This is a genomic window from Kineococcus sp. GCM10028916, assembly GCF_042674865.1.
Lineage (GTDB): Bacteria > Actinomycetota > Actinomycetes > Actinomycetales > Kineococcaceae > Kineococcus.
Genome location: NZ_JBHTFM010000014.1, coordinates 1 through 56,599 on the forward strand (window position 1 = coordinate 1; position 56,599 = coordinate 56,599).

Below are 56,599 nucleotides of genomic sequence, written 5' to 3' on the forward strand. Positions count from 1 at the left end.
CGGCGGAGGCGGCTTCGGCGATCGCGGAGATCACCGAGGTCATCGCCCGCATCGACGGGTTGCAGTCCACGATCGCGGCGGCGGTGGAGGAGCAGTCGGCGACGACGTCGGAGATGGTGCGCAACGTCACCGAGGTCTCCTCGGGGAGTCAGGAGATCGCGTTGAACATCTCCGGCATCGCCGCTGCGGCGGATCAGACCACGGCGGGGGCGACCCACACGGCCACCACCGCCGGGGAGGTCTCGCGCGCCGCGGTCGAGCTGAGCGGACTCGTGGCGGCGTTCACCCTTCCCCGCTGACCCCCGTGGACGGCTCCCTACTGGGCCTTCACCCGGCCCGGGGGCTTCGGCGCCGGGGGGACGGAGCGGTCTCGCCCGACGCTGACCAGCGCGGCGCGCACGACGTCGAGCGCCTGCTCCGGGCTCAACCCCGACCCCAGGGCCCGTTCGACGAACCCCTCCGCCGCCCAGCGGACGTCCTCCTCGACGGTGACCTGCGCCGCGACGACCGTCCCCGTCCGTCGTCGTGATGTGACGGTCCCGGCCGCCTCGAGCTCGCGGTAGGCGCGTTGGACGGTACCGACCGCGAGGCCCAGGTCCGCGGCGAACGTCCGCGCTGCGGGGAGTCGATCGCCCTCGCGCAGGGCGCCGGTGGTGGCGAGGGTGGTGATCTGCTCGCGGATCTGCTCGTAGGCCGGGATCGCGGACTGGGTGTCGACGAACAGTTCCAAGGAGCTCACGCCGTGGTGACCCCCACCGCGACGGGGTTGCGGAGGCCACGGGCCGGGACGGCCAGCACGACGAGACCGACGAGGACGATGGACAGGCCGCCCAGACCGAAGGGCTCGACGAGCCACTCCAGCGGTCCGACGGGCATCGGCTGATCCGCCGGATCGGGGTTGACCGTGAACTCCAGGCCGTAGACCGCGGCGAAGTGGGACCACAGCAGCACGAGGACCCCGGCCGTCCCGAGCAGAGCCGCGGTCGTGACCCGCACCACGCGGTGGGCGCTGGTGCGGCGGAGACCGTCGTCGACCCAGGCGGGAGCCGTCGGCACGGCTGGCCGGGCCGGTACCCGGTGCAGGACGGCGCCGGTGACGACGATCGCGGTGAACGCCGCCGCGAGCACCGGCAGGGCCAGGGCGCCGCCGGGGAAGAGCCCGCCGGACGCCACCCCGTTCCACCGCTCCCACACGTACTGGTCCGACGCTCCGTTGACCACGATCCCGCCCACGCAGGCCGCGACGATGATGAATCCCGCGAGAGCACCGAGAACGGTCAGGACCGGCGGAGCGCTGTCCCCGATCGACCGCGTGACGACCTTGGCGCTGCGCACCCGCCCGGTCGGCCGGGGGTGAGCGGTCTCGTGCAGGTAGGCCACCACCGCGTGGAGAGCGGCTCCGACGAGCGGTCCGGTCACCACCAGGGCCGGGGAGTGCGAGAGGAGGCCGACGGCCACGACCACCACGGCGGCGCCCAGCCCGGCGGTGACGCCCACGACCGACGACCGCGCGTCACGACGGCGGGCCTCGGCCGCCGGGAGCGGCAGCTCCCAGGGCTGCGCGGCGCGGCGCACGGACACCAGGGCCGCGGCGGCACCCCCCAGGAGGACGATCAACGGCACGAACACGACGAGCCCACCGAACACGGACGCCTCCTGAACTCAATGGATCAACCCATTGAGTCAATCACACCGCAAGGGATTCCGGGGCCCCTTCGCTCGGCGACCTCGCCAACCACTCGTCCACCTCCGCGTGCAGGGCCCGCTTCACCTCCGCCGGGGCCCGCGAGGCGCTGATCGACGCCTTCGCGAGCCCGGCCAGCCCCTCGTCGTCGAACCCGTGGTCCTCCCGCGCGCTGCGGTACTGGGCGGCCAGGCGGGGCCCGAAGAGCAGCGGGTCGTCGGCCCCGAGCGCCACCGTGGCTCCCGCGGACACCAGCTGCCGCAGCGGAACCCGCTCGAGGTCGGGGTAGACCCCGAGGGAGACGTTGCTCGTCGGGCAGACCTCCAGGGCCACCCCGGCCGCGATGACCCGGTCCAGCACCGCCGGGTCCTCGCCGCTGCGGACGCCGTGGCCGAGCCGGTCCGGCTGCAGCTCCCGCAGGGTCTGCGCGACGTGGTCGGGTCCCAACAGCTCCCCGGAGTGCGGGACGCAGGCGAGCCCGGCGTCGCGGGCGATGTCGAAGGCCCCGGCGAACTCCGAGGTGTCCCCCCGGCGTTCGTCGTTGGACAGCCCGAACCCGACGACCGTGCCCGGCCCGTCGCCGGCGTGGCGGGCGGCCAGCCGGGCCAACGTCCGCGCGTCCAGCGGGTGGCGGATCCGGCTCGCGGCGACGACGACGGCCACCGCGGTCCCGGTCAGCGCGGTCGCGTCGCGGGCGGCCTCGAGGACGATCTCCAGCGCCGGGGTGATCCCGCCGACGTGCACGGCGTAGGAGGTCGGGTCCACCTGCAGCTCCAGCCACCGCGACCCCTCGGCCGCGTCGTCGGCGGCGGCCTCCAGCACGATCCGGCGCATGTCGTCCGCGGTCCGGACGCAGGCGCGGGCGGCGTCGTAGAGCCGTTGGAAGCGGAACCAGCCGCGTTCGTCGGGGGAGAGGGTGATCATCGAGGACGAGCTCAGCTGGGTGGGCAGCCGGATCCGGTGGCGCTCGGCCAGGTCGAGCAGGGTCTGGGGGCGCATCGACCCCGTGAAGTGCAGGTGCAGGTGCGCCTTGGGCAGGGACTCGACCGTGCGTGTCACGCTCCGTGAGTCTGCCAGGACCAACCGCCATCCGTCCTGGTCAGGGGGCCCTCACGGTGGTGGCAGCAGTCCGCGTTGGATCGCGACCGTCACGGCGTGGGTGCGGTCGGCCACGCCGAGCTTCGCGAACGTCCGCAGCAGGTGCGTCTTGACCGTCGCCTCCCCGATGAAGAGCTCCCGGCCGATCTCGGCGTTCGTCGACCCGCGCGACACCGAGCCCAGGACCTGCAGCTCCCGCGGGGTCAGCGACTCCTGGACGGGTCCCCGCAGGCGCGCCTTCAACTTCGCCGCGACCGGCGGGGCCAGCACGGTCTCACCCCGCGACGCAGCGCGGACGGCGTCGACGAGCTGGGCCAGCGGGGTGTCCTTGAGCAGGTAGCCGGTCGCCCCGGCCTCGACGGCCCGGACGATGTCGGCGTCGGTCTCGTACGTCGTCAGCACGAGCACGTGGACCTCCGGGTGGGCGCGCCGGATCTCCTCCGTGGCCGTGGCACCGTCCACGACGGGCATCCGCAGGTCCATCAGCACGACGTCCGGCCGAAGCCTCGCCACGGCCTCCAGGGCTTCCCGACCGTTCGCGGCGCCGCCGACGACCTCGAGGTCGTCGGCCGTCGCGAGCAGCCCCTCGATGCCCCCGCGCACGACGGGGTGGTCGTCGACCACGAGCACCCGCACCGGCCTCACGCCGGGACCTCCGCCGGCACGGCGACCAGCAACCGGGTACCGCCACCGGGTTCGCCGACGACCTCGAACACCCCGCCGGCCTCCTCGACCCGGCGTCGCATGCCGGCGAGGCCGAAACCGGTCGCGGCGACCACGTCCTGCTCGGTGATCCCCACTCCGTCGTCGTGCACCTCCAGCGTGGCCGTCCCGTCCGCGCTGACGAGGCGCACCTGGACCCTGCGCGCCCCGGCGTGCTTGCGCACGTTGCCCAACGCCTCCTGCGCGGCCCGCAGCAGCACGACCTGGCGGCCCGCGGACAACCCCCGGAGGTCCTCCGCCACGACCACGTCCACGGCCACACCGCTCTCCCGCGACACCCGCTCGGCGAGACGGCGCAGCGCCTCGGCCAGCGTCGTACCCTCCAGGTCGACCGGGCTCATCGCCGCCACCAGGGTCCGGGCCTCCGCCAGCCCCGCCCGTGCGGAACCCTCGATCAGTTCCAGCTGCGCACGGGTCGGGCCCGGCGGGGCGGTCGCGGCGGCGGACTGGGCCAGCAGCACGATGCCGGTGAACCCCTGGGCGAGGGTGTCGTGGATGTCGGCGGCCAGCCGGGCACGCTCGGCGGCGACCCCTGCCGCGTGGTGCGCCGCAGCCAGTTCCACCCGGGTGTTCTCGAGCTCGGTGATGAGCGCTGCCCGTTCCTCGCTCTGCGAGACGACCTGCCAGATCCAGATCCCGAGGACGCACGTGAAGGCGGTGCTGACGAGCATCGACACCGCGATGTCGACCGTGCGCGCCGAGTCGCCGTAGCCCACCGTCATCCCGGTCAGGCCGGCCAGTGCGACAGCCACCGTCCACAGCGTGCCCTCGCGGCGGGAGCCGGTGAGGAACCAGGTCTGCGGGAAGGCGACGAAGAGCAGGAAGCTCAGCGTCGGGGCGCCGGTCAGGGCGACGGTGAGACCCACGACCAGCACGGCGAGGTAGATCCGCGAGCGCCGGTCCCGCACGCGGGCCGCCCGGGGCCCGAGCAGCGCGTACGTCAGCGCGACGACCCCCACCGCGACGGCGGCGCGGAGCCGGTGCGCGTCGTCGCCGATCAGCAGCACCAGGGCGGCGATGACCACGAACAGGCCGAAGGCGGCGTGCCAGCCGGGCACGCTGCGCACCCACCACGAGGTGGTCGCGGGGTTCCTGCTCACCGACCAGCGCTCCTGAGGTGTCCCCACCCGGTCATCGTGCCCGCTCACCGGTCCTTGCGGGTCCAGCGGAAGGACCGCAGGCAGAGGAGCAGGCCCAGCACGACCCAGGCGGCCATGATCAGCGCTCCCGTGCCCAGTCCCCAGCTCCCGCCCGGTTCCGCCGCTGCGGCGCTCTCCGGCAGCAGTGCCGCCCGCAGGCCCTGGGCCATCCACTTCAGCGGGAAGACCTCCGCGACGGCGAGCATCCAGCCCGGCAGGGACGCGAGCGTGAAGAACACCCCCGAGAAGAACTGCAGGACGATGACCACGGGGGCCGTCACCGCGGTCGCGGAGCGCGCCGAGGCCGGGACGGCGGAGAACGCGACCCCCAGCACCGTCCCGGCCACCGTTCCCAGCGCGAACACCCACCCGAAGCGGGCCCAGTGCGTCAGGTCGCCCGGCCACGGCACGTCGTAGGCGATCCGGGCGACCAGGAGCAGCAGGACCAGCTGGACGACCGAGGTGGTCAGGACCATGCCGACCTTGCCCAGGACGTAGGCCAGCGCGGGGACGGCCATGCCGCGCAACCGCTTCAGGGTCCCGTCGTCGCGTTCGCCGGCGATGCCGACGGCGAGGCTCTGGAAGCTCGTGAGCATGATCCCGGTCGCGACGATGCCGGCCAGGAAGTAGTGCGAGAACGGCGTCCCGTCGGGCAGCCGCTGGCCGCCGAAGATCGACCCGAAGATGACGAGCATGACGATGGGGTAGGCGAAGACGAACGCCATCGCGTCACGTTCCCGGACGAACTGCCGGACCTCCAGACCCGTGCGCGCCAGCGCGATGCGGGCCGTCGAGGGGCGACCCCGCACGCCGGTGCGCGAGCGCTCGCCGGTGGGGGGCTCGGGGCGGCGGACCTCGGGGGCGCTCACCGCCGGACCCCGTCCACGAGGGCCAGGTAGGCGTCCTCCAGCGTGGGCCGGTGGACCTCCAGCCCGGGCAGCTCGCCGTCGACGAGGAGCTCCGGGCGCGCCAGCAGGTGCCGCACCAGGTCGCCGGGCCGGTCGGTGCGCTCGACCCGCGCGGATCCCGACTCGTTCCAGCGCACCGTCGCCCCCAGCCGCAACCGTCCGCCGAGGGTGGACGGGGTGGAGGTCTCCACGACCCGGCCGCCCACGACGACGGCGACGCGGTCGGCCAGCGCGGCGGCCTCGTCGAGGTAGTGGGTGGTCAGCAGGATCGTCGTGCCCTCGGCCTGCACACCACGGACGAGGTCCCAGAAGTGCCGCCGCGCCTCGGGGTCGAAACCCGTCGTGGGCTCGTCCAGGAAGAGCAGCTCGGGGCGGCCGAGGATGCCCAGCGCGACGTCGAGCCGTCGGCGCTGCCCGCCGGAGAGGGCTCGGATCCGTTGCCGCGCAGAGCCTTCGAGCCCGACGAGGGCGATGACCTCGTCGGGGTCGCGGGCGTCGAGGTGGTAAAGGGCGAAGTGCCGCACGGCCTCGCGCACCGAGAGGTCGGCGGCGTCGGTCGCCTCCTGCAGGACGATGCCGAGCCGTGCCCGCCAGGCGAGGCCGGCCGTGGCCGGGTCCTCGCCGAGGACGCTGACCTCACCGCCGTCGCGCGAGCGGTGTCCCTCGAGGACCTCGATGGTGCTCGTCTTGCCGGCTCCGTTCGGGCCGAGCAGAGCCACGCACTCGCCGGGATCGACGTCGAGGTCGATCCCGGCGAGGGCGAGCGTGCCGTTGGGGTAGCGCTTGGTGAGTCCGCGGACTCGGACGGCGGGCAGGGGGTTCACCCCCCGAGGGTGACGGCTCGAGCGCCCCCCGCGGGTCCACCGGACGGTGTACCCGCGCTCAGCGCACCTCGGCGAGGAGGGCCTGGATGCGCTCGACCCCGGTCACCAGGTCGGCGTCGGCGAGGGCGTAGGACAGGCGCAGGAACCCGCTCGGACCGAACGCCTCACCTGGGACGACGGCCACCTCGGCCTCGCTGAGGATGAGTTCGGCCAGCACGGCGGACGAGGTGATCTCGGTGCCCCGCAACGTCTTCCCGATCAGGTCCTCGACGCTGGGGTAGGCGTAGAACGCGCCCTGCGGCAGGGGGCAGCGCACGCCCTCGATCGCGTCGAGCATCCGCACCATCGTCGTGCGACGGCGGTCGAAGGCCTCCCGCATCGCGGCGACGGCGGTCAGGTCACCGGTGAGCGCCTGGACGGCCGCGCGCTGCGACACGTTCGCGACGTTGGAGGACAGGTGCGACTGCAGGTTCGCCGCACCCTTGACCACGTCGGGCGGCCCGATCAGCCAGCCCACGCGCCAGCCCGTCATGGCGTAGGTCTTCGCGACCCCGTTGACGACGATGCAGGTGTCGGCGAGCTCGGGGACCTCCACGGGCATCGAGGCGGCGCGCACGCCGTCGTAGACGAGGTGCTCGTAGATCTCGTCGCTGATGACCCAGACGCCGTGCTCCAGGGCCCAGTGACCGATCGCGCGGACCTCCTCGGGGGAGTAGACCGCACCGGTCGGGTTCGAGGGGGAGCAGAACAGCAGCGCCTTGGTGCGGGGCGTGCGGGCCGCCTCGAGCTGGTCGACGGTCACCTTGTAGCCCTGCTCCAGGCCGGCGAAGACCTCCACGGCGACCCCGCCGGCGAGGCGCGCGGCCTCGGGGTAGGTCGTCCAGTACGGCGCCGGCAGCAGCAGCTCGTCACCCGGGTCGAGGATCGCGGCGAAGGCCTCGTAGACGGCCTGCTTGCCACCGTTGGTGACCAGGACCTGGGCGGGGGAGACCTGGTAGCCGGAGTCGCGCGCCGTCTTGGCCGCGATCGCCTCCCGCAGGACGGGCAGCCCGCCGGCGGGGGTGTAGCGGTGGTTGGCCGGGTCGGTGCAGGCCGCGACGGCCGCCTCGACGATGGCCTGCGGGGTCGGGAAGTCCGGCTCGCCCGCACCGAAGCCGATGACCGGGCGACCGGCGGCCTTCAGCGCCTTCGCCTTGGCGTCCACGGCCAGGGTCGCGGACTCGGCGATGCCCGCGATGCGGGCCGAGACGCGGTGGCGCGCACCGCTGGGGGCAGTGCCGGGCGGAGGACTCGTCTGGGCGGTCACGCAGGTCATCCTTCCACCCCTCGGCGTGCGGCCGTGGAGCCTCGGAGCCCGGACGGGTTCGACGGTGAGCCCCGGCGTCACCTATGGTGGTCGTGGCGGTTCTCGAACCGTCGAGGTTTCGCACGCCCTCCGGGGCGGCGCATCCGTTCAGGGCAGTGGCGCAATTGGTAGCGCACCGGTCTCCAAAACCGGCGGTTGTGGGTTCGAGTCCCTCCTGCCCTGCGAGCACCACCCGTGCTCCCGGTCCCCGGGAGGCACGTCCGTACGTGAGCGACACACGACAGAAGCGGGGCAGCGCGAGGTGAGCCAGACGACGAAGGCCACGGCGGAACCCGCCGAGGCCAAGAAGCGCAACGGTCTCCTGCTGTTCCTGCGTCAGGTCATCGAAGAGCTGCGCAAGGTCGTCTGGCCCACCCGCCGGGACCTGCTGAGCTACACCGGAGTCGTGCTCGTCTTCGTCGTGGTGATGATGCTCTTCGTGTCCGCCCTGGACTACGGCATCGGCAAGCTCGTCCTGCTGGTGTTCGGGTCCTGACGAACGTCAGCGCGCACCAGCCTGGGGCGTTGCGAGTCCCGATCCCGAAGGAAGCAGGTCAGCACGTGTCGGAGCAGTGGGGTCCCTCGGACGACGACAAGTCGGACGAGCAGTACGTCGCGACCCAGACCTACGACGCCGACGACGTCCGCGCGGACGCCGAGGCCGACGTGGAAGCCGACGCCGAGCAGGCCGCGGACACCCCCGACGAACCGGTCGCTGACGCGATCGGCGCCGTCGAGGGTGACGAGGCCGGCGACCTGAACGCCGAGGTCGAGGACGTCGCGGAACCGGTCGAGGGCGAGTCGCCCGACGGTGCGTCCGTGGACGCCGAGGGCGCAGAGGTCGAGGGCGAGGTCGCCGAAGGTCTCGACACCGGTGAGGACGAGGTCGACGAGGTCGAGGAGTTCCGCAAGAAGCTCCGTCGTGCACCCGGTGAGTGGTTCGTCATCCATTCCTACGCCGGCTACGAGAACCGCGTGAAGACCAACCTCGAGACCCGCATGACCTCCCTCAACATGGAGGACTACATCTTCCAGGTCGAGGTGCCCATGGAAGAGGTCGTCGAGGTCAAGAACGGCACCCGCAAGAACGTGCGCCGCGTCCGGATCCCCGGCTACGTCCTCGTCCGCATGGACCTGACCGACGAGTCGTGGGGCGCCGTCCGGCACACCCCGGGGGTCACCGGTTTCGTGGGCAACACCCACCAGCCGGTCCCGCTGTCCAACGACGAGATCTTCTCCATGCTCGCGCCGACGTTGCCGTCCAGCGAGAAGGCCGGCGAGAAGAGCGCCGGTGGTGGCGCCGCCGCCGCCCCGACGAAGACCGTCGACTTCGAGGTCGGCGAATCGGTCACCGTCATGGAGGGCCCCTTCGAGACCCTCCCCGCGACGATCTCCGAGATCTCCACCGACCGCGCGAAGCTCACGGTGCTGGTCTCGATCTTCGGCCGCGAGACGCCGGTCGAGCTGAACTTCAACCAGGTCGCCAAGATCTGACGCACCGCTCCTCGCGAGACGCCCCCACCCCGAGCCGGGGTGGGGGCGTCCCGTTTTGGGGGCCGGGGGAGTCCTCCCGTAGACTGATCGACGGCCACAACACGTCGTCGCCCGAACCGCGGGCACCGAACGGCCGTCACGCATCCGAGGAAGGGATCGCTCATGCCCCCCAAGAAGAAGGTCTCCGGGCTCATCAAGCTCCAGATCAAGGCCGGCCAGGCGACCCCGGCCCCGCCGATCGGGCCCGCGCTCGGTCAGCACGGCGTGAACATCATGGAGTTCTGCAAGGCGTACAACGCGCAGACCGAGTCCCAGCGCGGCAACGTCATCCCGGTCGAGATCACGGTCTACGAGGACCGCTCGTTCACCTTCATCACCAAGACCCCGCCGGCCGCCGAGCTCATCAAGAAGGCTGCGGGCGTGGAGAAGGGCTCCGGCGAGCCCCACGTGAAGAAGGTCGCGAACCTCACCAACGCGCAGGTGCGCTCGATCGCGGAGCAGAAGCTGCAGGACCTCAACGCCAAGGACATCGACATGGCCGCCCGCATCATCGCGGGCACCGCTCGGTCCATGGGCATCACCGTCTCCGACTGAGCTGTCGCACCCGACACTCAGCGGTAGTTCCAGTGGCAGGGCCGCGCGCGGTCCGTTCGACCACGACCCTCAACGATCCAGAGGAGCAGAAGTGAAGCGCAGCAAGGGTTACAAGGCCGCAGCCGAGAAGATCGACTTCGACGAGCTGTACGCACCGCTCGACGCCGTCAAGCTCGCGCGCGAGACGTCGCTGGTGAAGTACGACGCCACCGTCGAGGTCGCGTTCCGCCTCGGTGTGGACCCCCGCAAGGCCGACCAGATGGTCCGCGGCACCGTCAACCTGCCGCACGGCACCGGCAAGACCGCCCGCGTGCTGGTCTTCGCCGTCGGTGACCGCGCCGCGCAGGCCGAGGCCGCCGGCGCCGACATCGTCGGCGGCGACGAGCTCATCGACGAGGTCGCCAAGGGCCGCCTCGACTTCGACGCCGCCGTCGCGACCCCGGACCTCATGGGCAAGGTCGGTCGTCTGGGCAAGGTGCTGGGCCCCCGTGGTCTGATGCCGAACCCGAAGACCGGCACCGTGACCATGGACGTCGCGAAGGCCGTCACGGAGATCAAGGGCGGGAAGATCGAGTTCCGCACCGACAAGCACGCCAACCTGCACTTCGTCATCGGCAAGGCGAGCTTCGACGACACCCAGCTCGTCGAGAACTACTCCGCCGCGCTCGACGAGGTGCTGCGCCTCAAGCCGTCCTCCTCCAAGGGCCGCTACCTGCGCAAGGCCACCATCACCACCACGATGGGCCCGGGCGTGCCGGTCGACCCCGCGCTGACCCGCAACCTCACCGGAGAGGCGACCGTCAACTGACGCGTCGCTGAACCAGCCCGCAGGGGCGGGATCCCGTTCCGGGGTCCCGCCCCTGCGTCGTGCGGTCAGGAGCACCCGCCCACGGCGTGTAGTCTTGTCCAGTACCGAAGACCGCCGGTCGCTAACCACACCTCTGGTGCAGAACCTCTGGTGCTGGTAGCTGAAGGCCCCGCAGTGCGGGCGACCTGCGCAGGTGAGCAAGAGCTTCGATCGCGGCCCTGGTGGCCGCCCTCCGACGCCCCGCGCACCTGCGCCGGGGCGTTTCGTGCTTTCGGGGTCGACCGGTTTCCCCCGAGACGAGGAAGGAGGGCACACATGCCGAAGCCCAGGAACATCGCCGCCGTGAAGCAACTCACGGCTCTGTTCCAGGAGTCCAACGCCGCGGTGCTCACCGAGTACCGGGGGTTGTCCGTCGCGCAGCTCACGAACCTGCGGACGGCGCTGGGTCCTGACACGACCTACGCGGTCCTGAAGAACACGCTGACCAGCATCGCCGCGAAGGAGGCCGGAGTCACGGCCTTCGAGGGGCAGCTGTCCGGCCCCTCCGCGATCGCCTTCATCACCGGTGACCCGGTGGAGGCGGCCAAGGGTCTGCGTGACTTCGCCAAGGCCAACCCCCAGCTGATCGTCAAGAGCGGCGTGCTCGACGGCCGCGCGATCAGCGCCGACGACGTCAAGGCCCTGGCCGACCTGGAGTCCCGCGAGGTTCTCCTCTCCAAGGTCGCCGGTGTCCTCAAGGCCACCCAGTCGAAGGCCGCGTCGCTGTTCCAGGCGCCGCTGTCCAAGACCGTCCGCACCGTGGAAGCGTTGCGGGAGAAGCAGGCTGCGGGCGCCCCCGCAGAGGCTGCCGCGGACGAGGCCCCCGTGGCCGAGACCGTGGACGCCTGAGCTCCCAGCTCCCACCCCCTGCCCGCGCAGCGAACCGCGGGACCCACACACTCAGGAAGGACCGCCCTCATGGCGAAGCTCAGCACCGACGAGCTGCTCGACGCGTTCAAGGAACTCACCCTCATCGAGCTCTCCGAGTTCGTGAAGAAGTTCGAGGAGACCTTCGACGTCACCGCCGCCGCCCCCGTGGCGATGGCCGGTGGCCCGGTCGCCGGCGCGCCGGCCGAGGCTGCTGAAGAGCAGTCCGAGTTCGACGTCATCCTCGAGGCCGCTGGTGACAAGAAGATCGGTGTCATCAAGGAGGTCCGCGCGCTGACCTCCCTCGGCCTCAAGGAGGCCAAGGACCTCGTCGACGGCGCCCCCAAGCCCGTCCTCGAGAAGGTCGCCAAGGACGCTGCCGAGAAGGCCAAGGCCCAGCTCGAAGCCGCTGGCGCCACCGTCACCCTCAAGTGACCCCTGCCCGGGGCTGACCCGGGTCGCTACGCCCCAGGGGCGGTCGGACCTCGGTCCGGCCGCCCCTGCGGCGTTCCCGGACGATTTCCGGGGCCGGTTCTGGGAGTTGCCCACACGCCCGGGGGGTCGCCTTGACGCGGACGCGTCGGGGGGACATCCTCATCTCGGTCGTCAACACGACCGCCTGCTCGTCCCGACACCGTCGTCGGGGCCGACGTCGCCGTCGGGGGGCACGCGGTCACCGGCGCGCGGCGCCCGGATCGCCAGATCCGGGGGTTGGACAGTCGTGCCCATCGGGGGTACTCTGCTGTTTTGCGCTGCCCAGAGTCATATAGCCGGTCGTCGCCGTGGGAACGACCGAGCGGGGCGGGTAGTGCACAGAGTTCGCAGGCCCGTGGAAGGACCACTCTTGGCTGCCTCGCTTCCAGCGTCCGCACCGAACCGCACGTACATCGGCAACAAGGCACCGCGCACGATCTCCGGTCGATACTCCTTCGGCAAGATCCACGAACCACTGGAGGTCCCCGACCTCCTCGCGCTCCAGACGGACAGCTTCGACTGGCTGCTCGGCAACAAGCGCTGGCAGGACCGGGTCGAGGCCTCCACCAACGGTGGGCTCGCCGTCCCGACGACCTCCGGTCTGGAGGAGATCTTCGAAGAGATCTCCCCGATCGAGGACTTCTCGGGCTCCATGTCGCTGTCGTTCCGCGACCACCGCTTCGAGCCGCCGAAGTACTCCCTCGACGACTGCAAGGAGCGCGACCTCACCTACTCCGCGCCCCTGTTCGTCACGGCGGAGTTCATCAACGGCAACACCGGTGAGATCAAGTCGCAGACCGTCTTCATGGGTGACTTCCCGCTCATGACCGAGCGCGGCACCTTCGTCATCAACGGCACCGAGCGCGTCGTCGTGTCGCAGCTGGTCCGCTCGCCGGGCATCTACTTCGAGCGCGTGCCGGACAAGACGTCCGACCGCGACACCTGGACCGCGAAGATCATCCCTTCGCGCGGTGCCTGGCTCGAGTTCGAGATCGACAAGCGCGACACCGTCGGCGTCCGCGTCGACCGCAAGCGCAAGCAGTCGGTCACGGTCCTGATGAAGGCCCTGGGCTGGAGCGAGTCCCAGATCCGCGAGGAGTTCGCCGACTACGAGTCGATGATCTCCACGCTGGAGAAGGACCACACCTCGGGCGTCGAGGACGCGCTGCTGGACATCTACCGCAAGCTGCGTCCGGGTGAACCGCCGACGCAGGAGGCCGCGCGCAACCTGCTCGACAACCTGTACTTCAACCCCAAGCGCTACGACCTGGCCAAGGTCGGCCGCTACAAGGTCAACAAGAAGCTGGGCACCGAGGAGCCGCTGTCCGACAGCGTCCTCTCCGTCGACGACATCGTGCGCACCATCAAGTACCTGGTGAAGCTGCACGCCGGCGAGGTCACCATGCCGGGCGTCAAGAACGGGCAGCCCATCGAGGCGCGCGTCGAGGTCGACGACATCGACCACTTCGGCAACCGCCGTCTGCGCAGCGTCGGCGAGCTCATCCAGAACCAGGTCCGCACCGGCCTGTCCCGGATGGAGCGCGTCGTGCGCGAGCGCATGACGACCCAGGACGTCGAGGCGATCACGCCGCAGACGCTGATCAACATCCGTCCCGTCGTGGCCTCCATCAAGGAGTTCTTCGGGACGTCGCAGCTGTCGCAGTTCATGGACCAGACCAACCCGCTCGCGGGTCTGACCCACAAGCGCCGTCTCTCGGCGCTGGGCCCGGGCGGTCTCTCCCGTGAGCGCGCCGGCATGGAGGTCCGCGACGTCCACCCGTCGCACTACGGCCGCATGTGCCCGATCGAGACCCCGGAAGGCCCGAACATCGGCCTGATCGGTTCGCTGTCGTCCTACGGGCGCATCAACCCGTTCGGCTTCATCGAGACCCCGTACCGCAAGATCAAGGACGGGATCGTCTCCGACGAGGTCGAGTACCTCACCGCCGACGAGGAGGACGCCTTCGTCATCGCGCAGGCCAACGCCCCGCTCGACGAGGACTCCCGCTTCGCCGAGGCCCGCGTCCTGGTGCGCGCCAAGGGTGGTGAGACCGAGTTCGTCCCGCGCGACGAGGTCGACTACATGGACGTCGCCGCCCGGCAGATGGTCTCCGTCGCGACCGCGATGATCCCGTTCCTCGAGCACGACGACGCGAACCGCGCGCTCATGGGCGCGAACATGCAGCGTCAGGCCGTCCCGCTGGTCAAGTCCGAGGCGCCGCTGATCGGTACCGGCATGGAGTTCCGTGCCGCGGTCGACGCCGGTGACGTCGTGGTGGCCTCCAAGGCCGGTGTCGCGACGGACGTGTCCGCCGACATGATCACGACGACGAACGACGACGGCACCTCGACGACCTACAAGGTCGCGAAGTTCCGCCGTTCCAACCACGGCACCGCCTACAACCAGCAGGTCGTCATCAACGAGGGCGACCGCGTCGAGGTCGGGACGGTCCTCGCGGACGGTCCCTCGACCGAGGGCGGCGAGATGGCGCTCGGACGCAACCTGATGGTCGCGTTCATGCCGTGGGAGGGCCACAACTACGAGGACGCGATCATCCTGTCGCAGCGCCTCGTGCAGGACGACGTCCTCTCCTCGATCCACATCGAGGAGCACGAGGTCGACGCCCGCGACACCAAGCTCGGGCCCGAGGAGATCACGCGGGACATCCCGAACGTGGCCGAGGAGGTGCTGGCCGACCTCGACGAGCGCGGGATCATCCGCATCGGCGCCGAGGTCCGTGACGGCGACCTGCTCGTCGGCAAGGTCACGCCCAAGGGCGAGACCGAGCTCACCCCGGAGGAGCGCCTGCTGCGCGCCATCTTCGGCGAGAAGGCCCGTGAGGTCCGCGACACCTCGCTGAAGGTGCCCCACGGCGAGACCGGCACCGTCATCGGCGTCAAGGTCTTCGACCGCGACGAGGGCGACGAACTGCCCCCGGGCGTGAACCAGCTGGTCCGCGTCTACGTGGCGAACAAGCGCAAGATCACCGACGGTGACAAGCTCGCCGGTCGTCACGGCAACAAGGGCGTCATCTCGAAGATCCTGCCCGTCGAGGACATGCCGTTCCTCGAGGACGGCACGCCCGTCGACGTCATCCTCAACCCGCTCGGTGTCCCGTCCCGCATGAACGTGGGTCAGGTCCTCGAGCTCCACCTCGGCTGGATCGCCAGCCGCGGCTGGAAGATCGAGGGTGAACCGGACTGGGCGAAGCTCATCCCCGAGGAGATCCGCTCGGCCCCGGCCGGCTCCCGCATCGCGACCCCCGTCTTCGACGGTGCGCGCGAGGAGGAGATCACCGGTCTGCTCAGCTCGACCATCCCGACCCGGGACGGGGACCGTCTGGTCCAGGGCGACGGCAAGGCGCAGCTGTTCGACGGTCGCTCCGGGGAGCCCTTCCCGGAGCCGGTCGCGGTCGGCTACATGTACATCCTGAAGCTCCACCACCTGGTCGACGACAAGATCCACGCCCGTTCGACCGGTCCGTACTCGATGATCACCCAGCAGCCGCTGGGTGGTAAGGCGCAGTTCGGTGGACAGCGCTTCGGCGAGATGGAGGTCTGGGCCCTCGAGGCCTACGGCGCCGCCTACGCCCTGCAGGAGCTGCTGACGATCAAGTCCGACGACGTGCTCGGCCGCGTGAAGGTCTACGAGGCCATCGTCAAGGGCGAGAACATCCCCGAACCGGGCATCCCCGAGTCCTTCAAGGTGCTCATCAAGGAGATGCAGTCGCTCTGCCTGAACGTGGAGGTCCTCTCCTCCGACGGCATGGCCATCGAGATGCGCGACAGCGACGAGGACGTCTTCCGGGCGGCCGAGGAACTGGGCATCGACCTGGCCCGGCGCGAGCCCAGCAGCGTCGAAGAGGTCTGACGGGGTGCGGGCCGGGGGAGTACCCCCGGCCCGCCACCGCCGGACGAACGGAGCCCCTGCGGGGTTCCACGGACAGAGTCAGACCTCGGAACACACGACAGAAAGAAGATTCCGTTGCTCGACGTCAACTTCTTCGACGAGCTGCGCATCGGGCTTGCCACCGCGGACGACATCCGCACGTGGTCGCACGGTGAGGTCAAGAAGCCCGAAACCATCAACTACCGCACCCTGAAGCCCGAGAAGGACGGACTCTTCTGCGAGAAGATCTTCGGCCCCACCCGGGACTGGGAGTGCTACTGCGGCAAGTACAAGCGCGTCCGCTTCAAGGGCATCATCTGCGAACGCTGCGGTGTCGAGGTCACGCGCGCCAAGGTGCGTCGTGAGCGCATGGGCCACATCGAGCTCGCCGCTCCCGTCACCCACATCTGGTACTTCAAGGGTGTCCCGAGCCGTCTGGGCTACCTGCTCGACCTCGCGCCGAAGGACCTCGAGAAGGTCATCTACTTCGCTGCGTACATGATCACGTCGGTCGACGACGAGGGACGTCAGCGTGACTTCTCCTCGCTCGAGGCCCAGATCGAGGTCGAGAAGCGTGAGGTCGAGAACCGTCGGGACTCCGACGTCGAGACCCGCGCCAAGACGCTCGAGACCGACCTGGCCGAGCTCGAGGCCGAGGGCGCGAAGTCGGACGTGCGCCGCAAGGTGCGCGAGTCCGCCGAGCGCGAGATGGCGCAGATCCGTCGTCGCGCCGACGCCGAGATCGACCGTCTGACCACGATCTGGGACCGCTTCCGCACGCTCAAGGTCCAGGACCTCGAGGGTGACGAGGTGCTCTACCGCGCCATGCGCGAGCGCTTCGGCCTGTACTTCGAGGGCGGCATGGGTGCGGCGGCGCTGCAGAAGCGTCTGCAGGACTTCGACCTCGAGGCCGAAGCCGAGTCCCTGCGCGAGACCATCGCCACCGGCAAGGGTCAGCGCAAGACGCGTGCGCTCAAGCGCCTCAAGGTCGTCTCGGCGTTCCTCACCACCCGGAACTCGCCCGAGGGCATGGTCCTCGACTGCGTCCCGGTCATCCCGCCGGACCTGCGTCCGATGGTGCAGCTCGACGGTGGCCGCTTCGCGACGTCGGACCTGAACGACCTCTACCGCCGCGTCATCAACCGCAACAACCGGTTGAAGCGCCTGCTCGACCTCGGGGCTCCCGAGATCATCGTGAACAACGAGAAGCGCATGCTGCAGGAGGCCGTCGACGCGCTGTTCGACAACGGCCGCCGCGGCCGGCCGGTGACCGGGCCGGGCAACCGCCCGTTGAAGTCGCTGTCCGACATGCTCAAGGGCAAGCAGGGCCGGTTCCGCCAGAACCTGCTCGGCAAGCGCGTCGACTACTCGGGCCGTTCGGTCATCGTCGTCGGCCCGCAGCTGAAGCTGCACCAGTGCGGTCTGCCCAAGCAGATGGCCCTGGAGCTCTTCAAGCCCTTCGTCATGAAGCGCCTCGTCGACCTCAGCCACGCGCAGAACATCAAGTCGGCCAAGCGCATGGTCGAGCGCGCCCGCCCGGTGGTCTGGGACGTCCTGTCCGAGGTCATCACCGAGCACCCCGTGCTGCTCAACCGCGCGCCCACGCTGCACCGCCTCGGCATCCAGGCCTTCGAGCCCCAGCTGGTCGAGGGCAAGGCCATCCAGATCCACCCGCTCGTCTGCACCGCGTTCAACGCGGACTTCGACGGTGACCAGATGGCCGTGCACGTGCCGCTGAGCGCGGAGGCGCAGGCCGAGGCCCGCATCCTCATGCTGTCGTCGAACAACATCCTCAAGCCGGCGGACGGTCGCCCGGTGACCATGCCCACCCAGGACATGATCATCGGTCTGTACCACCTGACCGCCGACCGGGACGACGTCGCCGGTGAAGGCCGTCAGTTCTCCTCGCTGGCCGAGGCGATCATGGCCTTCGACGGCAAGCAGATGAACCTCAACGCCAAGGTCCGCATCCGTCTCTCGGGTGTCGTCCCGACGGCGAACATGGCGCTGCCCGAGGGCTGGGAGCAGGGCCAGGACCTCGACGTGGAGACCACGCTGGGTCGGGCGCTGTTCAACGAGACGCTGCCCGTCGACTACGAGTACGTGAACGTCGTCGTCGACAAGAAGCAGCTCTCGACGATCGTCAACGACCTCGCCGAGCGCTACCCGAAGGTCCAGGTGGCGGCGACGCTGGACGCCCTCAAGGAGGCCGGTTTCCACTGGGCCACCCGGTCGGGCACCACCGTCTCCATCGCCGACGTCGTGACGCCGCCCAACAAGCAGGCGATCCTCGAGCGCTACGAGGCCAAGGCCGAGAAGGTCCAGCAGCAGTACGAGCGCGGTCTGATCACCGACGACGAGCGTCGCCAGGAGCTCATCGAGATCTGGACCCAGGCCACCAACGAGGTCGCGAAGGACCTCGAGGCGGCGATGCCGACGCACAACACGATCCACCGCATGGTGAGCTCGGGTGCGCGAGGCAACTGGATGCAGATGCGTCAGCTCGCCGGCATGCGTGGCCTGATGGCGAACCCGAAGGGCGAGATCATCCCCCGCCCGGTCAAGGCCTCGTTCCGCGAGGGCCTGACCGTGGGTGAGTTCTTCATCACCACGCACGGCGCCCGCAAGGGGCTGGCGGACACCGCGCTGCGGACCGCCGACTCCGGGTACCTGACCCGTCGTCTCGTCGACGTCTCCCAGGACGTCATCGTCCGCGAGGACGACTGCGGCACCTTCCGCGGTCTGGCCATGCCCATCGCGGAGAAGAACTCCGACGGCACCCTGCGTCGCCACGACGACGTCGAGACCAGCGTCTACGCACGCACGCTGGCCACCGATGTCACCGTCGACGGCGAGGTCGTGCTGCCGGCCGGTTCCGACCTCGGTGACGTGGTCATCGACGCCCTGGTCGCCCAGGGTGTCGAGAGCCTCAAGGTCCGCTCGGTGCTCACGTGCGAGTCGCGCGTCGGGACCTGTGCCCGCTGCTACGGCCGTTCGCTGGCCAGCGGCAAGCTCGTCGACATCGGCGAGGCCGTCGGCATCGTCGCGGCCCAGTCGATCGGCGAGCCCGGTACCCAGCTGACGATGCGTACCTTCCACACCGGTGGTGCCGCGTCCGAGGCCGGTGACATCACGCACGGTCTGCCGCGCGTGGTCGAGCTCTTCGAGGCCCGCACCCCCAAGGGGAACGCGCCGATCTCCGAGGTGTCGGGACGCACCCGCATCGAGGACACCGACAAGGGTCGCAAGATCGTCGTGACCCCCGACGACGGTGCCGAAGAGGTCGAGTACCCGGTGACGCGTCGTCAGCGGCTCCTGGTCGAGGACGGCACGCACGTCGAGGTCGGGCAGAAGCTCGTCCAGGGTGCGGTCGACCCCAAGCAGGTGCTGCGCATCCTCGGCCCGCGCCGGGTGCAGATGCACCTGGTCGACGAGGTGCAGGAGGTCTACCGCTCCCAGGGCGTGTCGATCCACGACAAGCACATCGAGGTCATCGTCCGCCAGATGCTCAAGCGGGTGACGATCATCGAGCAGAACGGCTCCGAGCTGCTGCCCGGTGAGCTCGTCGAACGTGCGCGCTTCGAGGAGGAGAACCGTCGGGTCATGGCCGAGGGCGGTCAGCCGTCCTCCGGTCGTCCGGAGCTGATGGGGATCACGAAGGCGTCGCTCGCGACGGACTCGTGGCTCTCCGCCGCCTCCTTCCAGGAGACGACGCGCGTCCTCACCAACGCCGCCATGGAGGGCAAGAGCGACCCGCTCCTGGGCCTCAAGGAGAACGTCATCATCGGCAAGCTCATCCCGGCCGGCACGGGGCTTCCCCGCTACCGCAACGTCCGGGTGGAGCCCACCGAGGAGGCCAAGGCGCAGATGTACTCGGTGCCCGGCTACGACGACGTGGACTACGCGCAGTTCGGTGTGGGCTCCGGCCAGGCCGTCCCGCTCGAGGAGTTCGACTACGGCTCCAGCGACTACCGCTGAGCAGTCCCACCGGGCCGTTCCCCTCCCCCCGCAGCGGGGGAGGGGGACGGCCCCTCGGTGGGGGCTGCCCGAGCGTCCCCCACCTCGTTTTGACCATCGCCAGACGCGGCGGGTAGTCTCGTGTCCGCTTGACACGAGCGCGCCCGCAGCCCGGTGACAGGACGTCACCACCGCGGGACCTCGACCGAACGACACGCCCGACCTCGTGGGTCGGCGGGGGTCGAGCGCCGCCCACGACGGGTAGCGCGTCCCGATGACATCAGCCGACACACAAGATCGAAAAAGACGGAGACAGGGTGCCCACCATCCAGCAGCTGGTCCGCAAGGGCCGGGAGGACAAGGTCGTCAAGACCAAGACGCCCGCCCTGAAGGGCAGCCCGCAGCGACGCGGCGTGTGCACGCGCGTGTACACAACGACCCCGAAGAAGCCGAACTCGGCTCTGCGCAAGGTCGCCCGCGTCAAGCTGACGAGCGGCATCGAGGTCACCGCCTACATCCCGGGCGTCGGCCACAACCTCCAGGAGCACTCGATGGTCCTGGTGCGTGGCGGTCGAGTGAAGGACCTCCCCGGTGTCCGCTACAAGATCGTCCGCGGGTCGCTCGACACGCAGGGCGTGAAGAACCGCAAGCAGGCCCGCAGCCGCTACGGCGCGAAGAAGGAGAAGAGCTGACATGCCGCGCAAGGGCCCCGCACCCAAGCGTCCCCTCGTGGTGGACCCCGTCTACCAGTCTCCCCTGGTGACGCAGCTCGTGAACAAGATCCTCCTCGACGGGAAGAAGTCCGTCGCCGAGTCCATCGTCTACGGCGCCCTCGAGGGCGCCCGTGAGAAGACCGGTGGCGACCCCGTCGTCGTGCTGAAGCGCGCGCTGGACAACGTCAAGCCTGCGATCGAGGTCAAGTCCCGCCGCGTCGGTGGTTCGACCTACCAGGTGCCCATCGAGGTGCGCCCCACGCGTTCCACGACGCTGGCGCTGCGCTGGCTCGTGGGCTACTCGCGTCAGCGTCGCGAGAAGACGATGACCGAGCGTCTGCTCAACGAGATCCTGGACGCCTCGAACGGCCTCGGTGCCGCGGTGAAGCGTCGCGAGGACACCCACAAGATGGCCGAGTCGAACCGGGCCTTCGCGCACTACCGCTGGTGACCCCAGCGCCTGGCACGGTCGGCTCGTCCGACCGTGCCGGCCGACTCACCCCCTCGATCCCAGGGAAGAGGCAGTAAACCGTGGCACAGGACGTGCTGACGGACCTGACCAAGGTCCGCAACATCGGCATCATGGCTCACATCGACGCCGGCAAGACCACGACGACGGAGCGGATCCTCTTCTACACGGGGATCAACTACAAGATCGGCGAAGTGCACGACGGCGCGGCCACGATGGACTGGATGGCGCAGGAGCAGGAGCGGGGCATCACCATCACCTCCGCAGCCACCACCTGCTTCTGGGAGGGCACCCAGATCAACATCATCGACACCCCGGGCCACGTGGACTTCACGGTCGAGGTCGAGCGCTCGCTGCGCGTCCTCGACGGCGCGGTCGCCGTCTTCGACGGCAAGGAAGGTGTCGAACCGCAGTCCGAGACGGTGTGGCGGCAGGCGGACAAGTACGACGTCCCCCGCATCTGCTTCGTCAACAAGATGGACAAGCTGGGCGCCGACTTCTTCTTCACCGTCGACACCATCAAGGACCGCCTCGGTGCGGAACCCCTCGTGATGCAGCTCCCGATCGGTGCCGAGAACACGTTCTCCGGCATGATCGACCTCGTCCACATGCGTGCCCTCACGTGGCACGGTGAGGTCCAGATCGGTGCGGACTACACCATCGAGGAGATCCCGGCCGACCTGCAGGAGCAGGCCGAGGAGTACCGCGCGAAGCTCGTCGAGCGCGTCGCGGAGACCGACGAGGCCCTCCTGGAGAAGTACCTCGGCGGCGAGGAGATCACGCCCGAGGAGATCAAGGCTGCGGTTCGCAAGCTGACGATCAACTCCGAGCTGTACCCGATCTTCTGCGGCTCCGCGTTCAAGAACAAGGGCGTGCAGCCCATGCTCGACGCGGTCATCGACTACCTGCCCTCGCCGCTCGACGTGAAGCCGATGGTGGGTCACAAGGTCGGTGACGAGTCCGTCGAGATCATCCGCAAGCCGGACGCGACGGAGCCGTTCTCGGCCCTGGCGTTCAAGGTCGCGGCACACCCCTTCTTCGGCAAGCTGACCTACGTCCGGGTGTACTCCGGCGTGGTCGCGGCCGGCTCCGCGGTCGTGAACTCGACCAAGGGGAAGAAGGAGCGCATCGGGAAGCTCTTCCAGATGCACTCCAACAAGGAGAACCCCGTGGACGAGGCCCGTGCGGGTCACATCTACGCGATGATCGGCCTGAAGGAGACGACGACGGGGGACACCCTCTCCGACGCCGCCCAGCAGGTCGTCCTCGAGTCGATGACCTTCCCGGAGCCCGTGATCTCGGTCGCCATCGAGCCGAAGACCAAGGGCGACCAGGAGAAGCTCGGTACCGCGATCCAGCGCCTGGCCGAAGAGGACCCGACCTTCCAGGTCGAGCTCGACCAGGAGACCGGTCAGACGATCATCAAGGGGATGGGCGAGCTCCACCTCGACATCCTCGTCGACCGGATGAAGCGCGAGTACAAGGTCGAGGCCAACGTCGGCAAGCCCCAGGTGGCTTACCGCGAGACCATCCGTCGGGCGGTCCTCAAGGAGGACTACGTCCACAAGAAGCAGACGGGTGGTTCGGGCCAGTACGCGAAGGTCCAGGTCTCCATCGAGCCGTTGGACACCGCCGACGGCACGTTCTACGAGTTCGTGAACGCCGTCACCGGTGGCCGCGTCCCGCGCGAGTACATCCCCTCCGTGGACCAGGGCATCCAGGAAGCCATGCAGGAGGGTGTCGTCGCGGGCTACCCGCTCGTCGGCATCAAGGCCTCCCTCAACGACGGTGCGGCGCACGACGTCGACTCGTCGGAGATGGCCTTCAAGATCGCCGGCAAGATGGTTCTGCGCGAAGCTGTCCGCAAGGCGCAGCCCGTGCTCCTCGAGCCGGTCATGGCCGTCGAGGTGCGCACGCCCGCCGACTACATGGGCGAAGTCATCGGCGACCTGAACTCCCGCCGTGGGCAGATCGAGTCCATGGAGGACGTCAGCGGGGCCAAGCTCGTCAAGGCCACCGTCCCGTTGTCGGAGATGTTCGGCTACGTCGGCGACCTCCGGTCCAAGACCCAGGGCCGCGCGGTCTACTCGATGCAGTTCTCCAACTACGCTGAAGTTCCGCGGAACGTGGCGGAAGAGATCGTCAAGAAGGTCCGCGGGGAATGACCCGCTCCTGACAGACCCGGGGGAGCGGTCCACCAGGACCGCTTCCCCACCCTGCACGACCCCTGGACCACCACCGCGTGGGCCAGTGACCAGCCAGGTCACCCACCCACCCGTTGACCGGGTCGGGAAGAAAACGATAGTCCGAGGAGGACCCCCAGTGGCGAAGGCGAAGTTCGAGCGGACCAAGCCGCACGTCAACATCGGCACGATTGGTCACATCGACCACGGGAAGACGACGTTGACCGCGGCGATCACCCGCGTGCTGCACGACAAGTTCCCGGAGCTGAACAAGGCCTCGGCGTTCGACCAGATCGACAAGGCCCCTGAGGAACGTCAGCGCGGCATCACGATCTCGATCGCACACGTCGAGTACCAGACCGAGGCGCGTCACTACGCCCACGTCGACTGCCCGGGTCACGCGGACTACATCAAGAACATGATCACGGGTGCGGCCCAGATGGACGGTGCGATCCTCGTGGTCGCGGCGACCGACGGCCCGATGCCGCAGACCAAGGAGCACGTCATCCTGGCCCGCCAGGTCGGCGTCCCCTACATCGTGGTCGCGCTGAACAAGGCCGACATGGTCGAGGACGAGGAACTCCTCGAGCTCGTCGAGATGGAGGTGCGTGAGCTCCTCACGTCCTACGAGTTCCCCGGTGACGACCTCCCCGTCGTCCGCGTCTCGGCGCTGAAGGCGCTCGAGGGCGACGCCGAGTGGGGCGAGAAGCTCATGGAGCTCATGGACGCGGTCGACACCGCGATCCCCGAGCCCGAGCGCGCCATCGACCAGCCGTTCCTGATGCCGATCGAGGACGTCTTCACGATCACCGGCCGCGGCACCGTCGTGACCGGGCGCATCGAGCGTGGCGTCCTGAACGTCAACCAGGAGGTCGAGGTCGTCGGCATCCGTCCGACGTCCGCCAAGACCACCGTGACCAGCATCGAGATGTTCAACAAGATGCTGGACAGCGGCCAGGCCGGCGACAACGCCGCCCTGCTCCTGCGTGGCCTCAAGCGTGACGACGTCGAGCGCGGCCAGGTCGTGGTCAAGCCCGGCAGCATCACGCCGCACACCGAGTTCGAGGGCCAGGCGTACATCCTGTCCAAGGACGAGGGTGGCCGTCACACGCCGTTCTACAACAACTACCGTCCGCAGTTCTACTTCCGGACGACCGACGTCACCGGCGTCGTCTCGCTGCCCGAGGGCACCGAGATGGTCATGCCCGGCGACAACACTGAGATGAAGGTCGACCTCATCCAGCCGATCGCCATGGAAGAGGGCCTGAAGTTCGCCATCCGTGAAGGTGGCCGCACCGTCGGCGCCGGCCGGGTCGTGAAGATCCTCAAGTGAGTTGATCCGTCGGGGGGGACCACCCCCTCCCGACGGGACGCTCCGCCAGACGGAGGGGCGGGTCCACTCGGACCCGCCCCTTCGTCGTGCAGCGCAACGCGTTGCAGACCACGCAGTAGCCACCACCGTTGCTGCCGCTGACTCGATTCGCCAACGGCCCCCTCCGTCTGGCAAACTGTCGGAGTTGCCGCGCCGCTGGTCCGCGCCTGGATCACGATTCCACCCGATCCGGGGACCGGACCAGGACCACGGAGCGTCAACCGCGAACGTCGAACGTCTCGTACGGGCGGCGGACGGTTCACCTGGACCTCCAGGGCAACCTGAACAGGACGACAGGACCAATCCGGGCAACCGGGAGACGGTGAAGATCGTGCGAAAGCGCGACACGCCCGACCTCGGGGGTCGGAGCACCAGCAGGTGCACCGCGCCGTGCGCGAGTCAGTAGCGGTACGAAGAGAGAGAGTCAGACGACGCCATGGCGGGACAGAAGATCCGCATCAGGCTCAAGGCCTACGACCACGAGGTCATCGACAGTTCGGCGCGCAAGATCGTCGACACGGTGACCCGGACGGGCGCCTCGGTCGCTGGGCCCGTGCCGCTGCCGACCGAGAAGAACGTCTACTGCGTCATCCGCTCGCCGCACAAGTACAAGGACAGCCGCGAGCACTTCGAGATGCGCACACACAAGCGCCTCATCGACATCATCGACCCCACGCCGAAGACCGTCGACTCGCTCATGCGACTCGACCTCCCGGCCGGTGTCGACATCGAGATCAAGCTCTGAGGGATTCCAACACCATGAGCGACAGGCAAGTGCGAGGGGTGCTCGGCACCAAGCTCGGCATGACGCAGCTGTGGGACGCGGACAACCGCATCGTTCCCGTGACCGTCGTCAAGGTCGAGCCCAACGTCGTCACCCAGATCCGCACCACTACCGACGACGGCTACGAAGCCGTCCAGCTGGCCACCACGGCCATCGCGCAGCGCAAGGCGAACAAGCCTGCTGCCGGCCACTTCGAGAAGGCCGGCGTCGCGCCGCGCCGTCACCTGGTGGAACTGCGCACGACGGACGCCGCGGAGTACTCCCTGGGACAGGAAGTCACCGCTGAGGCCTTCGCGGCCGGCGCCACCGTCGACGTGGTGGGCACCACCAAGGGCAAGGGCTTCGCCGGTGTCATGAAGCGTCACGGCTTCCACGGCGTCGGCGCCTCCCACGGTGCGCACCGCAACCACCGCAAGCCCGGGTCGATCGGCGGCTGCGCCACCCCGGGTCGTGTGTTCAAGGGCATGCGCATGGCCGGCCGCATGGGTGCGGCTCGCCAGACCACCCAGAACCTGACCGTGCAGGCCATCGACGTGGAGAAGGGTCTGCTGCTCATCACGGGCGCGATCCCCGGTCCCCGCGGCGGCCTCGTGCTCGTCAAGAGCGCGTCCAAGGCGCGCGTGAAGGAGGCCTGAGCCTGATGACAACCGAAACCGCTCAGACCGAGGCCATCACCGTCCCGCTGCGGACCGTCGACGGCGGCAGCAACGGTACCGTCGAGCTCCCCGCGAAGGACTTCGGCCGCCAGGCGAACATCTCGCTGATCCACCAGGTCGTGACCGCGCAGCTCGCGGCGGCACGCCAGGGCACGCACTCGACCAAGCGTCGTGGCGAGGTCCGTGGTGGCGGCAAGAAGCCGTACAAGCAGAAGGGCACCGGCCGCGCCCGTCAGGGTTCGCTGCGCGCCCCCCAGTTCACCGGCGGTGGGATCGTCCACGGGCCCAAGCCCCGCGACTACTCCCAGCGCACCCCGAAGAAGATGAAGGCGGCCGCTCTGCGCGGTGCCCTCTCCGACCGGGTGCGTCACGACCGTCTGCACGTCGTCGAAGGCCTCGCCTCGGGTGACGCCCCCTCGACGAAGACCGCGCGGACGCTCATCGCCACGCTGTCCGGTCGCAAGAACGTGCTCGTCGTGCTCACCCGCGACGACGAGGTGGCGGTCAAGAGCCTCCGCAACCTCGACAACGTGCACGTCCTGCCCCAGGACCAGCTGAACACCTACGACGTCATGAAGAGCGACGACGTCGTCTTCACCCGCGCGGCGCTCGACGCCTTCGTCGCGGGGCCGCCGACGGGTCGCAGCGCGACCGCGGTGGCAGCGGAGTCGGAAGGGAGCACCCTGTGAGTGCCATCGGTGGAACCCAGAAGGACCCGCGCGACATCCTGCTCGCGCCGGTCGTCTCGGAGAAGAGCTACGCGCTCATCGACGAGGGGAAGTACACGTTCCTGGTCGACCCGGGCGCGAACAAGACCGAGATCAAGGTCGCGGTCGAACGCGTCTTCGGCGTCAAGGTCTCGTCGGTGAACACCGCGAACCGGCAGGGCAAGAGCCGGCGCACCCGGTACGGCACGGGTAAGCGCAAGGACACCAAGCGGGCCATCGTGACGTTGCGCGAGGGCACGATCGACATCTTCGGCGGCTCGGTCGCCTGAGCCTGCGGGCTCGCACGACTGCCGTAGACAACCTTCGAACCCGAGGAAACGCTGCAATGGGAATCCGCAAGTACAAGCCGACGACACCGGGCCGCCGCGGCTCGTCCGTCGCCGACTTCGTCGAGATCACGCGGAGCGAGCCTGAGAAGTCGCTCGTTCGCCCGCTGTCCAAGACCGGTGGTCGCAACTCGTCCGGCCGCATCACCACCCGCCACATCGGTGGTGGCCACAAGCGCGCCTACCGCGTGATCGACTTCCGTCGTCACGACAAGGACGGCGTGCCGGCCAAGGTCGCGCACATCGAGTACGACCCGAACCGCACCGCGCGCATCGCGCTGCTCCACTACGTGGACGGCGAGAAGCGCTACATCATCGCGCCGGCCAAGCTCAAGCAGGGCGACCGGATCGAGAACGGCCCCGAGGCCGACATCAAGCCCGGCAACAACCTGCCGCTGCGCAACATCCCCGTCGGTACGGTGATCCACGCGATCGAGATCCGTCCCGGTGGGGGAGCGAAGATCGCCCGTTCCGCAGGCGCCAGCGTTCAGCTGGTCGCCCGCGAGGGCCGCTTCGCCCAGCTGCGCATGCCGTCCGGTGAGATCCGGAACGTCGACGTCCGCTGCCGCGCCACCATCGGTGAGGTCGGCAACGCCGAGCAGTCCAACATCAACTGGGGCAAGGCCGGCCGCATGCGCTGGAAGGGCAAGCGCCCGACCGTCCGTGGTGTCGCCATGAACCCGATCGACCACCCCCACGGTGGTGGTGAGGGGAAGACGTCCGGTGGTCGTCACCCCGTCAGCCCGTGGGGTCAGCCTGAGGGCCGTACGCGGCGTCCGGGCAAGGAGAGCGACAAGCTCATCGTTCGTCGCCGCCGCACCGGCAAGAAGCGCTGATAGGGAGTTCAGGCCATGCCTCGCAGCTTGAAGAAGGGCCCGTTCGTCGACGACCACCTTCAGAAGAAGGTGGACGCTCAGAACGAGGCCGGTACGCACAACGTCATCCGGACCTGGTCCCGCCGTTCGGTCGTCACGCCGGACTTCCTGGGCCACACGTTCGCGGTGCACGACGGCCGCAAGCACACCCCCGTCTTCGTCACTGAGTCGATGGTGGGGCACAAGCTCGGCGAGTTCGCGCCCACGCGCACGTTCAAGGGCCACGAGAAGGACGACCGCAAGGGTCGTCGCCGCTGAGCCTCCCGGCTCCGCGAGACAACCTTTCGAGACCGAAACCAGGAAGCAGGACAAGGATGGAAGCCAAGGCGCAGACGCGGTACCTCCGCGTCACGCCCCAGAAGGCGCGCCGAGTCGTCGACCTCGTCCGGGGCAAGCAGGCCACTGAGGCCGTCGCTGTGCTCTCGTTCGCCCCGCAGTCCGCGGCGGAACCCGTTCGCAAGCTCGTCGAGAGCGCCATGGCGAACGCGAAGTTCCACGCTGACAAGCACTCTGAGGCGTTCGACCCGGCCGAGTACGTCGTCAAGGCGATCCACGTCGACGAGGGCCCGACGATGAAGCGCTTCCGTCCCCGTGCCCAAGGGCGCGCGGGGCGCATCTTGAAGCGCACCAGCCACATCACCGTGGTCGTCGCACCCGCCGTCAAGGGCGCCAAGAAGACGAGGAGGACCCGCTGATGGGACAGAAGGTCAACCCGTTCGGGTTCCGACTGGGCATCACCACCGATCACCGCAGCCGGTGGTTCGCCGACTCCACCAAGACTGGTCAGCGTTACGCCGACTACGTCAAGGAAGACGTCGCGATCCGCAAGCTCATGGCCAAGGGCATGGAGCGGGCCGGCATCTCCAAGGTGGAGATCGAGCGCACCCGTGACCGGGTCCGCGTCGACATCCACACCGCACGACCGGGCATCGTCATCGGTCGTCGCGGGGCGGAAGCCGACCGCATCCGGACCGAGCTGGAGAAGCTCACCGGCAAGCAGGTGCAGCTGAACATCCTCGAGGTCAAGAACCCCGAGACCGATGCGCAGCTCGTCGCCCAGGGTGTCGCCGAGCAGCTCGCCAGCCGCGTCTCGTTCCGTCGCGCCATGCGCAAGGGGATGCAGACCACGATGCGTTCCGGGGCCAAGGGCATCCGTGTCCAGTGCGCCGGTCGTCTCGGCGGCGCCGAGATGAGCCGTTCCGAGTTCTACCGCGAAGGCCGTGTGCCGCTGCACACCCTGCGCGCGAACATCGACTACGGCTTCTACGAGGCCCGCACCACCTTCGGCCGCATCGGCGTGAAGGTCTGGATCTACCACGGCGACATCACCAGCCGTGAGCTCGCCCAGTCGCAGGCCGCTAACCCGCGCGCCCCGCGTCGTGGCGAGCGCAGCGACCGCCCCGACCGTGGTGCGCGTCGTCCCCGCCCGGACGCCGCTCCTGCGGCGGACGCGGCTCCCGCCGCCGCGGCTGCGCCGGCGACCACCGGATCGGAGGCCTGAGTCGTGCTCATTCCGCGCCGAGTCAAGCACCGCAAGCAGCACCACCCCACGCGGCGTGGTGCGGCTTCCGGCGGCACCCGGGTCACCTTCGGTGAGTACGGGATCATGGCCGTCGAGGGCGGTTACGTCACCAACCGGCAGATCGAGTCCGCTCGTATCGCCATCACCCGCCACATCCGTCGTGGCGGCAAGGTCTGGATCAACATCTACCCGGACCGGCCGCTGACCAAGAAGCCCGCCGAGACCCGCATGGGTTCCGGCAAGGGCTCGCCGGAGTGGTGGATCGCGAACATCAAGCCCGGACGCGTGATGTTCGAACTGTCCTTCCCGACCGAGAAGATCGCTACGGAGGCGCTGACGCGCGCCATCCACAAGCTCCCGGTCAAGTGCAAGATCGTGCGTCGCGAGGGTGGTGAATGATGGCCGTCGGGACGAAGGGCCTGGGCGCCGACGAGCTGCGTGAGTTCGAGGACGCGAAGTTGGTCGACGAGCTCAAGAAGGCCAAGGAAGAGCTGTTCAACCTGCGCTTCCAGTCGGCGACCGGTCAGCTGGAGAACAACTCCCGGCTGAAGGCCGTCAAGCGGGACATCTCCCGCATCTACACGACGATGCGCGAGCGCGAGCTCGGCATCACCGAGGCGCCGATCACGAAGGAGGCTGCGAAGTGAGCGAGCAGACCAGCGCCGCCAGCACCACCGATCGTGGCGACCGCAAGACGCGCCGCGGTTACGTCGTCAGCGACAAGATGCAGAAGACCGTCGTGGTCGAGGTCGAGGACCGCGTGAAGCACCCGCTCTACGCGAAGGTCATCCGCCGCACCACGAAGGTCAAGGCGCACGACGAGGTCGAGACGGCCGGTGTGGGCGACCTCGTCCTCATCGCCGAGACTCGTCCGCTGTCGGCGACCAAGCGCTGGCGCGTCGTCGAGGTCCTCGAACGCGCGAAGTGATTCGCGCGCTCTCGAGCGCAGCGACTGACGTCGGGTGGGCCGCTGTCGCGGCCCACCCCCAGATTCCATGTCCGTTCGGCCAGGCTCGCCCCCTCAGCGGGTGGTCGAGAACCGGCGCGACGAAGGAGTAGAGAGTGATCCAGCAGGAGTCGCGGCTCAAGGTCGCCGACAACACGGGTGCCAAGGAGATCTTGTGCATCCGCGTGCTCGGTGGCTCCGGCCGCCGCTACGCCGGCATCGGTGACGTGATCGTGGCAACGGTCAAGGACGCCATCCCCGGTGGAAACGTCAAGAAGGGCGATGTGGTCAAGGCCGTCATCGTCCGTACCAAGAAGGAGCGTCGGCGCGCCGACGGTTCGTACATCCGATTCGACGAGAACGCTGCGGTGATCCTCCGCGCGGACGGCGACCCGCGTGGTACCCGAATCTTCGGGCCCGTCGGTCGTGAACTGCGCGAGAAGAAGTTCATGCGCATCATCTCGCTGGCGCCGGAGGTGCTCTGACCATGGGGAAGACCCGCATCAAGAAGGGTGACCTGGTCCAGGTCATCACCCGCGTTCGCGGTCGTCGCAACGAGGACGGGACCAAGACGTCCGACCTCGGCAAGCAGGGCAAGGTCCTGGACGTCAACGGGGAGACCCAGCGCGTCCTCGTCGAGGGTGTGAACCGCATCAAGCGTCACACCAAGGCTCGTCCGGGCACGGAGGGTGGCATCGTCGAGCGCGAGGCCCCCATCCACATCTCGAACGTGCAGCTCGTCGACCCGGAGACCAAGAAGCCGACCCGTGTGGGCATCCGCACGGAGCAGGTGGAACGCGACGGTCGCACCAAGACCAACCGCATCCGCGTCGCCAAGCGTTCCGGCAAGGACATCTGATGACCACGACGACTGAAACCCGTGCGTTGCCGCGTCTGAAGCAGCGCTACCGCGAAGAGATCAAGGGTCAGCTGCACGAGCAGTTCGCCTACCCGAACGTCATGCAGATCCCCGGCCTGGTCAAGGTCGTGGTGAACATGGGTGTCGGCGAGGCGGCTCGTGACTCCAAGCTCATCGACGGCGCTGTCCGCGACCTGACGGCCATCACCGGTCAGAAGCCGCAGGTCACCAAGGCCCGCAAGTCGATCGCGCAGTTCAAGCTGCGCGAGGGCATGCCGATCGGTTGCCACACCACGCTGCGGGGCGACCGCATGTGGGAGTTCCTCGACCGTCTGACGTCGCTGGCGCTCCCGCGCATCCGCGACTTCCGTGGTCTCTCGCCGAAGCAGTTCGACGGGAACGGCAACTACACCTTCGGTCTCAACGAGCAGTCCATGTTCCACGAGATCGACCAGGACAGGATCGACCGCGTCCGCGGTATGGACATCACGGTCGTGACGACGGCGAAGACCGACGACGAAGGCCGTGCGCTGCTGCGTGCTCTGGGCTTCCCGTTCAAGGAGAACTGACCGTGGCGAAGACCGCTCTGATCACCAAGGCCGCACGCAAGCCGAAGTTCAAGGTTCGTGGCTACACCCGTTGCCAGAAGTGCGGGCGTCCCCACGCCGTGTACAAGAAGTTCGGCCTGTGCCGAATCTGTGTGCGCGAGATGGCACACGCGGGCGAGCTGCCCGGTGTGACCAAGAGCAGCTGGTGAGTGGGATCGACCTGCTGGTGACTTCTGACATCATTTCGACGACGCCGAAGGTCCGGAGCGCACACCGCGCACCGGAAACCCCGGCGAGGAAGGGCGGACGAGCCCGATGACGATGACTGACCCCATCGCCGACATGTTGACGCGCTTGCGTAACGCCAACTCGGCGTACCACGACACCGTGTCCATGCCGTACAGCAAGCTGAAGTCGCACATCGCCGAGATCCTGCAGGCCGAGGGCTACATCGCCTCTTGGTCCGTGGAGGACGCCGAAGTCGGCAAGAAGCTGTCCATGGAGCTGAAGTTCGGCCCCAACCGCGAGCGTTCGATCGCCGGCCTGCGCCGTGTGAGCAAGCCCGGTCTCCGGGTGTACGCGAAGTCGACCAACCTGCCCCGCGTTCTGGGCGGCCTGGGCGTGGCGATCCTGTCCACCTCCTCGGGTCTCCTGACCGACAAGCAGGCCAACAAGAAGGGCGTGGGTGGGGAAGTCCTCGCCTACGTCTGGTGAGGGAGGAGGACTCATGTCGCGCATCGGTCGACTCCCGATCACCGTCCCCACGGGCGTGGACGTGACCATCGACGGCCTCGCCGTCACGGTCAAGGGCCCCAAGGGCGAGCTGAACCACACCATCGCGTCCCCGATCTCCGTCGAACGTGGCGAAGACGGCACGCTGCTGGTCAAGCGTCCAGACGACGAGCGCGTCTCGCGCTCGCTGCACGGACTCACCCGCACCCTGCTGGCCAACATGGTCGAGGGTGTGACGAAGGGCTACGAGAAGAAGCTCGAGATCGTCGGTACCGGTTACCGCGTGACGCCGAAGGGTTCGGACCTCGAGTTCGCCCTCGGCTTCAGCCACCCGGTCGTGGTGAAGGCTCCGGCCGGCATCACCTTCGCCGTCGAGAACAACACGCGCTTCTCCGTCGCCGGCATCGACAAGCAGCAGGTGGGCGAGATCGCCGCCAACATCCGCAAGCTGCGCAAGCCCGACCCCTACAAGGGCAAGGGCGTTCGCTACGCCGGCGAGCAGATCCGCCGCAAGGTCGGAAAGGCTGGTAAGTGACGATGGGTCTCTCCACTCAGCGCACCACGAAGGGCAAGGCGGCTTCGCTCAAGCGCCGTCACACCCGAGTGCGCAAGAAGGTCGTGGGCACCGCAGTGCGTCCGCGTCTCGTCGTCACCCGGTCCGCCCGGCACGTGTTCGTCCAGGTCATCGACGACGCACAGGGTCACACCCTCGCGTCGGCCTCGACCATGGAGACGGACCTGCGCGCGAGCAGCGACGACAAGTCGGCCAAGGCGAAGGCTGTCGGCGTCCTCGTCGGCGAGCGGGCCAAGGCGGCCGGCATCGAAGCCGTGGTCTTCGACCGCGGTGGGAACCGGTACGCGGGTCGAGTCGCGGCCATCGCCGACGGCGCCCGGGAAGCCGGGTTGGCCCTGTGACCCGAGCACTCGAAGAGATGAGGAACGTCTGATGCCTGGACCCCAGCGCCGAGGCGCCGGTGGCGCCGGTGCGGCCGGCGGAAACAACGACAACCGTGGTGGCGGCAGCGGCGACAACCGCGGCCGTCGCGACAACGCCGGTGGCGGCCGCGACCGCGGACGGGGCGATGCGGGCGACCGCAGCAACTTCGTCGAGCGCGTCGTGACCATCAACCGTGTCGCCAAGGTCGTCAAGGGCGGCCGTCGCTTCAGCTTCACGGCCCTCGTGGTCGTGGGTGACGGCGACGGAACCGTCGGTGTCGGCTACGGCAAGGCCAAGGAGGTGCCCGCGGCGATCGCCAAGGGTGTCGAAGAGGCCAAGAAGAACTTCTTCCGCGTGCCGCGGATCCAGGGCACCATCCCGCACCCCATCCAGGGTGAGAAGGCGGCCGGCGTGGTCATGCTGCGTCCGGCTTCCCCGGGTACCGGCGTCATCGCCGGTGGTCCCGTCCGCGCGGTGCTCGAGTGCGCCGGCGTGCACGACGTCCTGTCGAAGTCCCTGGGCAGCAGCAACGCGATCAACATCGTGCACGCGACGATCGAGGCCCTCCGTGGCCTCGAGCGTCCCGAGCAGGTCGCGGCGCGTCGTGGTCTGCCCGTCGAGCACGTCGCCCCGGTCGCGCTGCTGCGCGCCCAGGCTGCGGGGGTGACCTCCTGATGGCTCGTCTCAAGGTGACCCAGATCAACTCGGGCATCGGCCGCAAGCAGAACCAGCGCGAGACGCTGCGCAGCCTCGGCCTGCACAAGATCGGGCAGTCGGTCGTCAAGGACGACAAGCCCGAGTTCCGCGGGATGGTCAACACCGTCTCGCACCTCGTGACCGTGGAGGAGGTCGACTGATGGCCAACCAGGGTGAACACGTCCTGAAGCTGCACCACCTGCGTCCGGCTCCGGGTTCGAACACCGCCAAGACCCGTGTGGGTCGCGGTGAGGGCAGCAAGGGCAAGACCGCCGGTCGTGGGACCAAGGGCACCAAGGCTCGTTACTCGGTGCCCGAGGCCTTCGAGGGCGGCCAGATGCCCCTGCACATGCGCCTGCCGAAGCTGCGCGGGTTCAAGAACCCGTTCCGCGTCGAGTACCAGGTCGTCAACCTCGACAAGCTCGGTTCCCTCTTCCCCGAGGGCGGCACCATCGGTGTCGACGAGCTCGTCGCCAGTGGCGCGGTCCGCAAGGGCCAGCTCGTCAAGGTGCTGGGCACGGGGGAGATCTCCGTGGCTCTGCAGGTGACGGCCGACAAGTTCTCGACGTCGGCGGCCGAGAAGATCGCGGCTGCGGGCGGTTCCACCACCGTTCGCTGACCCAGCGACGACACAGCCCACGCGGCGGTAGCGACGAGTGATCGTCCGCTACCGCCGCGTGTGCGTTTGTGGCGAGGTAGGGTCCTCTGTGGGCTGCGTGCGTGCGACGTGTCGCACGTCCGGCCCAACCGTCCGATCTGTCAGTGACGAACCCGCCCTTCCCGCGCACCGCGGGGGAGTGCGGTGCAGGAGGTTGTAGTGCTCACCGCAATCGGTCGCGCCTTCCGGACGCCCGACCTGCGCCGCAAGCTGCTCTTCACGCTGGGGATCATCGTGCTGGTGCGGCTCGGCTCGTTCGTCCCGGCCCCAGGGGTCTCCTACAGCGCCGTCCAGTCGTGCATCAAGGCGTCGCAGTCGGGCAACGACCTGCTGGGCCTGGTGAACCTGTTCTCCGGCGGCGCGCTGCTGCAGCTGAGCATCTTCGCGCTCGGGATCATGCCGTACATCACCGCGAGCATCATCATCCAGCTGCTGACGGTGGTCATCCCGCGCTTCGAGGACCTCAAGAAGGAGGGCCAGCAGGGGACGACCAAGCTCACGCAGTACACGCGGTACCTGACGATCGGTCTCGCGGTCCTGCAGTCGACCACCTACGTGACCATCGCCAAGGACCCCTCGCGGCTCTTCGGCACGGCGTGCAACGCCCAGGTCCTCCCCGACCAGAGCGTCCAGACGATCGTGCTGATGGTCATGACCATGACCGCAGGCACCGGCCTGATCATGTGGATGGGTGAGCTCGTCACCGAGCGCGGCATCGGCAACGGCATGTCCCTGCTGATCTTCGCCCAGATCGCCGCGGGCTTCCCCTCCGCGCTCTGGGGCATCCAGAACCAGCAGGGCTGGGGCACCTTCGTCGCGGTCCTCGCGATCATCGTCGTGGTGGTCGCCCTCGTCGTGGCCGTCGAGCAGTCCCAGCGCCGGGTGCCCGTCCAGTACGCCAAACGGATGATCGGCCGCCGCATGTACGGGGGCACCTCGACCTACATCCCGCTCAAGGTCAACATGGCCGGCGTCATCCCGGTGATCTTCGCGTCGTCGCTGCTGTACCTGCCGGCGCTGGTGGGCCAGTTCAGCGACCCGAACGCGGGCTGGGTCATCTGGATCAACGACAACCTGACCAAGGGCGATCACCCGCTGTACATGGTCACGTACTTCCTGCTCATCATCTTCTTCGCGTACTTCTACGTCGCGATCACGTTCAACCCGGACGAGGTCGCCGAGAACATGCGCAAGTACGGCGGTTTCATCCCCGGGGTGCGCGCCGGACGGCCCACCGCCGAGTACCTGGACTACATCCTCACCCGCATCACCCTGCCAGGATCGCTGTACCTGGGACTGATCGCACTGCTCCCGCTCATCGCTATCGTGCTCTTCAACGCCAGCACGAACCTGCCCTTCGGGGGCACGTCGATCCTGATCATCGTCGGGGTCGGGCTCGAGACGGTGAAGCAGATCGAGTCCCAGCTCCAACAGCGCAACTACGAAGGGTTCTTGCGATGACTCGTCTCGTCCTCCTCGGTCCGCCGGGTGCCGGCAAGGGCACCCAGGCCAAGCTCCTCTCCGCCCGCCTGGGGGTGCCGGCCATCTCCACCGGCGACATCTTCCGGACCCACGTCGCGGAGCAGACCGAACTGGGCAAGACCGTCCAGGAGTACCTGGACGCCGGCAAGTACGTGCCGGACACCGTGACCAACGCGATGGTCCACGACCGCCTCGAGCAGCCCGACGCCACCGAGGGCTTCATCCTCGACGGCTACCCCCGCACGACGGACCAGGTCCGCGAGCTCGACGAGATGCTCTCCGGGTTCGGCGTGAAGCTCGAGCACGTGCTCGAGATCACGGCGGACACCGACGAGCTCGTCCGTCGGCTGACGCACCGCGCGCTGGAGCAGGGGCGCAGCGACGACACCGAAGAGGTCGTCCGCACCCGCCAGCAGGTCTACCTGGACCAGACGGCGCCCCTCGTGAAGGTCTACTCCGACCGCGGGCTGCTGCGCAGCGTCGACGGCCTCGGCGGGATCGCCGAGGTCACCTCGCGCCTGGTCGCCGCCCTCGGCCTCCCGAACTGACGCGCCGCCACCGTGCTCGGACGTGAACGGGTCGAGATCAAGACCCCTGAACAGATCCAGAAGATGCGTGCGGCGGGGCTGCTGACGTCCGCGGCCCTGGAGTCGGTGCGGGCCGCCCTGCGGCCCGGGATCACCCCCAAGGAGCTGGACGCCATCGGCGCGGAGGTCATCCGCGCCGGTGGTGGGACGTCCAACTTCCTCGGTTACCACGGCTACCCGGCCACGCTCTGCATCTCGGTCAACGAGGTCGTCGTGCACGGGATCCCCGGCGACACCCCGCTCGTCGCGGGCGACGTCGTCTCGATCGACGGGGGAGCGGTGGTCGACGGCTGGCACGGCGACTCCGCCTTCACCGCGATCGTGGGTGAACCGGACGACGCCGGCGACGCGGAACTGGTCGAGATCACCCGCCAGGCGCTCTGGGCGGGCATCGCGGCCCTCGACGCACGCGGGAGGGTCGGCGACGTCGGCGCGGCCGTGGAGGACGCCGTGGACGGCCGCCTGGGCATCGTCGACGGCTACACCGGCCACGGGATCGGCACGGCCATGCACATGGCGCCCGACGTCCTGAACTACCGGGTCCGCGAGAAGGGCCCCAAGGTCCGTCCCGGCATGGTGCTGGCCATCGAGCCGATGTGCACCCGCGGGGGGATCGAGACCGACGTCCTGCCGGACGACTGGACCGTGGTCACCTCCGACGGCACCCGCGCCGCGCACTGGGAGCACACCGTGGCCGTCCTCGACGAGGGCCTCTGGGTGCTGACCGCACCCGACGGGGGCGCTTCGGAGCTCGCGGCGTTCGGGGTCCAGGTCCCCTCGGCCTGACACCGGGAGGGGCCGCGACGCCGACCCCCGCGGTCGGGTGCGCCACGTCTTGTGTTGCACCCCAGCCCACTTCAGCGGCATCATCGCCCGATTTCGTCTCAGGCGCGCCGTCACGTAAGCTTGACCGTCGGTCCGCCATGCCTCCTCGTTCGCACGTTCCGTGCTCACGAGGGCCGGGCTGATCCCGAACCGACACTTGATGGAAAAGCGGAGGACATGCCGAAGAAGGACGGCGTCATCGAGATCGAAGGCACCGTGATCGAGGCCCTGCCGAACGCGATGTTTCGCGTCGAGCTGAGCAACGGTCACAAGGTGCTCGCCCACATCTCGGGGAAGATGCGCCAGCACTACATCCGCATCCTCCCGGAGGACCGGGTGGTCGTCGAGCTCAGCCCCTACGACCTGTCCCGCGGGCGCATCGTCTACCGCTACAAGTGACCCACCCACTGGCCGCCGATCCCCGCTCCGCGCGGGCGGGGTCAGCACGACCGGAGAAGCGATGAAGGTCAAGCCGAGCGTCAAGAAGATCTGCGACAAGTGCAAGGTGATCCGCCGTCACGGTCGGGTCATGATCATCTGCGACAACCTGCGTCACAAGCAGCGTCAGGGCTGAGCTCCGGCTCACCCCAACAGTCGATCCACGGAAAGGCCACCGCACGCAGACGGTGGCACCCAGCGCAGGACCCTCCGACCGCAGCACGAGCCGCGGTCGGTGACACCCCCGGTCGGAGGCCGGGGACCCGCAGGAGACGGCGGGGCAGGTCCTGCACCAGACCTCCGCGACAGATAGGGACCATCCCGCATGGCACGTCTCGTCGGCGTCGACCTCCCCCGCGAAAAGCGGCTGGAGATCGCGCTCACGTACATCTACGGCGTCGGTCGCACGCGAGCCCAGGAAACCCTGGCCGCGACGGGCGTGAGTCCGGACCTGCGCGTCCGCGACCTCACGGACGACGACCTGGTCGCGCTCCGCGACCACATCGAGGGCAACTACCGCGTCGAGGGTGACCTCCGCCGCGAGGTGGCCGCCGACATCCGCCGCAAGGTGGAGATCGGTTGCTACCAGGGCCTGCGGCACCGCCGCGGTCTGCCCGTCCGCGGGCAGCGCACCAAGACCAACGCGCGCACCCGCAAGGGCCCGAAGCGCACCGTGGCCGGCAAGAAGAAGGCCGGTCGCAAGTAACCGTCGCAGTCTGACGGCGCGGTCCGCCAGCGGGCCGCCTCGCGAACCCACGGGTTCGCCCTCGATCTCAGTCGCCGCAGTACACCAGGAGCCCGGAGAGCATGCCTCCCAAGAGCCGTACGGCCACGGCGACGCGCAAGCCGCGTCGCAAGGAGAAGAAGAACGTCGCGCACGGTCACGCGCACATCAAGTCGACGTTCAACAACACGATCGTCTCGATCACCGACCCGACGGGCGCGGTCATCGCGTGGGCGTCGGCCGGTCAGGTCGGGTTCAAGGGGTCCCGCAAGTCGACCCCGTTCGCTGCGCAGATGGCCGCCGAGGCGGCCGCGCGTCGTGCGCAGGAGCACGGCATGCGCAAGGTCGACGTCTTCGTCAAGGGACCGGGTTCCGGCCGCGAGACCGCGATCCGTTCCCTCCAGGCCACCGGCCTGGAGGTCGGCGCGATCCAGGACGTCACCCCCAGCCCGCACAACGGCTGCCGGCCGCCCAAGCGTCGGCGCGTCTGACGTCGGTGCGGTCCCGCAGGCCCAGGCCTGCGGGACCCACCTGATCGGACCAGTTCTCTGATCGAGTCAGACCCCGTCGGCGGACCGATGCTGACGGGCGTGCGGGGCGTCATATGGCGGACGCCCGCGGGAAGGAACCTCCGTGCTGATCGCACAGCGCCCCACCCTCACCGAGGACGTCGTCGACGAGTACCGCTCGCGCTTCGTCATCGAACCCCTCGAACCCGGCTTCGGGTACACCCTCGGCAACTCGCTGCGCCGCACGCTGCTGTCGTCCATCCCGGGCGCTGCCGTGACGAGCCTGCGGATCGACGGTGTGCTCCACGAGTTCACCTCCGTGCCGGGGGTCAAGGAGGACGTCACCGAGATCGTCCTCAACGTCAAGAACCTCGTGGTCTCCTCGGAGCACGACGAACCCGTCGTGATGTACCTGCGCAAGCAGGGGCCGGGCGCGGTCACCGCGGCCGACATCGCCCCGCCCGCGGGGGTCGAGGTCCACAACCCCGACCTGCACATCGCGACGCTCAACGGCAAGGGCAAGCTCGAGCTGGAGCTGACGGTCGAACGCGGCCGCGGCTACGTCTCGGCGGCGCAGAACAAGACGGGTGAGCAGGAGATCGGCCGCATCCCGGTCGACTCGATCTACTCGCCCGTCCTGAAGGTGACGTACAAGGTCGAGGCGACCCGCGTCGAGCAGCGGACGGACTTCGACCGTCTCGTCGTCGACGTCGAGACCAAGCACGCCATCACCCCGCGCGACGCCGTGGCGTCCGCGGGCAAGACGCTGACCGAGCTGTTCGGTCTGGCCCGTGAGCTCAACGTCGAGGCCGAAGGCATCGACATGGGTCCCTCGCCGACCGACGCCGCGCTGGCGGCGGACCTCGCGCTGGAGATCGAGGCACTGGACCTCACCGTCCGGTCCTACAACTGCCTCAAGCGCGAGGGCATCCACACCGTCGGGGAACTGGTCTCGCGCAGCGAGGCCGACCTGCTCGACATCCGCAACTTCGGGCAGAAGTCCATCGACGAGGTGAAGGCCAAGCTGGTCGGCATGGGCCTGCACCTCAAGGACTCCCCGCCCGGGTTCGACCCGAGCGCCGTCGTCAACGACTTCGAGGACGACGACGCGTCGTTCGCCGAGGACGAGCAGCTCTGACCGTCCGTCGCCCCTCCCCCCGCTGACGCGGGGGAGGGGTAAAACCGAGGAGACAACAACATGCCCACCCCCACCAAGGGTCCGCGGCTCGGCGGCGGGCCGGCCCACGAGAAGCTGATCATCGCCAACCTGGCGACGGCCCTCTTCGAGCACCGCAGCATCACCACCACCGAGGCCAAGGCCAAGCGGATGCGTCCGTACGCCGAACGCCTGATCACCTTCGCGAAGAAGGGTGACCTGGCGGCCCGCCGCGAGGTCATGAAGACGATCCGCGACAAGTCCGTCGTGCACTTCCTCTTCACCGAGATCGCGCCGGCCATGGCCGAGCGCAACGGTGGGTACACCCGCATCGTCAAGATCGGGCCCCGCAAGGGCGACAACGCCCCCATGGCCGTGATCCAGCTCGTCATGGAGCCGGTCAGCGCCAAGCAGGGTGTCGTCCGCGAGGCGGAGCGCGCCGCCGCGGCGACCGCTCCGGCGGCCGACGAGGTCGTCGTCGGCGACGAGGCCCCCGCGGCCGAGTCCACCGACGCCACCCAGGTCGAGGCCGGCAGCGTGGACCAGCCCGACACCCTCCCCGACGCGGACGCCCCGGCGACCGCTGACGAGGGTGTCGAGGTCGACGCCGCCGAAGCCGACCCGAGCGACGAGAACACGAAGGACCAGGCCTGAGCGCCTCCCTTCACCCCGACGAGCCCGTCCTCCCCGACACCGGGGAGGGCGGGCTCGTCCGCGTTCCCCCCGGCGTCGTGCGGGTGCGACTGGACCTCGGCTACGACGGCACCGCCTTCTCCGGCTGGGCCGAGCAGCCGGGGTTGCGCACCGTCCAGGGCGAGCTGACCGCCGGGCTGGCCCGGGTCCTGCGCCTGGACCCCGCTCCGCGGCTCACCGTGGCGGGGCGCACCGACGCCGGGGTGCACGCGAACGGCCAGGTGGCCCACGTCGACGTCCCGCGCGCCCTCTGGGACGCCGTCCCGGGCCGGTCGGGCACGGAGCCCGCAGGGGCCCTCGTGCGGCGCCTGGCGGGCGTCCTGCCGCCCGACGTGCGGGTGCACCGGGCCGGGCTCGCCCCCGAGGGCTTCGACGCCCGCTTCAGCGCTCTGCGCCGCCGCTACGCGTACCGCGTCTGCGACGACCCCGCGGGGCTCCCGCCGTTGCGGCGCTTCGACGTCCTGCACCACCGCCGCCCCCTCGACCTGGGCGCGATGGACCTCGCGGCACGCAGCCTCGTCGGCCTGCGCGAGTTCGCCGCGTTCTGCCGGCCCCGGGAGGGCGCCACGACCGTGCGCACCCTGCTGGCGTACTCGTGGACCCGGGACGGCGACGGCCTGCTCGTGGCCGACGTGCAGGCGGACGCCTTCTGCCACTCGATGGTGCGCGCCCTCGTCGGCGCCGCGCTGGCCGTGGGCGACGGCCGTCGCGACGTCGCCTGGCCCCGGCTGGTGCAGGACGCCGCGGTGCGCGACCCCACCGTCGCGGTCGTCGCAGCGCAGGGACTGACCCTCGAGGAGGTCGTCTACCCCGCCGACGGGGACCTGGCCGCGCGCGCCCACGAGGCCCGTGCGGTGCGCACGCTCCCCTGAGCGGGTGGCCCGGGCGGCGCGTCCGGGTGGTCGTGGGGCAGGGTGGTGGGTGTGCCCACGCTCGTCGTCGTCCGCCACGCGAAGGCCGATTCGCCGGTAGGACTCCAGGACATCGCCCGCCCCCTCGCCGAACGGGGGAAGGCCGACGCCGTCGAGGCCGGTCGGTGGCTCGCGGACAACGTCGGTGGCTGCGACCTGCTGCTGACCTCGCCCGCCCGCCGGACCGAGGAGACCACCGCGCGCCTGCTGGACGGGTGGGGCGTCGCCCCGGTCGTCGTCGACGAGGAGCGGCTCTACGAGGCCTCGCTCGGTGACCTGCTGCGCATCGTGCGGGGTCTGGACACCGACCGTCCTGACGCGACCGTCGTGATCGTCGCGCACAACCCCGGCGTGAGCTCCCTCGTCGAGGCCCTCACCGGCGAGGTGAGCCAGCTGCGCACCGGGGGCATCGCCGTCGTCGCGGTGCAGGGGGAGTGGGCCGACGCGGACACCACCAGCTGCAGCCTGACCCACCAGCACACCGCCCGCGCGGAAACCGGCGGCGAGCACTAGCCACCGCACGGCAGACTGGTCGCCCGTGGCGGGATCTGGGAACAGCGGTGGGCACGTCGACGTCTCGGGGGTCGGGCACGAACTGCCCGACGGGCGTCCCCTCCTCGACGGGGTGTCGTTCCGCGTCGCCGACGGGTCGACGACCGCGCTGATCGGTCCCAACGGCACCGGCAAGACGACCCTGCTGCGGCTCATCGCCGGGGACGAACCGGTGCAGGAGGGCGCGATCGCCCGCAGCGGCGGGCTCGGCGTGATGCGTCAGTTCGTCGGTTCCGTCCGCGACGAGACCTCGGTGGCCGAACTCCTCGTCTCCGTCGCCCCCGAGGCCCTGCGCCGGGCGTTCGCGGCCGTCGAGACCGCCGAGACGGCGATGGTCGAGGAGGAGTCGGAGAAGTCGCAGATGCGCTACGCGCAGGCCCTGGCCGACTTCGGTGACGCCGGCGGGTACGAGCAGGAGGTCCTCTGGGACGAGTGCACCTCGGCCGCGCTGGGGATGTCGTTCGAGGCCTGCCGGTACCGGCCGGTGCGGACGCTCTCCGGCGGTGAGCAGAAGCGTCTCGTCCTGGAGGCGTTGCTGCGCGGGCCCGAGGGCGTCCTGCTGCTCGACGAACCCGACAACTACCTCGACGTCCCCGGCAAGCGGTGGCTGGAGGAACAGCTCCGCGCCACGACGAAGTCGGTGCTGCTGGTGAGCCACGACCGGGAACTGCTCTCCGCTGCGGCGGAACGCATCGTGACGCTGGAACCCGGTGCGCTGGGTGCGGTCTCCTGGACCCACGGGGGTTCCTTCGCCGACTACGGCGCGGCCCGCCAGGCCCGCGGTGAACGGCTGGAGGAACTCCGGCGGCGCTGGGACGAGGAACGCGTCAAGCTCCGCACCCTCGTCGTGACCCTGCGGGAGAAGTCGAAGTTCAACGACGGCATGGCCTCGCGCTACGCCGCCGCCCAGACCCGGCTCGCGAAGTTCGAGGAGGCCGGTCCGCCGCAGGCGCCCCCGGCGGCCCAGGACGTCCGGATGCGGTTGCAGGGCGGGCGGACCGGCAAGCGCGCCGTGGTCGTGGAGGGCCTGGAGCTGACGGGCCTCATGAAGCCCTTCGACGCCGAGCTGTGGCTGGGGGACCGGGTCGCGGTCCTCGGCGCGAACGGTTCCGGCAAGTCGCACTTCCTGCGGTTGTTGGCCGCCGGCGGCTCCGACCCCGACGCCGAGCACCGTCCGGTGGACGAGCACGTCCCCGATCCCGTCGCGCACCGCGGTTCCGCACGCCTCGGGGCGCGGGTGCGGCCGGGGTGGTTCGCCCAGACCCACGAGCAGCCCTCGCTGGTCGGCAAGACCCTGCTGGACGTCCTGCACCGCGGGAACTCCCACCGCTCGGGCCTGGACCGCGAGGCGGCCTCGCGCGCGCTGGACCGCTACGGCCTGGCCGAGGCCGCGGAACAGCGCTTCGAGCACCTCTCCGGGGGTCAGCAGGCCCGGTTGCAGATCCTGCTGCTGGAGCTGTCCGGGGCGACGCTGCTGCTGCTGGACGAACCGACCGACAACCTCGACCTGCACTCCGCGGAGGCGCTGGAGCAGGCCCTGGGCGTCTTCGAGGGGACGGTCGTGGCCGTCACCCACGACCGCTGGTTCGCGCGCGGTTTCGACCGCTTCCTGCTCTTCGGCGAGGACGGTCGGGTCGTGGAGACACCGGAGCCCGTGTGGGACGTCAGCCGGGTCGAGCGGGCGCGCTGACCCCGCGTCGACCACGCGCTGACCGCGCGCTGACCTCGCGCTGACCACGGCCGCGGCGGAGCCGTTTTGACCCGCGGCGTGGACGGCAGGTACCGTCGGGAGTCGTTGTGCCCACGCAGTGCCTGCCGTCAGCGCCCGGTCTCATGACCTGCGCGCTGCAGGATCTCGAGCGCGGGCCGGTCCGCAATTCGTCTCGAGGAGATGGGCAACCCCCGTGCGCACGTTCACCCCGAAGCCAGGCGACATCGATCACCGCTGGCTCGTCATCGACGCGGAGGACGTCGTGCTGGGCCGCCTCGCGGTGCAGACCGCGACGCTCCTGCGCGGCAAGCACAAGGCGACCTACGCGCCGCACGTCGACGGTGGCGACTTCGTCATCATCGTCAACGCCGCCAAGGTGGCCCTCACCGGCTCCAAGCGCGAGCAGAAGGTCGCCTACCGCCACTCGGGCTACCCGGGCGGCCTGAAGGCCACCAGCTACGTCGACCTGCTGGAGAAGAACCCGGAGAAGGCCGTCGAGAAGGCCATCCGCGGCATGATCCCCCGGAACTCCCTCGGTCGTCAGGTCATGAGCAAGCTCAAGGTCTACGCCGGCCCGGAGCACCCGCACGCGGCTCAGCAGCCCGTGCCGTACACGATCCACCAGGTCGCGCAGTGAGCCGCGGCAGTCACACCGCCGCACACCCGGCAAACTGAGCGAGGAGCATCGTGAGCACCGATTTCACCCCTGAGGTCGTCGAGGACATCACCGAGTCCGACGAGTTCACCGGCACGTACACCTCCGAGTCGTCCACCCCGGCGACCGGCGGCAACAGCATCATCGCTCCCGGCGGGGCCACCGGCCGCCGCAAGGAAGCCGTCGCCCGCGTCCGCATCGTGCCGGGTACCGGCAAGTGGACGATCAACGGTCGCGAGCTGGACAACTACTTCCCGAACAAGGTGCACCAGCAGCTCGTCAACGAGCCGTTCCGCGTCACCGCGCTCGAGGGGTCGTTCGACGTCATCGCCCGCATCCACGGTGGTGGCTCCTCCGGTCAGGCCGGCGCGCTGCGTCTCGGTGTCGCCCGCGCGCTGAACGCGATCGACCTCGAGGCCAACCGCCCGTCGCTGAAGAAGGCCGGGTTCCTGACCCGCGACCCGCGCGCCATCGAGCGCAAGAAGGCCGGGCTCAAGAAGGCCCGCAAGGCGCCGCAGTTCAGCAAGCGCTGATCCAGCGCTCAGCGAGTACCGTCACGACGGCCCCGGGAGTCCTCCCGGGGCCGTCGTGTCACGTCCGGCCGGTGTTGGCCGTGTGGGGGAGGAACAGAGGGTGGCGCGGCTCTTCGGGACCGATGGTGTGCGGGGGCTGGCGAACGTCGACCTCACCGCCGACATGGCGCTGGGACTGGCGGTCGCCGCGGCGACCGTCCTGGTCGAACCGGGCGGGAGCGCGCACCCGCGGGCGCTCGTGGCCCGCGACCCCCGCGCGTCGGGGGAGTTCCTCTCCGCCGCGGTCGTGGCCGGTCTGGCGAGCGCCGGGGTCGACGTCCTCGACGTCGGCGTCGTGCCGACCCCGGCACTGGCCCACCTGGTGGACACCTCCGGCGCCGACTTCGGCGTGATGCTGTCCGCCTCGCACAACCCCATGCCCGACAACGGGTTGAAGATCTTCGCCCGCGGTGGGGTGAAGCTCCCCGACGACGTCGAGGACGCCGTGGAGCGCGCCTACCGCGAGGGCGGCGGGCGTCGTCCGACGGGGGCCGCCGTGGGCCGGGTCCACGCCGGACCGGACGTGGAGCAGGACGCGCAGGACACCTACGTCGCGCACCTGCTCTCCACCCTGCCGGGCGGACCGGGGTCGCTGGCCGGCCTGCACGTGGTCGTCGACTGCGCCAACGGCGCCGCCAGCGCGATCTCCCCGCGGGTGCTGGCCGAGGCCGGCGCCACGGTGACGACGCTGTACGCCGCGCCCGACGGGCTGAACATCAACGACGGCTGCGGCTCCACGCACCTCGAACCCCTCACCGCGGCCGTCCTGGCCCACGGCGCGGACATCGGCCTGGCCCACGACGGCGACGCCGACCGCTGCCTGGCCGTGGACGCCGCCGGCCACACGATCGACGGCGACCAGATCATGGCCGTCCTGACCCTGGCCCTGCGCGACCGCGGTCAGCTCGTCGAGGACACCCTCGTCGCCACCGTCATGAGCAACCTCGGCCTGCGCCTCGCGATGCAGCGCGAGGGCGTCACGATGATCGAGACCGGCGTCGGCGACCGCTACGTCCTCGAGGCCCTGAGCGCGGGGAAGTGGAGCATCGGCGGCGAGCAGAGCGGCCACGTCGTCCTGCCCGAGCACGCGACGACGGGCGACGGCGTGCTCACCGGTCTGCACCTGCTGGCGCGGATGGCCGAGACCGGCCGCACCCTCGAGGACCTCGCCGGCGTCGTCCAGCGGTTGCCGCAGGTCCTCATCAACGTCCGGGGGGTGGACAAGTCCCGCGCCGGCAGCGACGCGGAACTGCTCGCGGCCGTCGGCGACGCCGAACGCGAACTCGGCGAGACCGGCCGGGTGCTGCTGCGCCCCAGCGGGACCGAACCCCTCGTGCGGGTCATGGTCGAGGCCGCGCACACCGAGCACGCCCAGGACGTCGCCGGTCGCCTGGCCGAGGTCGTCCGGAAACGACTCGCGCTCTGAACCTCCGGTCTGGCTGACTGGACCGCGTGGAGCTCACTTCGACGACGAACGCCGCCCCCGACCGCGCCACGTGGGCGGCGCAGCACTTCGACGACTGGTACGACGTCCTGGCCGCGGCCGAGGCGCAGGACCGCCCCGATCCCTCGACCTGGCGGCGCGGTGAGCTCCGGGCCGAGCTGGAGCGGGGGAGCACGGAGGAGGAGGTCCACCACGTGCTGGCCCGCGAGGGCGGTGCCCCCGTCGGCGTCGCCGAGGTGCGCTTCACCCTGCTGGACAACACCCGCACCGCCTGGGTGCAGGTCGGCGTCCTGCCGGAGCACCGGCGACGCGGGGTCGGTACCGCGCTGCTGGAGCACGCCCTCGACCTCGCCGAGGCCGCCGGCCGCAGCACGGTGCGGATCTCCGTCGACCGTCCGGTGACCCACCCGGAGGAGACCTGGCCGGGGTCACGCGCCGCGCGGGCCTGGGGTTTCACCCGCGGTCAGCTCGAAGCCCGTCGCCAGCTCCCGCTGCCGGTGCCGCCGGAGCGACTGGCGGCGTCGGCGGCCGCGGCCCGCCCGCACGCGGCGGGGTACCGGCAGCGCAGCTTCGCCGGCTGGGTCCCCGAGGCGGACCTCGACGTGATGGCCGCCCTCACCGCGCGGATGAGCACCGACGCCCCGATGGGCGACCTCGAGGTCGAACCCGAGGTGTGGGACGGCGAGCGGATCCGCGAGGTCGAGGCCGCCCGGGCGGCGCAGGGTAGGCACCAGTGGGTGGCGGTGGCCGAGGACCCGGCCGGTGCGGCCGTCGGCTACAGCGTCCTGGTGCGCTCCGACCACGAACCGGAACGCCTCATCCAGCTCGACACCCTGGTGCTGCGCGAACACCGCGGACACCGGCTGGGGATGCTGCTGAAACTCGAGTGCCTGCGCACCGCACTGGCGGACAACCCTGCGGCGCAACGGGTCTCGACGTGGAACGCGGTGTCGAACACGCCGATGATCGCGGTCAACGAGCAGCTCGGTTTCGTCCTCGACGAACTCGTCGAGGAACTCGAGGCGCCCGTGGCCGAGATCCGTCGCACCCTGCGGGATCACACCCTGCGGGATCACACTTTGCGCAACCGCACCTGACGCACCGAGTGGTCGGGCCCCTTCTGCAGCACGCAGGTGGCCCGGCCGCGGGTGGGCAGGACGTTCTCGGCGAGGTTCGGGCCGTTGATGTCGTTCCAGATCCGGCGGGCGCGTTCCACGGCCTCGTCGTCGGTGAGCGAGGCGTAGCGGTGGAAGTAGGACTGCGGCTTCGAGAACGCCGTCCGCCGCAGTTCCAGGAACCGGTCGACGTACCAGTTCCGCACGTCCTCGCTGCGGGCGTCGACGTAGAGGGAGAAGTCGAAGTAGTCGCTGACCGCGACGCCCTGCGTCCCGTCGTCGCGGACCCGGGCCGGTTGCAGGACGTTCAGGCCCTCGACGATGAGCACGTCGGGGCGGTGCACGACGACCTCCTCGCCGGGGACGATGTCGTAGACGAGGTGGGAGTAGACCGGGGCCCGGACCTCGGGGACCCCGGACTTCACCGCCGCGACGAAGCGCAGCAGCGCCCGCCGGTCGTAGCTCTCCGGGAACCCCTTGCGGTGCAGGATCCCGCGGCGTTCCAGCTCGGCGTTGGGCAGCAGGAACCCGTCGGTGGTGATGAGCTCGACCCGGGGGGTCTCGGGCCAGTGCGAGAGCAGTTCGCGCAGCACGCGGGCCGTCGTGGACTTGCCCACGGCCACCGACCCGGCGATCCCGATGACGAACGGGGTCCGCGCCACGGCCTCCCCCAGGAAGGTCGACGTCGCGGCGTGCAGGGAGCCGGCGGAACGGTCGTAGAGGGTCAGCAGCCGCGACAGCGGGAGGTAGACCTCCTCGACCTCGCGCAGGTCGACCCGGTCGCCGAGACCGCGCAGCCGGGTGACGTCCTCGGCCGTGAGGGTCAGCGGGGTCGAGGCGCGCAGCGCGCTCCAGTGCTCGCGGTCCAGGACCACGTAGGGGTTGGCGGAGCTCGGGTGTGAGTTCACGGGGACGTGCGTGGGTGCGCCGGTGCTCACCGGCGTGAGGGTACCGGGTGACGCGTCCCGCTCGGTTGACCAGGACCACGCCGCCCGGACCGTACCCTCGATCCCATGTGCGGAATCGTCGGGTACGTGGGGGCAGCGCAGCACGGGAGCGAGGTCGTCCTCGAAGGGCTGCGTCGGCTGGAGTACCGGGGCTACGACTCCGCGGGCATCGCGGTGCTGACCCCGGGCGGTGTGCAGACCCGCAAGAAGGCCGGGAAGCTGGCCAACCTCGTCGAGCTCCTCGACGCCGACCCGCTGCCCGCGGCGGGCACCGCCATCGGGCACACCCGCTGGGCCACCCACGGCGGCCCCACGGACGGCAACGCCCACCCCCACGTCGGGCAGGGCGGCCGGCTCGCGCTCATCCACAACGGCATCGTCGAGAACTTCGCGACGCTGCGCACCGAGCTGCTCGAGGCCGGTGTCGAGTTCACCAGCGAGACCGACACCGAGGTCGTCGCGCACCTGCTCGCCCGGGCCTACGACGCGGACGCCGCGGGGGACCTGACCGCCGCGATGCGTGCCGTCTGCGCCCGCCTCGAGGGCGCGTTCACGCTGCTCGCGGTGCACGCCGACGAACCCGGCACGATCGTCGGCGCCCGCCGCAACTCCCCGCTGGTGGTGGGACTCGGTGAGCACGCGAACTACCTCGGCTCCGACGTCGCGGCGTTCATCGCCCACACCCGCGAGGCGCTGGAACTGGGCCAGGACCAGATCGTCACCATCACCCCCGACGACGTCGTCGTCACCGGCTTCGACGGCTCGCCCAGCCAGGGACGTCGCTTCCACGTCGACTGGGACGCCGCGGCCGCCGAGAAGGGCGGGTTCCCGTCCTTCATGGCCAAGGAGATCCACGACCAGCCGCAGGCCATCGCCGACACCCTGCTCGGGCGGACCGACGCGAACGGCCGGCTGCAGCTGGACGAGATGAAGATCTCCGAGGCGCAGCTGCGCAGCATCGACAAGATCGTCGTCATCGCCTGCGGGACGGCCGCCTACGCCGGTCAGGTCGCGAAGTACGCCATCGAGCACTGGTGCCGCATCCCCGTCGAGGTGGAACTCGCCCACGAGTTCCGCTACCGCGACCCCGTCGTCTCCGAGCGCACCCTCGTCGTCGCGATCTCGCAGTCGGGGGAGACGATGGACACGATCATGGCCGTCCGCCACGCCCGGGAACAGGGCGCGAAGGTGCTGGCGATCTGCAACACCAACGGTTCGACGATCCCGCGCGAGTCCGACGCGGCGCTCTACACCCACGCCGGACCGGAGATCGCGGTCGCCTCGACGAAGGCGTTCCTCGCCCAGATCACCGCCTGCTACCTGCTCGGCCTGTACCTGGCCCAGTTGCGCGGCAACAAGTTCGCCGACGAGATCGCCCAGGTCCTCGCGGAACTCCAGGAGATCCCGGCCCAGGTCCGCCAGGTCCTCGACGGGCTGGAGCAGGTCCGCGAGATCGCCCGCTACATGGCCGACACCCGCTCGGTGCTCTTCCTCGGCCGTCACGTCGGCTACCCGGTGGCGATGGAGGGGGCGCTGAAGCTCAAGGAACTCGCCTACATCCACGCCGAGGGTTTCGCGGCCGGTGAGCTCAAGCACGGGCCGATCGCGCTGGTGGAACCCGGGACCCCCGTGTTCGTCGTCGTGCCCAGCCCGCGCGGGCGGGACTCCCTGCACGCGAAGGTCGTCTCCAACATCCAGGAGGTCCGGGCCCGCGGCGCGCGCACCCTGGTCATCGCCGAGCAGGGCGACACCGCCGTGGAACCCTTCGCCGACGTCGTGATCCGCATCCCGCAGACCTCGACGCTGCTGTCCCCGCTGCTGGCCGTGGTGCCGCTGCAGGTGTTCGCCTGCGAGCTCGCGACCGCCAAGGGCCTCGACGTCGACCAGCCCCGCAACCTCGCGAAGTCCGTCACCGTGGAGTGACCCCCCGCCGTCGGGCGTCACCCGCCCTCGTGGGACGGTGACGCCCGGCGGAGGGGGATCAACCAATGATCATCGGAGTGGGCATCGACGTCGTCGACGTCGCGCGCTTCAAGCGTCAGGTCGAACGGACACCGTTGCTGCTGGAACGCCTCTTCGGCGACGGCGAGCGGAACCTGCCCGCGGAGTCCCTCGCGGCGCGGTTCGCGGCCAAGGAGGCCGTGGCGAAGTCGCTCGGCGCGCCCGTCGGGCTCGTGTGGCGCGACGTCGTCGTCGAACGCGAGGACGGCCACCGGCCGGAGATCATGGTCCGCGGGAGCGCCAAGAAGATCGCCGACGAGGCGGGAGTCTCGGTCTTCCACCTCTCGCTCTCCCACGACGCCGGGATCGCGACGGCCATGGTCGTGGCCGAGAGCCGCTGACGTGATCGCCGCGCACCGCGTCGCCGACGTCCGTGCCGCCGAGCGGGCGACGATGGCCGGGCTCCCCGGGGGCACGCTCATGCAGCGGGCCGCGGCGGCCCTCGACGTCGAGTGCGCGCGGATCCTGCGCGAGGCGACCGGCGGGGTCAGCGGCCGATCGGTGCTCGTCCTCGTGGGCTCCGGCGACAACGGCGGCGACGCCCTGTACGCCGCGGCCCGCCTCGCCGCCCGCGGGGTCGGGGTCACCGCGCTCACGACCTCCGACCGCGTCCACGACGACTCGCTGCGCTCGGCCCGCCGGGCGGGCGTGCGCACCCGGCCGTGGCGAGCCGGCGACGAGGACGTCTGCGCCGCAGCGGACCTGGTCCTCGACGGGATCGCCGGCATCGGCGGTCACGGTGGCCTGCGCCCGGACTTCGAGGGGCTCAGCGCCCTCGACGGACCGGTCGTCGTGGCCGTCGACGTCCCCTCCGGTCTCGACGCCGACACCGGTGCGCTCACCGGCGAGCTGATGGCCGCCGACGTCACCGTGACCTTCGGCACGGCGAAGCCCGCGCACCTGCTGGCCCCGGCCGCGGCCCGCTGCGGCCGGCTCGTCGTCGTCGACCTCGGCACCTCCCACCACCTCCCGGAACCGGCGGTCCGGCGGGTCGAGCCGCGCGACGTCGCCGCCCGCTGGCGCCGCGCCGCCCCCGGCGACGACAAGTACTCCCGCGGCGTCGTCGGCGTCGTCGCGGGCGGGCCGGACTACACCGGCGCCGCCGTCCTCGCCGTCGAGGCGGCCGTCCGGGCCGGGGCCGGGATGGTGCGCTACCTCGGTCCGCGCCACCCCACCGAACTCGTCCGGCAACGACGTCCCGAGGTCGTCGCGGGTCCGGGCCGGGTGCAGGCCTGGGTGCTCGGGCCCGGGGTCTCCCCGGACGACCCGGAGCAGCAGGACCGCATCCGCGACGCGCTCGCCTCGGGGGAACCCGCCGTCGTCGACGCCGGCGCCCTCGGCGGCCTGCCCGACACCCTCGGCCCGCAGCACGTCCTCACCCCCCACGCCGGGGAACTGGCCCGCCTGCTCGGGGCCGAGCGCCGCGACGTCGAGGCCGACCCGCTGACCCACGCCCGCCGCGTCCACGAGCGGACCGGGGCCACGGTCCTGCTCAAGGGGTCGGTCACCACCGTCGTCGGCGCGCACGGCGTGTTCACCGCCGCGTCCGCGCCGACCTGGCTCGCCACCGCCGGGGCCGGTGACGTCCTCGCCGGGATCCTCGGCGCGGCCCTCGCGGGTCGCCCCGACGAGGACCCCGCGCAGGTCGCCGCGGACGCCGCGGTGCTGCACGGCCGGGCCGCCGCCCTCGCCTCGGCCGGCGGTCCGCTCGCCGCCCTCGACGTCGCCGACGCCGTCCCCGCGGCGCTCACCTCCCTGCCTGGCTGGTGAACCGTGGGCGGGTACCGTCGAGTCGTGCAACCACGACCCGGGGTGCCCGCGGAGGCCGTCGTCGACCTCGACGCGATCGCGCACAACGTCGCCGTCGTGCGTGAGCGGGTCGGTCGCGTCGAGGTGATGGCCGTCGTGAAGGCCGACGCCTACGGCCACGGGCTCGTCCCGGTCGCCCGGGCGGCGCTCGCGGGCGGGGCCACGTGGCTGGGGGTGGCCCACGTGCACGAGGCCACGGCCCTGCGCGAGGCGGGTGTCGACGCCGACCTCCTCGCCTGGATCCTCACTCCCGGAACGGACCTCGTCCCGGCCGTGCGGTCCCGGGTGGACCTCTCGGTGGCCGCGGTGTGGGCGCTGGAGATGGTCGTCGAGGCGGCCCGCACGACCGGGACGACGGCCCGGGTGCACCTCGAGGTCGACACCGGGATGTCGCGCGGGGGAGCCTCCCCGGCCGAGTGGCCCGCGCTGCTGGACGCCGTGGCCAAGCACGTCGCGGACGGGACCGTGCAGGTCCGCGGGACCTGGGCGCACTTCGCCAGCGCCGACGTCCCCGGTGACCCCTCCGTCCCCGCCCAGCTCGAGGCCTTCGAGGCGGCGCTGCAGACCGCCCGCGACCACGGGGTCGACCCGGGCCTGCGCCACCACGCGAACTCCGCCGCGGCGATGTTCGTCCCGGAGTCGCGCTACGACCTCGTCCGCGTCGGGCTCGCCGTCTACGGGCTCTCGCCCGCTCCCGAACGGGCCACCGGGGCCGAGCTGGGGCTGGTCCCCGCCATGACGCTGGCCGCCCGCCTCGCCCACGTCCGCCGCGTCCCCCGCGGGGCCGGTGTCTCCTACGGCCTCACCTACACCGCCGGGGCCGACACCACCCTCGGGCTGGTCCCGCTCGGCTACGGCGACGGGGTCCCGCGGCACGCCTCCTGGAACGGCGCCGGATCGGGGGAGGTCCTCGTGGCCGGCGCCCGGCGGCGGATCGCCGGCCGGGTCTGCATGGACCAGGTCGTCGTCGACCTCGGTGACGACGTCGCCGCCCCCGGTGACCCCGCGATCGTCTTCGGCCCCGGCCTGGACGGGGAGGCCACCGCCGACGACTGGGCCCAGGCGGCCGGGACGATCTCCTGGGAGATCGTCACCCGCATCGGCTCCCGCGTCCCGCGCCGCTACACCGGCCGCCTCGCCGAGGTGCCCGCGTGAGGGCGGCGCTGCGTCCCGCCCGCCGGCACCGGCCCACGGTGCGCGGCGAGGAACTCCAGTCGCTGACCGGAGAACCCGTCGAGGTCGAGACCGACGACGGGGTCCGGCTGCACGTCGAGGTCGACCCCGCGGACCGCCCGGACGCGCCCACCGTCGTGTTCCAGCACGGCTACGCGCTGACCGCCGACAGCTGGCACTTCCAGCGCCTGGCGCTGCGCGGGCGGTACCGCCTCGTGCTGCCGGAACTGCGCGGGCACGGCCGCTCCGCCCGCGGCCCGGCCGGGCCGGTCACCATCGCCCGCCTCGCCGACGACCTCGGCCAGGTCATCGACGCGGTCGCCCCGGAGGGACCCGTCGTGCTCGTCGGGCACTCCCTAGGCGGGATGACGGTCATGGAGCTGACCGTCCGCCGCCCCGACCTGCTGGACCGCCTCGAGGGGGTCGCCCTCGTCGCCACCAGCGCGGGCGGGATGTCCGCCGTCGACCACGGACTGCCGATGCTCGGCCACCACCTCGTCCGCTGGGCCGAACTGGCCCTGGAACGCGCCGCGGGCCGGACCGACGTGCTCGAACGCAGCCGCCGCGTCGGCGGGGACCTCGAGCAACGACTCGTGCGGCACTGGAACTTCGCCGGACCGGTCACCCCGGAACTCCTGCGGCTCGCGGCCCGGATGATGGCCGGGACCCCCGTCGACGTCATCGCGGACCTGCTGCCCGCCTTCGGCACCCTCGACGAACGCGAGGCGCTCGCCAACCTCGCCGGTCGTCCCGTCCTGGTGCTCGCCGCCGAACGCGACCTGATGACCCCCGCGGCCCACGGCCGGGAGATCGCCGAGGCCGTCCCCGGCGCCGAGCACGTCCTGGTCCGCGGGGCCGGGCACCTCGTGATGCTGGAGCACCCGAGCGTGGTCACCGCGCGGCTGGAACGGCTGCTGGAGCGCGTGGGGACCCAGCGCGTCCCCTCCGCCGACGAGGTCGTCGTCCCGGTGCCCGGGCCCCGCACCCGCCGGAGGCGACGGTGAGCGAGGCGGAACTCGTCCTGGCCGCCCCGGAGGACACCGTCGCGTTCGGTGCCCGGGTGGGGAAGGCCCTGCGGGCCGGTGACCTCGTCCTGCTCTCGGGGGACCTGGGCGCGGGGAAGACGACGTTCACCCGCGGTCTCGCCGACGCCCTCGGCGTCCGCGGCCCGGTGACCTCGCCGACGTTCGTCATCGCCCGCGTGCACCCCTCCCTCGTGGGTGGGCCGGAACTCGTCCACGTCGACGCCTACCGGCTCGGCTCCCTCGCCGAGGTCGACGACCTCGACCTCGACACCGACGCGCAGGACGCCGTCACGGTGGTCGAGTGGGGCCGCGGGTTGGTCGAGGGGCTCACCGGCGACCGGCTCGAGATCGACCTGCTCCGCCCGCACGGAGGGGTCCCCGGCGTCGAGGGCGAGGAACCCGTCGAACCGCGCCGGGTCCGGGTCCGGGCCGTCGGTGCCCGCTGGGACGGGGTGGACCTCACGTGAACCTCGCCGAGACCACCGACGACGAGCGCGTCCGGGGGTTCTCCCGCCGCCACGCCGGGCGCCCCCGCGTCGGGGTCCTCGTCGTGCACGGGTTCACGGCAACGCCGCTGACCGTCGCCGGCTGGGCGGAGGAGTTCCACGCGGCCGGGTTCGACGTCGAGGTGCCGCTGCTGCCCGGTCACGGCACCACCGCGCACGACTGCGACGCGAGCACCTGGGCCGACTGGCTCGGCGGGGCCGCGGAGGCCCTGGCCCGGCTGGAGAACGAGTTCGTCGTGGTCGCCGGGATCTCGATGGGCGGGGGCCTCGTGCTGCGGTTGGCGCAGCTGCACCCCGACCGCGTCCACGCCGTCGTCCTGGCCAACCCGGCCGTCGGGCTCGACCCGCTGCGGGCGCTCGCCGTCCAGACGCTGGGACGGGTCCTCTCGACCTGGCCCGCGATCGCGGGGGACCTCGCGGACCCCTCGGTGCGCGTCCTCGCCTACGACAGCACCCCGTTGCGGGCGTTGGTGTCGCAGGCCGCGGGCTGGCGCGACGTGCGTCGCGACCTGGCCCGGGTGCGCCAGCCGGTGCTGCTGCTGCGGTCCCGGGTCGACCACGTCGTCCCGCCGTCGTCCGCCCGGACCGTCCTGGCCGGGATCTCCTCCCGCGACGTCACCGAAGTGGTCTACGCCAACAGCTTCCACGAACTCACGTCGGACGTGGACTCGCCGTCGGTGTTCGCGGAATCGGTGCGGTTCGCTCGACGCGTCGGCGGCTGAGGCGTTCCAGGGGGAGGAACGCGGCCCAGCAGACGACCGTCGGCAGGAAGTGGATGCCGAGGGTCAGGTAGGTCGAGAGGTGGAACACAACCACGGCCCCCAGGGCCGCCCAGAGCAGCCGCCGCCGCAGGAACAGCGCGACCGGGGCGAGGAACTCGCAGCAGAGCACCACCCACTGCACGGCGACGAGGAACT

66 protein-coding genes, 1 tRNA gene and 1 pseudogene (1 of these 68 cut by a window edge) are annotated in these 56,599 nt (G+C 70.4%); 58 read left to right on the top strand and 10 right to left on the bottom strand.

Features of this window, described 5'->3' with window-relative positions; translation table 11 throughout:
• Positions 1-299, top strand: a pseudogene (locus ACFQ46_RS12685) (methyl-accepting chemotaxis protein); the annotation flags it as partial.
• 17 nt (positions 300-316) lie between these two features.
• Here the strand turns inward: ACFQ46_RS12685 and ACFQ46_RS12690 are convergent.
• The 8 genes from ACFQ46_RS12690 to ACFQ46_RS12725 all read right to left on the bottom strand — a co-directional run bounded on the left by ACFQ46_RS12690 (position 317) and on the right by ACFQ46_RS12725 (position 7,691).
• Positions 317-739, bottom strand: a complete 423-nt coding sequence (locus tag ACFQ46_RS12690; RefSeq protein ID WP_380259837.1) for a GntR family transcriptional regulator — start codon at positions 737-739, stop codon at positions 317-319.
• Positions 736-1,647, bottom strand: a complete 912-nt coding sequence (locus tag ACFQ46_RS12695) for a hypothetical protein (RefSeq protein ID WP_380259838.1) — start codon at positions 1,645-1,647, stop codon at positions 736-738. Before ACFQ46_RS12695 ends, ACFQ46_RS12690 begins: the two co-directional genes overlap by 4 nt.
• A gap of 40 nt (positions 1,648-1,687) precedes the next feature.
• Positions 1,688-2,743 carry an adenosine deaminase gene (locus ACFQ46_RS12700; RefSeq protein WP_380259839.1) on the bottom strand — a complete coding sequence of 352 codons (1,056 nt, stop codon included), beginning with the start codon at positions 2,741-2,743 and terminating at the stop codon, positions 1,688-1,690.
• Positions 2,744-2,794: 51 nt separating this feature from the next.
• A complete protein-coding gene (locus ACFQ46_RS12705) occupies positions 2,795-3,427 on the bottom strand; it encodes a response regulator (RefSeq protein ID WP_380259840.1) in 633 nt (210 codons plus the stop codon).
• Positions 3,424-4,605, bottom strand: coding sequence for a sensor histidine kinase (locus ACFQ46_RS12710; protein WP_380259841.1), 1,182 nt, complete (start codon positions 4,603-4,605; stop codon positions 3,424-3,426). The genes ACFQ46_RS12705 and ACFQ46_RS12710 overlap by 4 nt, the downstream gene beginning before the upstream one ends.
• A 44-nt stretch (positions 4,606-4,649) precedes the next feature.
• The gene (locus tag ACFQ46_RS12715; protein WP_380259842.1) at positions 4,650-5,513 is read right to left on the bottom strand and encodes an ABC transporter permease; all 864 of its coding nucleotides are present in this window, start codon (positions 5,511-5,513) and stop codon (positions 4,650-4,652) included.
• A complete protein-coding gene (locus ACFQ46_RS12720; RefSeq protein ID WP_380259895.1) occupies positions 5,510-6,367 on the bottom strand; it encodes an ABC transporter ATP-binding protein in 858 nt (285 codons plus the stop codon). Before ACFQ46_RS12720 ends, ACFQ46_RS12715 begins: the two co-directional genes overlap by 4 nt.
• Positions 6,368-6,434: 67 nt before the next feature.
• On the bottom strand, positions 6,435-7,691 hold the full coding sequence (locus ACFQ46_RS12725) for a pyridoxal phosphate-dependent aminotransferase (protein ID WP_380259843.1): 1,257 nt from the start codon (positions 7,689-7,691) through the stop codon (positions 6,435-6,437).
• 140 nt (positions 7,692-7,831) lie between these two features.
• On the opposite strand from ACFQ46_RS12725, the gene ACFQ46_RS12730 reads away from it, so the two are divergent.
• From ACFQ46_RS12730 to ACFQ46_RS12975, 50 genes are all read left to right on the top strand, one after another.
• A tRNA-Trp gene (locus ACFQ46_RS12730) sits at positions 7,832-7,904 on the top strand.
• 79 nt (positions 7,905-7,983) lie between these two features.
• Positions 7,984-8,217: a preprotein translocase subunit SecE gene (secE, locus tag ACFQ46_RS12735; protein ID WP_328294633.1), complete on the top strand. Its 234-nt coding sequence runs from the start codon at positions 7,984-7,986 to the stop codon at positions 8,215-8,217.
• A 65-nt stretch (positions 8,218-8,282) separates the two neighbouring features.
• A complete protein-coding gene (gene nusG, locus ACFQ46_RS12740) occupies positions 8,283-9,215 on the top strand; it encodes a transcription termination/antitermination protein NusG (RefSeq protein ID WP_380259844.1) in 933 nt (310 codons plus the stop codon).
• A gap of 162 nt (positions 9,216-9,377) precedes the next feature.
• Positions 9,378-9,809, top strand: a complete 432-nt coding sequence (rplK, locus tag ACFQ46_RS12745) for a 50S ribosomal protein L11 (RefSeq protein WP_380259845.1) — start codon at positions 9,378-9,380, stop codon at positions 9,807-9,809.
• Positions 9,810-9,900: 91 nt separating this feature from the next.
• On the top strand, positions 9,901-10,617 hold the full coding sequence (gene rplA / locus ACFQ46_RS12750; RefSeq protein WP_328294636.1) for a 50S ribosomal protein L1: 717 nt from the start codon (positions 9,901-9,903) through the stop codon (positions 10,615-10,617).
• A gap of 315 nt (positions 10,618-10,932) precedes the next feature.
• Positions 10,933-11,505 (top strand): 50S ribosomal protein L10, encoded by a 573-nt coding sequence (gene rplJ / locus ACFQ46_RS12755; protein WP_328294637.1) that lies wholly within the window; start codon positions 10,933-10,935, stop codon positions 11,503-11,505.
• A gap of 69 nt (positions 11,506-11,574) precedes the next feature.
• Entirely contained in the window at positions 11,575-11,958 is a 384-nt protein-coding gene (gene rplL, locus ACFQ46_RS12760; protein ID WP_328294638.1) for a 50S ribosomal protein L7/L12, read from the top strand.
• Between the two features lie 409 nt (positions 11,959-12,367).
• Positions 12,368-15,868 (top strand): DNA-directed RNA polymerase subunit beta, encoded by a 3,501-nt coding sequence (rpoB, locus tag ACFQ46_RS12765; RefSeq protein WP_328294639.1) that lies wholly within the window; start codon positions 12,368-12,370, stop codon positions 15,866-15,868.
• A gap of 114 nt (positions 15,869-15,982) precedes the next feature.
• Entirely contained in the window at positions 15,983-19,864 is a 3,882-nt protein-coding gene (locus tag ACFQ46_RS12770) for a DNA-directed RNA polymerase subunit beta' (RefSeq protein WP_328294640.1), read from the top strand.
• 296 nt (positions 19,865-20,160) lie between these two features.
• Complete coding sequence (rpsL, locus tag ACFQ46_RS12775) at positions 20,161-20,535, top strand: 30S ribosomal protein S12 (protein ID WP_012084987.1); 375 nt, start codon at positions 20,161-20,163, stop codon at positions 20,533-20,535.
• A gap of 1 nt (position 20,536) precedes the next feature.
• The gene (gene rpsG, locus ACFQ46_RS12780) at positions 20,537-21,007 is read left to right on the top strand and encodes a 30S ribosomal protein S7 (protein ID WP_328294641.1); all 471 of its coding nucleotides are present in this window, start codon (positions 20,537-20,539) and stop codon (positions 21,005-21,007) included.
• Positions 21,008-21,087: 80 nt separating this feature from the next.
• The gene (gene fusA, locus ACFQ46_RS12785) at positions 21,088-23,190 is read left to right on the top strand and encodes an elongation factor G (RefSeq protein WP_380259846.1); all 2,103 of its coding nucleotides are present in this window, start codon (positions 21,088-21,090) and stop codon (positions 23,188-23,190) included.
• Between the two features lie 157 nt (positions 23,191-23,347).
• Positions 23,348-24,541 (top strand): elongation factor Tu, encoded by a 1,194-nt coding sequence (gene tuf / locus ACFQ46_RS12790; protein WP_328294643.1) that lies wholly within the window; start codon positions 23,348-23,350, stop codon positions 24,539-24,541.
• A gap of 475 nt (positions 24,542-25,016) precedes the next feature.
• Positions 25,017-25,325, top strand: coding sequence for a 30S ribosomal protein S10 (gene rpsJ, locus ACFQ46_RS12795; protein ID WP_012084982.1), 309 nt, complete (start codon positions 25,017-25,019; stop codon positions 25,323-25,325).
• A gap of 14 nt (positions 25,326-25,339) precedes the next feature.
• A complete protein-coding gene (gene rplC / locus ACFQ46_RS12800) occupies positions 25,340-25,999 on the top strand; it encodes a 50S ribosomal protein L3 (RefSeq protein WP_328294644.1) in 660 nt (219 codons plus the stop codon).
• 5 nt (positions 26,000-26,004) lie between these two features.
• The gene (gene rplD, locus ACFQ46_RS12805; RefSeq protein ID WP_328294645.1) at positions 26,005-26,709 is read left to right on the top strand and encodes a 50S ribosomal protein L4; all 705 of its coding nucleotides are present in this window, start codon (positions 26,005-26,007) and stop codon (positions 26,707-26,709) included.
• Positions 26,710-26,714: 5 nt separating this feature from the next.
• A complete protein-coding gene (gene rplW / locus ACFQ46_RS12810) occupies positions 26,715-27,017 on the top strand; it encodes a 50S ribosomal protein L23 (RefSeq protein WP_328296261.1) in 303 nt (100 codons plus the stop codon).
• A gap of 56 nt (positions 27,018-27,073) precedes the next feature.
• Positions 27,074-27,910, top strand: coding sequence for a 50S ribosomal protein L2 (gene rplB, locus ACFQ46_RS12815; RefSeq protein WP_328294646.1), 837 nt, complete (start codon positions 27,074-27,076; stop codon positions 27,908-27,910).
• A 15-nt stretch (positions 27,911-27,925) separates the two neighbouring features.
• On the top strand, positions 27,926-28,207 hold the full coding sequence (rpsS, locus tag ACFQ46_RS12820; RefSeq protein ID WP_012084977.1) for a 30S ribosomal protein S19: 282 nt from the start codon (positions 27,926-27,928) through the stop codon (positions 28,205-28,207).
• Between the two features lie 56 nt (positions 28,208-28,263).
• Complete coding sequence (rplV, locus tag ACFQ46_RS12825) at positions 28,264-28,644, top strand: 50S ribosomal protein L22 (protein WP_012084976.1); 381 nt, start codon at positions 28,264-28,266, stop codon at positions 28,642-28,644.
• On the top strand, positions 28,644-29,450 hold the full coding sequence (gene rpsC, locus ACFQ46_RS12830; protein WP_380259847.1) for a 30S ribosomal protein S3: 807 nt from the start codon (positions 28,644-28,646) through the stop codon (positions 29,448-29,450). The genes rplV and rpsC overlap by 1 nt, the downstream gene beginning before the upstream one ends.
• A 3-nt stretch (positions 29,451-29,453) precedes the next feature.
• On the top strand, positions 29,454-29,870 hold the full coding sequence (gene rplP / locus ACFQ46_RS12835) for a 50S ribosomal protein L16 (protein ID WP_328294648.1): 417 nt from the start codon (positions 29,454-29,456) through the stop codon (positions 29,868-29,870).
• Complete coding sequence (gene rpmC / locus ACFQ46_RS12840) at positions 29,870-30,118, top strand: 50S ribosomal protein L29 (RefSeq protein ID WP_328294649.1); 249 nt, start codon at positions 29,870-29,872, stop codon at positions 30,116-30,118. The genes rplP and rpmC overlap by 1 nt, the downstream gene beginning before the upstream one ends.
• Positions 30,115-30,399, top strand: a complete 285-nt coding sequence (gene rpsQ, locus ACFQ46_RS12845; RefSeq protein WP_012084972.1) for a 30S ribosomal protein S17 — start codon at positions 30,115-30,117, stop codon at positions 30,397-30,399. Before rpmC ends, rpsQ begins: the two co-directional genes overlap by 4 nt.
• 134 nt (positions 30,400-30,533) lie before the next feature.
• Positions 30,534-30,902, top strand: coding sequence for a 50S ribosomal protein L14 (rplN, locus tag ACFQ46_RS12850; protein WP_012084971.1), 369 nt, complete (start codon positions 30,534-30,536; stop codon positions 30,900-30,902).
• Between the two features lie 2 nt (positions 30,903-30,904).
• On the top strand, positions 30,905-31,276 hold the full coding sequence (gene rplX, locus ACFQ46_RS12855) for a 50S ribosomal protein L24 (RefSeq protein WP_328294651.1): 372 nt from the start codon (positions 30,905-30,907) through the stop codon (positions 31,274-31,276).
• Positions 31,276-31,845, top strand: a complete 570-nt coding sequence (rplE, locus tag ACFQ46_RS12860; RefSeq protein ID WP_328294652.1) for a 50S ribosomal protein L5 — start codon at positions 31,276-31,278, stop codon at positions 31,843-31,845. Before rplX ends, rplE begins: the two co-directional genes overlap by 1 nt.
• A 2-nt stretch (positions 31,846-31,847) precedes the next feature.
• The gene (locus ACFQ46_RS12865) at positions 31,848-32,033 is read left to right on the top strand and encodes a type Z 30S ribosomal protein S14 (protein WP_328294653.1); all 186 of its coding nucleotides are present in this window, start codon (positions 31,848-31,850) and stop codon (positions 32,031-32,033) included.
• Between the two features lie 106 nt (positions 32,034-32,139).
• Positions 32,140-32,538, top strand: a complete 399-nt coding sequence (gene rpsH, locus ACFQ46_RS12870) for a 30S ribosomal protein S8 (protein ID WP_328294654.1) — start codon at positions 32,140-32,142, stop codon at positions 32,536-32,538.
• A 13-nt stretch (positions 32,539-32,551) separates the two neighbouring features.
• Entirely contained in the window at positions 32,552-33,091 is a 540-nt protein-coding gene (gene rplF, locus ACFQ46_RS12875; protein WP_328294655.1) for a 50S ribosomal protein L6, read from the top strand.
• A 2-nt stretch (positions 33,092-33,093) separates the two neighbouring features.
• A complete protein-coding gene (gene rplR, locus ACFQ46_RS12880; protein WP_328294656.1) occupies positions 33,094-33,471 on the top strand; it encodes a 50S ribosomal protein L18 in 378 nt (125 codons plus the stop codon).
• 31 nt (positions 33,472-33,502) lie between these two features.
• On the top strand, positions 33,503-34,168 hold the full coding sequence (gene rpsE, locus ACFQ46_RS12885; protein ID WP_380259848.1) for a 30S ribosomal protein S5: 666 nt from the start codon (positions 33,503-33,505) through the stop codon (positions 34,166-34,168).
• Complete coding sequence (gene rpmD / locus ACFQ46_RS12890; protein ID WP_012084962.1) at positions 34,168-34,350, top strand: 50S ribosomal protein L30; 183 nt, start codon at positions 34,168-34,170, stop codon at positions 34,348-34,350. The genes rpsE and rpmD overlap by 1 nt, the downstream gene beginning before the upstream one ends.
• Positions 34,350-34,808, top strand: a complete 459-nt coding sequence (gene rplO, locus ACFQ46_RS12895) for a 50S ribosomal protein L15 (protein ID WP_380158424.1) — start codon at positions 34,350-34,352, stop codon at positions 34,806-34,808. Before rpmD ends, rplO begins: the two co-directional genes overlap by 1 nt.
• Positions 34,809-35,006: 198 nt before the next feature.
• Entirely contained in the window at positions 35,007-36,308 is a 1,302-nt protein-coding gene (secY, locus tag ACFQ46_RS12900) for a preprotein translocase subunit SecY (RefSeq protein WP_328294657.1), read from the top strand.
• The gene (locus tag ACFQ46_RS12905; protein WP_328294658.1) at positions 36,305-36,877 is read left to right on the top strand and encodes an adenylate kinase; all 573 of its coding nucleotides are present in this window, start codon (positions 36,305-36,307) and stop codon (positions 36,875-36,877) included. The genes secY and ACFQ46_RS12905 overlap by 4 nt, the downstream gene beginning before the upstream one ends.
• A gap of 12 nt (positions 36,878-36,889) precedes the next feature.
• Positions 36,890-37,702: a type I methionyl aminopeptidase gene (gene map, locus ACFQ46_RS12910; RefSeq protein ID WP_380259849.1), complete on the top strand. Its 813-nt coding sequence runs from the start codon at positions 36,890-36,892 to the stop codon at positions 37,700-37,702.
• 216 nt (positions 37,703-37,918) lie between these two features.
• Positions 37,919-38,140 (top strand): translation initiation factor IF-1, encoded by a 222-nt coding sequence (infA, locus tag ACFQ46_RS12915; protein WP_012084955.1) that lies wholly within the window; start codon positions 37,919-37,921, stop codon positions 38,138-38,140.
• A gap of 61 nt (positions 38,141-38,201) precedes the next feature.
• Positions 38,202-38,315 (top strand): 50S ribosomal protein L36, encoded by a 114-nt coding sequence (gene rpmJ / locus ACFQ46_RS12920; RefSeq protein ID WP_106209588.1) that lies wholly within the window; start codon positions 38,202-38,204, stop codon positions 38,313-38,315.
• A 189-nt stretch (positions 38,316-38,504) separates the two neighbouring features.
• Entirely contained in the window at positions 38,505-38,885 is a 381-nt protein-coding gene (gene rpsM, locus ACFQ46_RS12925) for a 30S ribosomal protein S13 (RefSeq protein ID WP_328294660.1), read from the top strand.
• Between the two features lie 101 nt (positions 38,886-38,986).
• Entirely contained in the window at positions 38,987-39,394 is a 408-nt protein-coding gene (rpsK, locus tag ACFQ46_RS12930) for a 30S ribosomal protein S11 (RefSeq protein ID WP_328294661.1), read from the top strand.
• Between the two features lie 142 nt (positions 39,395-39,536).
• Positions 39,537-40,550: a DNA-directed RNA polymerase subunit alpha gene (locus ACFQ46_RS12935; RefSeq protein WP_328294662.1), complete on the top strand. Its 1,014-nt coding sequence runs from the start codon at positions 39,537-39,539 to the stop codon at positions 40,548-40,550.
• Positions 40,551-40,610: 60 nt separating this feature from the next.
• Complete coding sequence (rplQ, locus tag ACFQ46_RS12940; protein ID WP_380259850.1) at positions 40,611-41,222, top strand: 50S ribosomal protein L17; 612 nt, start codon at positions 40,611-40,613, stop codon at positions 41,220-41,222.
• Positions 41,223-41,299: 77 nt separating this feature from the next.
• Entirely contained in the window at positions 41,300-42,133 is an 834-nt protein-coding gene (locus ACFQ46_RS12945; protein WP_380259851.1) for a tRNA pseudouridine synthase A, read from the top strand.
• 51 nt (positions 42,134-42,184) lie between these two features.
• Positions 42,185-42,685 (top strand): SixA phosphatase family protein, encoded by a 501-nt coding sequence (locus ACFQ46_RS12950; protein ID WP_380259852.1) that lies wholly within the window; start codon positions 42,185-42,187, stop codon positions 42,683-42,685.
• Positions 42,686-42,710: 25 nt separating this feature from the next.
• Positions 42,711-44,414, top strand: a complete 1,704-nt coding sequence (locus ACFQ46_RS12955) for an ATP-binding cassette domain-containing protein (RefSeq protein WP_328294665.1) — start codon at positions 42,711-42,713, stop codon at positions 44,412-44,414.
• Between the two features lie 214 nt (positions 44,415-44,628).
• Positions 44,629-45,072, top strand: coding sequence for a 50S ribosomal protein L13 (rplM, locus tag ACFQ46_RS12960; RefSeq protein ID WP_328294666.1), 444 nt, complete (start codon positions 44,629-44,631; stop codon positions 45,070-45,072).
• 86 nt (positions 45,073-45,158) lie between these two features.
• Positions 45,159-45,623, top strand: a complete 465-nt coding sequence (gene rpsI / locus ACFQ46_RS12965) for a 30S ribosomal protein S9 (protein WP_380162235.1) — start codon at positions 45,159-45,161, stop codon at positions 45,621-45,623.
• A gap of 100 nt (positions 45,624-45,723) precedes the next feature.
• Positions 45,724-47,088, top strand: coding sequence for a phosphoglucosamine mutase (glmM, locus tag ACFQ46_RS12970; protein ID WP_380259853.1), 1,365 nt, complete (start codon positions 45,724-45,726; stop codon positions 47,086-47,088).
• Positions 47,089-47,114: 26 nt separating this feature from the next.
• A complete protein-coding gene (locus ACFQ46_RS12975) occupies positions 47,115-48,203 on the top strand; it encodes a GNAT family N-acetyltransferase (protein ID WP_380259854.1) in 1,089 nt (362 codons plus the stop codon).
• On the opposite strand, the gene coaA is transcribed toward ACFQ46_RS12975, so the two are convergent.
• On the bottom strand, positions 48,179-49,159 hold the full coding sequence (gene coaA, locus ACFQ46_RS12980; RefSeq protein WP_380259855.1) for a type I pantothenate kinase: 981 nt from the start codon (positions 49,157-49,159) through the stop codon (positions 48,179-48,181). The genes ACFQ46_RS12975 and coaA overlap by 25 nt on opposite strands.
• A gap of 75 nt (positions 49,160-49,234) precedes the next feature.
• Between coaA and glmS the strand changes: the two genes are divergently transcribed.
• From glmS to ACFQ46_RS13015, 7 genes are all read left to right on the top strand, one after another.
• Positions 49,235-51,091, top strand: coding sequence for a glutamine--fructose-6-phosphate transaminase (isomerizing) (gene glmS, locus ACFQ46_RS12985; protein WP_380259856.1), 1,857 nt, complete (start codon positions 49,235-49,237; stop codon positions 51,089-51,091).
• Positions 51,092-51,156: 65 nt separating this feature from the next.
• Positions 51,157-51,510 (top strand): holo-ACP synthase, encoded by a 354-nt coding sequence (locus ACFQ46_RS12990; RefSeq protein WP_380158405.1) that lies wholly within the window; start codon positions 51,157-51,159, stop codon positions 51,508-51,510.
• A 1-nt stretch (position 51,511) separates the two neighbouring features.
• Positions 51,512-52,939: an NAD(P)H-hydrate epimerase gene (locus tag ACFQ46_RS12995; protein ID WP_380259857.1), complete on the top strand. Its 1,428-nt coding sequence runs from the start codon at positions 51,512-51,514 to the stop codon at positions 52,937-52,939.
• Between the two features lie 24 nt (positions 52,940-52,963).
• Positions 52,964-54,133: an alanine racemase gene (gene alr, locus ACFQ46_RS13000; RefSeq protein ID WP_380259858.1), complete on the top strand. Its 1,170-nt coding sequence runs from the start codon at positions 52,964-52,966 to the stop codon at positions 54,131-54,133.
• Positions 54,130-55,155, top strand: coding sequence for an alpha/beta fold hydrolase (locus ACFQ46_RS13005; protein ID WP_380259859.1), 1,026 nt, complete (start codon positions 54,130-54,132; stop codon positions 55,153-55,155). Before alr ends, ACFQ46_RS13005 begins: the two co-directional genes overlap by 4 nt.
• The gene (gene tsaE / locus ACFQ46_RS13010; protein WP_380259860.1) at positions 55,152-55,643 is read left to right on the top strand and encodes a tRNA (adenosine(37)-N6)-threonylcarbamoyltransferase complex ATPase subunit type 1 TsaE; all 492 of its coding nucleotides are present in this window, start codon (positions 55,152-55,154) and stop codon (positions 55,641-55,643) included. Before ACFQ46_RS13005 ends, tsaE begins: the two co-directional genes overlap by 4 nt.
• Positions 55,640-56,404 (top strand): alpha/beta hydrolase, encoded by a 765-nt coding sequence (locus ACFQ46_RS13015; protein WP_380259861.1) that lies wholly within the window; start codon positions 55,640-55,642, stop codon positions 56,402-56,404. The genes tsaE and ACFQ46_RS13015 overlap by 4 nt, the downstream gene beginning before the upstream one ends.
• On the opposite strand, the gene ACFQ46_RS13020 is transcribed toward ACFQ46_RS13015, so the two are convergent.
• On the bottom strand, positions 56,334-56,599 hold the final stretch of the coding sequence (locus tag ACFQ46_RS13020) for a hypothetical protein (protein ID WP_380259862.1). The gene runs 598 nt beyond the window's last position; 266 of the gene's 864 nt are visible here — the last part of the coding sequence; its start codon lies beyond the right edge, outside the window; its stop codon occupies positions 56,334-56,336. The genes ACFQ46_RS13015 and ACFQ46_RS13020 overlap by 71 nt on opposite strands.

Coding starts and splice junctions, on each gene's coding strand:
- ACFQ46_RS12725 (WP_380259843.1), bottom strand. CDS start 7,691: ATGACCTGCGTGACCGCCCAGACGAGTCCTCCGCCCGGCACTGCCCCC.
- rplK (WP_380259845.1), top strand. CDS start 9,378: ATGCCCCCCAAGAAGAAGGTCTCCGGGCTCATCAAGCTCCAGATCAAG.
- rplJ (WP_328294637.1), top strand. CDS start 10,933: ATGCCGAAGCCCAGGAACATCGCCGCCGTGAAGCAACTCACGGCTCTG.
- rplL (WP_328294638.1), top strand. CDS start 11,575: ATGGCGAAGCTCAGCACCGACGAGCTGCTCGACGCGTTCAAGGAACTC.
- rpsG (WP_328294641.1), top strand. CDS start 20,537: ATGCCGCGCAAGGGCCCCGCACCCAAGCGTCCCCTCGTGGTGGACCCC.
- rpsJ (WP_012084982.1), top strand. CDS start 25,017: ATGGCGGGACAGAAGATCCGCATCAGGCTCAAGGCCTACGACCACGAG.
- rplC (WP_328294644.1), top strand. CDS start 25,340: ATGAGCGACAGGCAAGTGCGAGGGGTGCTCGGCACCAAGCTCGGCATG.
- rplD (WP_328294645.1), top strand. CDS start 26,005: ATGACAACCGAAACCGCTCAGACCGAGGCCATCACCGTCCCGCTGCGG.
- rplB (WP_328294646.1), top strand. CDS start 27,074: ATGGGAATCCGCAAGTACAAGCCGACGACACCGGGCCGCCGCGGCTCG.
- rpsS (WP_012084977.1), top strand. CDS start 27,926: ATGCCTCGCAGCTTGAAGAAGGGCCCGTTCGTCGACGACCACCTTCAG.
- rplV (WP_012084976.1), top strand. CDS start 28,264: ATGGAAGCCAAGGCGCAGACGCGGTACCTCCGCGTCACGCCCCAGAAG.
- rpsC (WP_380259847.1), top strand. CDS start 28,644: ATGGGACAGAAGGTCAACCCGTTCGGGTTCCGACTGGGCATCACCACC.
- rpmC (WP_328294649.1), top strand. CDS start 29,870: ATGGCCGTCGGGACGAAGGGCCTGGGCGCCGACGAGCTGCGTGAGTTC.
- rplX (WP_328294651.1), top strand. CDS start 30,905: ATGGGGAAGACCCGCATCAAGAAGGGTGACCTGGTCCAGGTCATCACC.
- rplE (WP_328294652.1), top strand. CDS start 31,276: ATGACCACGACGACTGAAACCCGTGCGTTGCCGCGTCTGAAGCAGCGC.
- rpsH (WP_328294654.1), top strand. CDS start 32,140: ATGACGATGACTGACCCCATCGCCGACATGTTGACGCGCTTGCGTAAC.
- rplF (WP_328294655.1), top strand. CDS start 32,552: ATGTCGCGCATCGGTCGACTCCCGATCACCGTCCCCACGGGCGTGGAC.
- rplR (WP_328294656.1), top strand. CDS start 33,094: ATGGGTCTCTCCACTCAGCGCACCACGAAGGGCAAGGCGGCTTCGCTC.
- rpsE (WP_380259848.1), top strand. CDS start 33,503: ATGCCTGGACCCCAGCGCCGAGGCGCCGGTGGCGCCGGTGCGGCCGGC.
- rpmD (WP_012084962.1), top strand. CDS start 34,168: ATGGCTCGTCTCAAGGTGACCCAGATCAACTCGGGCATCGGCCGCAAG.
- rplO (WP_380158424.1), top strand. CDS start 34,350: ATGGCCAACCAGGGTGAACACGTCCTGAAGCTGCACCACCTGCGTCCG.
- ACFQ46_RS12905 (WP_328294658.1), top strand. CDS start 36,305: ATGACTCGTCTCGTCCTCCTCGGTCCGCCGGGTGCCGGCAAGGGCACC.
- infA (WP_012084955.1), top strand. CDS start 37,919: ATGCCGAAGAAGGACGGCGTCATCGAGATCGAAGGCACCGTGATCGAG.
- rpmJ (WP_106209588.1), top strand. CDS start 38,202: ATGAAGGTCAAGCCGAGCGTCAAGAAGATCTGCGACAAGTGCAAGGTG.
- rpsM (WP_328294660.1), top strand. CDS start 38,505: ATGGCACGTCTCGTCGGCGTCGACCTCCCCCGCGAAAAGCGGCTGGAG.
- rpsK (WP_328294661.1), top strand. CDS start 38,987: ATGCCTCCCAAGAGCCGTACGGCCACGGCGACGCGCAAGCCGCGTCGC.
- rplQ (WP_380259850.1), top strand. CDS start 40,611: ATGCCCACCCCCACCAAGGGTCCGCGGCTCGGCGGCGGGCCGGCCCAC.
- glmS (WP_380259856.1), top strand. CDS start 49,235: ATGTGCGGAATCGTCGGGTACGTGGGGGCAGCGCAGCACGGGAGCGAG.
- ACFQ46_RS12990 (WP_380158405.1), top strand. CDS start 51,157: ATGATCATCGGAGTGGGCATCGACGTCGTCGACGTCGCGCGCTTCAAG.